The 55,074-nt window shown below is 57.1% G+C and carries 63 protein-coding genes (2 of these 63 only partly in view); 45 read left to right on the forward strand and 18 right to left on the reverse strand.

The genetic code is table 11. The features are described 5' to 3' along the window. The 24 genes from ACZ9BE_RS06115 to ACZ9BE_RS06230 all read left to right on the forward strand — a co-directional run. On the forward strand, positions 1-377 hold the final stretch of the coding sequence (locus ACZ9BE_RS06115) for a S49 family peptidase (protein ID WP_476249043.1). Its footprint begins 853 nt before the window's first position; the window shows 377 of its 1,230 coding nt (coding positions 854-1,230); its start codon lies beyond the left edge, outside the window; the stop codon is at positions 375-377. Between the two features lie 12 nt (positions 378-389). Continuing rightward, positions 390-740, forward strand: coding sequence for a head decoration protein (locus tag ACZ9BE_RS06120; RefSeq protein ID WP_103305629.1), 351 nt, complete (start codon positions 390-392; stop codon positions 738-740). A gap of 13 nt (positions 741-753) precedes the next feature. Continuing rightward, positions 754-1,782 carry a major capsid protein gene (locus ACZ9BE_RS06125; protein WP_476249044.1) on the forward strand — a complete coding sequence of 343 codons (1,029 nt, stop codon included), beginning with the start codon at positions 754-756 and terminating at the stop codon, positions 1,780-1,782. Position 1,783: 1 nt separating this feature from the next. Beyond that, complete coding sequence (locus ACZ9BE_RS06130) at positions 1,784-2,002, forward strand: hypothetical protein (RefSeq protein ID WP_476249045.1); 219 nt, start codon at positions 1,784-1,786, stop codon at positions 2,000-2,002. Next, on the forward strand, positions 2,002-2,316 hold the full coding sequence (locus ACZ9BE_RS06135) for a head-tail joining protein (protein WP_127926430.1): 315 nt from the start codon (positions 2,002-2,004) through the stop codon (positions 2,314-2,316). The genes ACZ9BE_RS06130 and ACZ9BE_RS06135 overlap by 1 nt, the downstream gene beginning before the upstream one ends. Beyond that, a complete protein-coding gene (locus ACZ9BE_RS06140; protein ID WP_476249046.1) occupies positions 2,313-2,969 on the forward strand; it encodes a hypothetical protein in 657 nt (218 codons plus the stop codon). Before ACZ9BE_RS06135 ends, ACZ9BE_RS06140 begins: the two co-directional genes overlap by 4 nt. 4 nt (positions 2,970-2,973) lie before the next feature. Then, positions 2,974-3,492, forward strand: a complete 519-nt coding sequence (locus ACZ9BE_RS06145; RefSeq protein ID WP_476249047.1) for a hypothetical protein — start codon at positions 2,974-2,976, stop codon at positions 3,490-3,492. After that, on the forward strand, positions 3,489-4,055 hold the full coding sequence (locus ACZ9BE_RS06150; RefSeq protein ID WP_476249048.1) for a phage baseplate assembly protein V: 567 nt from the start codon (positions 3,489-3,491) through the stop codon (positions 4,053-4,055). Before ACZ9BE_RS06145 ends, ACZ9BE_RS06150 begins: the two co-directional genes overlap by 4 nt. A 52-nt stretch (positions 4,056-4,107) precedes the next feature. Continuing rightward, the gene (locus tag ACZ9BE_RS06155; protein ID WP_476249049.1) at positions 4,108-4,356 is read left to right on the forward strand and encodes a hypothetical protein; all 249 of its coding nucleotides are present in this window, start codon (positions 4,108-4,110) and stop codon (positions 4,354-4,356) included. A gap of 5 nt (positions 4,357-4,361) precedes the next feature. Then, positions 4,362-4,688, forward strand: a complete 327-nt coding sequence (locus tag ACZ9BE_RS06160) for a GPW/gp25 family protein (RefSeq protein ID WP_130912096.1) — start codon at positions 4,362-4,364, stop codon at positions 4,686-4,688. Beyond that, a complete protein-coding gene (locus ACZ9BE_RS06165; protein ID WP_476249050.1) occupies positions 4,685-5,566 on the forward strand; it encodes a baseplate assembly protein in 882 nt (293 codons plus the stop codon). Before ACZ9BE_RS06160 ends, ACZ9BE_RS06165 begins: the two co-directional genes overlap by 4 nt. Position 5,567: 1 nt before the next feature. Next, positions 5,568-6,176 carry a phage tail protein I gene (locus ACZ9BE_RS06170; RefSeq protein ID WP_460138268.1) on the forward strand — a complete coding sequence of 203 codons (609 nt, stop codon included), beginning with the start codon at positions 5,568-5,570 and terminating at the stop codon, positions 6,174-6,176. Then, positions 6,169-7,689, forward strand: a complete 1,521-nt coding sequence (locus ACZ9BE_RS06175; protein WP_476249051.1) for a phage tail protein — start codon at positions 6,169-6,171, stop codon at positions 7,687-7,689. Before ACZ9BE_RS06170 ends, ACZ9BE_RS06175 begins: the two co-directional genes overlap by 8 nt. Positions 7,690-7,698: 9 nt before the next feature. After that, positions 7,699-8,124 carry a phage tail protein gene (locus tag ACZ9BE_RS06180; RefSeq protein WP_460138266.1) on the forward strand — a complete coding sequence of 142 codons (426 nt, stop codon included), beginning with the start codon at positions 7,699-7,701 and terminating at the stop codon, positions 8,122-8,124. A 104-nt stretch (positions 8,125-8,228) separates the two neighbouring features. Then, the gene (locus ACZ9BE_RS06185; RefSeq protein ID WP_476249052.1) at positions 8,229-9,395 is read left to right on the forward strand and encodes a phage tail sheath subtilisin-like domain-containing protein; all 1,167 of its coding nucleotides are present in this window, start codon (positions 8,229-8,231) and stop codon (positions 9,393-9,395) included. Between the two features lie 13 nt (positions 9,396-9,408). Beyond that, positions 9,409-9,912: a phage major tail tube protein gene (locus tag ACZ9BE_RS06190; RefSeq protein ID WP_064364595.1), complete on the forward strand. Its 504-nt coding sequence runs from the start codon at positions 9,409-9,411 to the stop codon at positions 9,910-9,912. Between the two features lie 13 nt (positions 9,913-9,925). Next, positions 9,926-10,525, forward strand: coding sequence for a phage tail assembly protein (locus ACZ9BE_RS06195; RefSeq protein WP_136494152.1), 600 nt, complete (start codon positions 9,926-9,928; stop codon positions 10,523-10,525). Positions 10,526-10,675: 150 nt separating this feature from the next. Next, positions 10,676-13,336: a phage tail tape measure protein gene (locus tag ACZ9BE_RS06200; protein ID WP_476249053.1), complete on the forward strand. Its 2,661-nt coding sequence runs from the start codon at positions 10,676-10,678 to the stop codon at positions 13,334-13,336. Positions 13,337-13,345: 9 nt separating this feature from the next. Continuing rightward, entirely contained in the window at positions 13,346-14,191 is an 846-nt protein-coding gene (locus ACZ9BE_RS06205; RefSeq protein ID WP_476249054.1) for a phage tail protein, read from the forward strand. After that, entirely contained in the window at positions 14,166-14,372 is a 207-nt protein-coding gene (locus tag ACZ9BE_RS06210) for a tail protein X (RefSeq protein WP_100847413.1), read from the forward strand. Before ACZ9BE_RS06205 ends, ACZ9BE_RS06210 begins: the two co-directional genes overlap by 26 nt. Before the next feature lie 98 nt (positions 14,373-14,470). After that, entirely contained in the window at positions 14,471-15,520 is a 1,050-nt protein-coding gene (locus ACZ9BE_RS06215; protein WP_476249055.1) for a phage late control D family protein, read from the forward strand. 49 nt (positions 15,521-15,569) lie between these two features. After that, the gene (locus ACZ9BE_RS06220) at positions 15,570-16,133 is read left to right on the forward strand and encodes a glycoside hydrolase family 19 protein (RefSeq protein WP_476249056.1); all 564 of its coding nucleotides are present in this window, start codon (positions 15,570-15,572) and stop codon (positions 16,131-16,133) included. Continuing rightward, a complete protein-coding gene (locus ACZ9BE_RS06225; RefSeq protein WP_476249057.1) occupies positions 16,115-16,657 on the forward strand; it encodes a lysis system spanin subunit in 543 nt (180 codons plus the stop codon). The genes ACZ9BE_RS06220 and ACZ9BE_RS06225 overlap by 19 nt, the downstream gene beginning before the upstream one ends. Positions 16,658-16,806: 149 nt before the next feature. Then, entirely contained in the window at positions 16,807-17,601 is a 795-nt protein-coding gene (locus ACZ9BE_RS06230) for a DNA adenine methylase (protein ID WP_476249058.1), read from the forward strand. A 132-nt stretch (positions 17,602-17,733) separates the two neighbouring features. Here the strand turns inward: ACZ9BE_RS06230 and ACZ9BE_RS06235 are convergent, their stop codons facing one another. The 6 genes from ACZ9BE_RS06235 to ACZ9BE_RS06260 all read right to left on the reverse strand — a co-directional run bounded on the left by ACZ9BE_RS06235 (position 17,734) and on the right by ACZ9BE_RS06260 (position 21,273). Continuing rightward, on the reverse strand, positions 17,734-17,982 hold the full coding sequence (locus ACZ9BE_RS06235; RefSeq protein ID WP_476249059.1) for a hypothetical protein: 249 nt from the start codon (positions 17,980-17,982) through the stop codon (positions 17,734-17,736). Further along, positions 17,979-18,227: a hypothetical protein gene (locus ACZ9BE_RS06240; protein ID WP_476249060.1), complete on the reverse strand. Its 249-nt coding sequence runs from the start codon at positions 18,225-18,227 to the stop codon at positions 17,979-17,981. Before ACZ9BE_RS06240 ends, ACZ9BE_RS06235 begins: the two co-directional genes overlap by 4 nt. Then, the gene (locus tag ACZ9BE_RS06245) at positions 18,224-18,550 is read right to left on the reverse strand and encodes a hypothetical protein (RefSeq protein ID WP_476249061.1); all 327 of its coding nucleotides are present in this window, start codon (positions 18,548-18,550) and stop codon (positions 18,224-18,226) included. Before ACZ9BE_RS06245 ends, ACZ9BE_RS06240 begins: the two co-directional genes overlap by 4 nt. A 676-nt stretch (positions 18,551-19,226) precedes the next feature. Then, positions 19,227-19,445: a hypothetical protein gene (locus ACZ9BE_RS06250; RefSeq protein ID WP_129998941.1), complete on the reverse strand. Its 219-nt coding sequence runs from the start codon at positions 19,443-19,445 to the stop codon at positions 19,227-19,229. A gap of 791 nt (positions 19,446-20,236) precedes the next feature. Beyond that, entirely contained in the window at positions 20,237-20,788 is a 552-nt protein-coding gene (locus ACZ9BE_RS06255; protein ID WP_401206235.1) for a TetR/AcrR family transcriptional regulator, read from the reverse strand. A gap of 62 nt (positions 20,789-20,850) precedes the next feature. Then, positions 20,851-21,273 (reverse strand): hypothetical protein, encoded by a 423-nt coding sequence (locus tag ACZ9BE_RS06260; RefSeq protein WP_401206245.1) that lies wholly within the window; start codon positions 21,271-21,273, stop codon positions 20,851-20,853. Between the two features lie 140 nt (positions 21,274-21,413). On the opposite strand from ACZ9BE_RS06260, the gene ACZ9BE_RS06265 reads away from it, so the two are divergent. Beyond that, complete coding sequence (locus tag ACZ9BE_RS06265) at positions 21,414-22,559, forward strand: MFS transporter (RefSeq protein ID WP_476249062.1); 1,146 nt, start codon at positions 21,414-21,416, stop codon at positions 22,557-22,559. A 463-nt stretch (positions 22,560-23,022) separates the two neighbouring features. Continuing rightward, positions 23,023-23,967: a DMT family transporter gene (locus ACZ9BE_RS06270; protein ID WP_401206239.1), complete on the forward strand. Its 945-nt coding sequence runs from the start codon at positions 23,023-23,025 to the stop codon at positions 23,965-23,967. Between the two features lie 316 nt (positions 23,968-24,283). Here the strand turns inward: ACZ9BE_RS06270 and ACZ9BE_RS06275 are convergent, their stop codons facing one another. From ACZ9BE_RS06275 to ACZ9BE_RS06295, 5 genes are all read right to left on the reverse strand, one after another. Beyond that, positions 24,284-24,523 (reverse strand): hypothetical protein, encoded by a 240-nt coding sequence (locus ACZ9BE_RS06275; RefSeq protein WP_476249063.1) that lies wholly within the window; start codon positions 24,521-24,523, stop codon positions 24,284-24,286. Positions 24,524-24,830: 307 nt separating this feature from the next. Then, entirely contained in the window at positions 24,831-25,892 is a 1,062-nt protein-coding gene (locus ACZ9BE_RS06280) for an LPO_1073/Vpar_1526 family protein (protein WP_476249064.1), read from the reverse strand. Between the two features lie 8 nt (positions 25,893-25,900). Further along, the gene (locus ACZ9BE_RS06285) at positions 25,901-26,125 is read right to left on the reverse strand and encodes a hypothetical protein (RefSeq protein ID WP_476249065.1); all 225 of its coding nucleotides are present in this window, start codon (positions 26,123-26,125) and stop codon (positions 25,901-25,903) included. A 363-nt stretch (positions 26,126-26,488) separates the two neighbouring features. Beyond that, positions 26,489-27,007 carry a hypothetical protein gene (locus ACZ9BE_RS06290; RefSeq protein ID WP_476249066.1) on the reverse strand — a complete coding sequence of 173 codons (519 nt, stop codon included), beginning with the start codon at positions 27,005-27,007 and terminating at the stop codon, positions 26,489-26,491. A gap of 1,178 nt (positions 27,008-28,185) precedes the next feature. Next, entirely contained in the window at positions 28,186-29,640 is a 1,455-nt protein-coding gene (locus ACZ9BE_RS06295) for a hypothetical protein (protein WP_460137867.1), read from the reverse strand. A 659-nt stretch (positions 29,641-30,299) separates the two neighbouring features. Between ACZ9BE_RS06295 and ACZ9BE_RS06300 the strand changes: the two genes are divergently transcribed. Beyond that, positions 30,300-32,345 (forward strand): acyltransferase family protein, encoded by a 2,046-nt coding sequence (locus ACZ9BE_RS06300; RefSeq protein WP_476249067.1) that lies wholly within the window; start codon positions 30,300-30,302, stop codon positions 32,343-32,345. A 142-nt stretch (positions 32,346-32,487) separates the two neighbouring features. On the opposite strand, the gene ACZ9BE_RS06305 is transcribed toward ACZ9BE_RS06300, so the two are convergent. From ACZ9BE_RS06305 to ACZ9BE_RS06315, 3 genes are all read right to left on the reverse strand, one after another. After that, a complete protein-coding gene (locus ACZ9BE_RS06305) occupies positions 32,488-33,045 on the reverse strand; it encodes a Smr/MutS family protein (protein ID WP_016773770.1) in 558 nt (185 codons plus the stop codon). A gap of 74 nt (positions 33,046-33,119) precedes the next feature. Further along, entirely contained in the window at positions 33,120-33,440 is a 321-nt protein-coding gene (locus ACZ9BE_RS06310) for a hypothetical protein (RefSeq protein ID WP_041479344.1), read from the reverse strand. A gap of 131 nt (positions 33,441-33,571) precedes the next feature. Next, entirely contained in the window at positions 33,572-34,162 is a 591-nt protein-coding gene (locus ACZ9BE_RS06315) for a cysteine hydrolase family protein (protein WP_016773772.1), read from the reverse strand. A gap of 239 nt (positions 34,163-34,401) precedes the next feature. On the opposite strand from ACZ9BE_RS06315, the gene prmB reads away from it, so the two are divergent. Continuing rightward, a complete protein-coding gene (prmB, locus tag ACZ9BE_RS06320) occupies positions 34,402-35,310 on the forward strand; it encodes a 50S ribosomal protein L3 N(5)-glutamine methyltransferase (RefSeq protein ID WP_016773773.1) in 909 nt (302 codons plus the stop codon). 58 nt (positions 35,311-35,368) lie between these two features. Here prmB and ACZ9BE_RS06325 read toward each other — a convergent pair whose 3' ends face one another. Next, complete coding sequence (locus tag ACZ9BE_RS06325; RefSeq protein ID WP_476249068.1) at positions 35,369-36,160, reverse strand: hypothetical protein; 792 nt, start codon at positions 36,158-36,160, stop codon at positions 35,369-35,371. Between the two features lie 99 nt (positions 36,161-36,259). Beyond that, positions 36,260-37,213 carry an alpha/beta hydrolase gene (locus tag ACZ9BE_RS06330; RefSeq protein WP_056786766.1) on the reverse strand — a complete coding sequence of 318 codons (954 nt, stop codon included), beginning with the start codon at positions 37,211-37,213 and terminating at the stop codon, positions 36,260-36,262. A 130-nt stretch (positions 37,214-37,343) separates the two neighbouring features. On the opposite strand from ACZ9BE_RS06330, the gene aroC reads away from it, so the two are divergent. From aroC to mtnC, 5 genes are all read left to right on the forward strand, one after another. Continuing rightward, entirely contained in the window at positions 37,344-38,435 is a 1,092-nt protein-coding gene (aroC, locus tag ACZ9BE_RS06335) for a chorismate synthase (protein WP_024012223.1), read from the forward strand. Between the two features lie 34 nt (positions 38,436-38,469). Then, the gene (locus ACZ9BE_RS06340; RefSeq protein ID WP_024012224.1) at positions 38,470-39,615 is read left to right on the forward strand and encodes an MFS transporter; all 1,146 of its coding nucleotides are present in this window, start codon (positions 38,470-38,472) and stop codon (positions 39,613-39,615) included. Next, entirely contained in the window at positions 39,612-40,238 is a 627-nt protein-coding gene (locus ACZ9BE_RS06345; protein WP_150741356.1) for a methylthioribulose 1-phosphate dehydratase, read from the forward strand. The genes ACZ9BE_RS06340 and ACZ9BE_RS06345 overlap by 4 nt, the downstream gene beginning before the upstream one ends. Before the next feature lie 92 nt (positions 40,239-40,330). Next, complete coding sequence (locus ACZ9BE_RS06350; protein ID WP_038861971.1) at positions 40,331-40,876, forward strand: 1,2-dihydroxy-3-keto-5-methylthiopentene dioxygenase; 546 nt, start codon at positions 40,331-40,333, stop codon at positions 40,874-40,876. Positions 40,877-40,880: 4 nt separating this feature from the next. Beyond that, entirely contained in the window at positions 40,881-41,564 is a 684-nt protein-coding gene (gene mtnC / locus ACZ9BE_RS06355; protein WP_150638719.1) for an acireductone synthase, read from the forward strand. 174 nt (positions 41,565-41,738) lie between these two features. Here the strand turns inward: mtnC and ACZ9BE_RS06360 are convergent, their stop codons facing one another. After that, complete coding sequence (locus tag ACZ9BE_RS06360; protein ID WP_016773780.1) at positions 41,739-42,017, reverse strand: DUF3509 domain-containing protein; 279 nt, start codon at positions 42,015-42,017, stop codon at positions 41,739-41,741. A gap of 385 nt (positions 42,018-42,402) precedes the next feature. On the opposite strand from ACZ9BE_RS06360, the gene ACZ9BE_RS06365 reads away from it, so the two are divergent. From ACZ9BE_RS06365 to ACZ9BE_RS06410, 10 genes are all read left to right on the forward strand, one after another. Beyond that, positions 42,403-44,241, forward strand: a complete 1,839-nt coding sequence (locus ACZ9BE_RS06365; RefSeq protein ID WP_252879710.1) for a long-chain-acyl-CoA synthetase — start codon at positions 42,403-42,405, stop codon at positions 44,239-44,241. A gap of 94 nt (positions 44,242-44,335) precedes the next feature. Then, the gene (locus ACZ9BE_RS06370; RefSeq protein ID WP_150741359.1) at positions 44,336-44,854 is read left to right on the forward strand and encodes an ankyrin repeat domain-containing protein; all 519 of its coding nucleotides are present in this window, start codon (positions 44,336-44,338) and stop codon (positions 44,852-44,854) included. Positions 44,855-45,012: 158 nt separating this feature from the next. Beyond that, positions 45,013-45,543 carry a hypothetical protein gene (locus ACZ9BE_RS06375; protein ID WP_056784060.1) on the forward strand — a complete coding sequence of 177 codons (531 nt, stop codon included), beginning with the start codon at positions 45,013-45,015 and terminating at the stop codon, positions 45,541-45,543. 71 nt (positions 45,544-45,614) lie between these two features. After that, the gene (locus ACZ9BE_RS06380; protein ID WP_016773784.1) at positions 45,615-45,806 is read left to right on the forward strand and encodes a PLDc N-terminal domain-containing protein; all 192 of its coding nucleotides are present in this window, start codon (positions 45,615-45,617) and stop codon (positions 45,804-45,806) included. Positions 45,807-46,047: 241 nt separating this feature from the next. Next, positions 46,048-46,923, forward strand: coding sequence for a polyamine aminopropyltransferase (speE, locus tag ACZ9BE_RS06385; RefSeq protein WP_016773785.1), 876 nt, complete (start codon positions 46,048-46,050; stop codon positions 46,921-46,923). 289 nt (positions 46,924-47,212) lie between these two features. After that, complete coding sequence (locus ACZ9BE_RS06390) at positions 47,213-47,446, forward strand: hypothetical protein (protein ID WP_095180818.1); 234 nt, start codon at positions 47,213-47,215, stop codon at positions 47,444-47,446. Positions 47,447-47,655: 209 nt separating this feature from the next. Then, positions 47,656-48,003, forward strand: coding sequence for a ribonuclease E inhibitor RraB (locus tag ACZ9BE_RS06395; RefSeq protein WP_003223226.1), 348 nt, complete (start codon positions 47,656-47,658; stop codon positions 48,001-48,003). A gap of 477 nt (positions 48,004-48,480) precedes the next feature. Beyond that, positions 48,481-49,890, forward strand: a complete 1,410-nt coding sequence (locus ACZ9BE_RS06400) for a circularly permuted type 2 ATP-grasp protein (protein WP_056784066.1) — start codon at positions 48,481-48,483, stop codon at positions 49,888-49,890. A 12-nt stretch (positions 49,891-49,902) separates the two neighbouring features. Continuing rightward, positions 49,903-50,853: an alpha-E domain-containing protein gene (locus tag ACZ9BE_RS06405; protein ID WP_016773788.1), complete on the forward strand. Its 951-nt coding sequence runs from the start codon at positions 49,903-49,905 to the stop codon at positions 50,851-50,853. Beyond that, entirely contained in the window at positions 50,850-51,653 is an 804-nt protein-coding gene (locus ACZ9BE_RS06410) for a transglutaminase family protein (RefSeq protein ID WP_056784068.1), read from the forward strand. The genes ACZ9BE_RS06405 and ACZ9BE_RS06410 overlap by 4 nt, the downstream gene beginning before the upstream one ends. 121 nt (positions 51,654-51,774) lie before the next feature. Here ACZ9BE_RS06410 and ACZ9BE_RS06415 read toward each other — a convergent pair whose 3' ends face one another. Further along, positions 51,775-52,596 (reverse strand): c-type cytochrome, encoded by an 822-nt coding sequence (locus ACZ9BE_RS06415; protein WP_460143572.1) that lies wholly within the window; start codon positions 52,594-52,596, stop codon positions 51,775-51,777. Positions 52,597-53,173: 577 nt separating this feature from the next. Between ACZ9BE_RS06415 and ACZ9BE_RS06420 the strand changes: the two genes are divergently transcribed. Beyond that, positions 53,174-54,379 carry an acetyl-CoA C-acetyltransferase gene (locus tag ACZ9BE_RS06420; protein ID WP_041479365.1) on the forward strand — a complete coding sequence of 402 codons (1,206 nt, stop codon included), beginning with the start codon at positions 53,174-53,176 and terminating at the stop codon, positions 54,377-54,379. A 24-nt stretch (positions 54,380-54,403) separates the two neighbouring features. After that, a protein-coding gene (locus tag ACZ9BE_RS06425; RefSeq protein WP_476249069.1) for a 3-hydroxyacyl-CoA dehydrogenase NAD-binding domain-containing protein crosses the window boundary here: on the forward strand, positions 54,404-55,074 show its beginning. It continues 1,474 nt past the right edge of the window; the window shows 671 of its 2,145 coding nt (coding positions 1-671); it begins with the start codon at positions 54,404-54,406; its stop codon lies beyond the right edge, outside the window.

Below are 55,074 nucleotides of genomic sequence, written 5' to 3' on the forward strand. Positions count from 1 at the left end.
AGTTGCGTGAGGCGCTGGCCGCCGGCACGGATCCGCAAACCATCGAAATCGCTCAGGCCAATCAGCCAGATCTCGAAAGCATCCGCACCCAAAGCCGCGAGGAAGGCGCTACTGCAGAGCGGCAACGCATTACCGGCATCAATGCAATGGCCAGCAAGGGTTTCGAAACTGAAATCTCCGCTGCTATTGAAGCAGGCACAACGGTTGAAGCCACAGCGCTACAGCTGTTCAAGGCAGCGCAGGATCGCGGCATTTCTCTGAACGCCATCAAGGCCGATGCCACTGGCGCATCGACGTCCACTCCGACGGGCGATGCCGCTCAGGGTGAGCGCAAGGCCGTCGTAAACGCCATTGTCGAGGGCGCCTCGCGCCGCTGATTGGAGAACATCATGAGCAACCCAGAACGCCAAACCTATGTCCCGGACCAGCTGTCCGCCGGTGCCTTCCCGGTGATGATCGACACCGCCGTGATCGCTTCCGGCCAGAAGCTCAGTCGAGGCGCCGTCCTTGGGCAAGTAACGGCCAGTGGCGAATATGTGCTGAGCAAGGCCGCAGCAACCGATGGCTCCGAAGCTCCTGCGGCTGTACTGGATCAGTTCACTGATACGACCTCAGGCGCGCAGGTAGCGCCAATCCGCCTGACCGGTGAAGTGCTGGCCAGTCAACTCACACTCGGCGAGGGTTTTACTTTGGCGCAGGCAAAAGCTGCGCTGCGTTCCCTGTGCCTGTTCGTTCGTTAATTCGGAGTCTTTGATGGATATTTTTGATACCCGCACCATGCTTGAAGCGGTTGAGCAGATGCCAACCGCGCGGCGCTTTTTGCTGAACACTTTTTTCAACGGTGGCAATCCTGTCACGTTCCCGACCAAAACCGTGGACATCGACATCATCAAAGGCAAACGCAAAATGGCGCCGTTTGTTAATCCTCGCCTGCCGGGCAGTGTGTCGTTGCGCGAAGGCTATACCACCAGCACCTACAGCCCGCCGTACATTCAACCCAAGCGCGAAACCACCGCCGAGCTGGTGCTCAAGCGTTCGGCCGGCGACAACCCGTTTTCCTCGCGTACTCCGCTGGAGCGTGCCGGGCAGTTGCTCGGTAAGGACCTGCGCGATCTGGACGACGAAATCATCCGCCGGGAAGAATGGATGTGCGCCCAGGCACTCACCACTGGGAAGGTTCGCGTCGTGGGGGAAGGGGTGGATGACACCATCGACTTCCTGATGGCCCCCGATCACAAGATCAGCCTGGGCAGCGGTCAGTGGGGCACCGAAGACGGTGACCCAATTGCCAATCTTCGTAGCTGGAAGCGCAAGATCGCCAAGGACTCCGGCCGCACGGCAAACACCGTAGCCATGAGCGGCGAAGCGCTGGACGCCTTTCAATCCAGTGCAATGGTGATGAAACAACTCAACACTCGCCGCGTTGACATGGGCTTGATCAAGCCAGAGGAACTGCCAGACGGCGTGACTTACCTGGGCTACCTGAATGATCCCGGCGTCGACCTTTACGGTTATGACGAGTGGTATCTGGACGACGAGGATGACGAGCAACCAATGATCCCGGCGGGTGGCTTGATTCTCGGCTCGACGTCCACGCGCAACGCCATGCTCTACGGGGCGATTCAAGATCTGGAAGCCGTGGAAAGCGGCTTGGTCGAAGCGGCGCGCTTCCCGAAGAGTTGGGTGACCCAAGAGCCGAGCGCTCGTTGGCTGAAGCTGCAGAGTGCGGCATTGGCTGGCCTGCTCGAACCGGATGCGTTCATTTACGCCAAGGTGGTGTGACATGGCCAAGAAAGCCGATTTTCTGGTGATCGACGGTTGCGTGCAGGATGGCCGTGTCGTTGTTGTGAAGGGCGAGCCTTACAGTCCACCAAGTAAAGGGATTGAGGAAGCGTTACTCGCCGAAGGGCGTATCGCTCCACTCAAGGATCCCAGAGCACAAGAACTGCTGCGCCAACAATCGGGCGTTGCCAATGGGGACGACGACAGCGGCGGTGAGTGATGGGCTTTCGCGAATTGAGCGACGACATGGACGCCCTGGTGCTGGATGGCTTGGGCGACATGGCAACGGTCGGCGGTCGAGAGATCGCCGGTTTCTTTTCCGCGCCATGGCTGCAGCCGCGTATGGGGCGGATTAACACCGCCTTGCGCGAGCCGCAGTTTGAGATTCGCGTCGTCGACGCAGCGGGTGTTGAGCCCGGGCAACTGGTCGTTGTAGATCTGGCAAAGCAGGACGGGGGAGGCCAGTACGATCTTGTCAAGCTGGAGCCAGATGGTTCCGGCTGGGTGGCATTGCTCTTGAGGGCTAAAGCATGAACGTCGGCAGCTATTTCAAACCCTCAGCAAGTGGCGGGATGATTTCGCTGCAAACCTCGGCGGCAGACTTGAAAGCCTTTCAGGACTTTGCCGCCTTGGTGCCGAAAGCAGCATCCAATGCCCAGCGCCGTGCGATCAACAAAACCCTGCGATGGCTTGCTACCCATATCGCTCGCGCCGTCGGCCGGCAGGAACGCATTGCGGTTGCCGCTGTACGGCAACGTCTGCGGGCCTACCCGGTCAGCAGCGGCGCGAACAGCGGCAAATTGTGGTTCGGCCTCAACGCCATGGAAGCCAGCCGCATAGGCCGGGCACGGCAAACCCGATCCGGTGTGTCAGTCGCGGGGCGACGCTTCCAGGGCGCGTTCCACAAGCGAGTCTATGGGAGCAGCGCAGATGTCTGGATTCGCGTCGGCAGCAAGCATTTCAAATCTGCGGATTACCCCGATAGCGATGTCAGTGCAGCCGGCGGCGCGAGTTCGGGTTGGATTGCCGAACATGACAACCGCTTCCCGCTGGCCAAGGCCAAGGTGTCGCTGGAGCAAGCCCGACCGCACTTCGATAGCTGGGTGCGCAAAGCAGACGAACACTTGGTGCATGTCCTGCAGCAGGAACTCAACTTTGAAGTGCAGAAGTACTTGAAGGGGAAATGACGTGATGGATTCAGTCGACGAACCATTCAGTCTTGAGCAGTTCTATCGAGCCATCGAACGACATCTTTATGATCATTTGCCAGGCGTTCAGACGGTCGCGGTCTGGCCCAACATTGATGATCGCATCGCCCTGCCGGCGGTGCTGGTGGAGCTGGCAGAAATGGAGCCGGGCGTTGATCCGGGGACGGGAGAAACCTGCTTGGCCTGCAAGTTTGAGGCGCGGGCGATCACCGATCCGATCCAGCCCGACCATCATCAGCAAGCAGTGTTCTTGGCGGGTCAGTTGGCTGTTCTACTACGGGCGCAGTCGTGGGGCGTAGAGGTCGAGCCAGCAGAGTTCGTTCAGGCCATGCAGGACTGGACCAAACCCGAACTGGACGGCTACACGGTCTGGGTCGTGGAATGGACACAGCAGATCTACCTCGGTGAAACCTGCTGGCCTTGGCCGGACCAGCCACCGGGGACGTTGGTGTTTCACGCTGAGCCGGGTGACGGACCATTCAGGCCCGAGGATTTGCCGTGAGCTACGCAAGCGCCCAGCATGACCGCATGATCGCGGGGGCGGTAAAGGCTTGCTACGTGGTCGCGGTGGATCTGTCCGCTTCACCGCCGGTATGTCGCGTGTCGGATGGCAGTGAATGGGTCAGCGCTTGGGTGCGGTGGCACAGCATCGCAGCGGGCAAGGCCAGGCATTGGCGGGCGCCGTCTTTGGGCGAGCAGGGCAGTTTGATCAGTCCCAGCGGCGACGTGTCGCAAGGCACGTTTGTCCCGGGCCTGTATGGCAATGCCGGACCGCCGCCAGACAACCGCGATCATGTCGAAGTCTGGCGTTTCGATGATGGCGGCTCGCTGATTTACGACTGGCAAGCCAAGAGCTACACCATCATCCTGCCGAGCGGCACGGTCACCATCAAAGTGGCGAGCACGGAAGCGGTTGTAACCGACGCGGCCGTGAGCGTGACCACCGGCAACATCAATCTGAAAGCGGCGGTGATGATCGACGGCGCTTTGCACGTCACCAAGGGCATCACCAGCGCGGGCGCAATCATTGACGCCACCGGCAACAGTAATCACCACACGCATTAATTCATTCACGACAGCCCGCCCAGTGCGGGCTTTTTCATGCCTGGAGAAATACATGGCCAAGAACGATACGACCGCCACTGAGGTGCAAGCATCTTCGGAACCGGCACGTCCTTCCTCAACGTTATCGTCGCCCGAATTCTTGAAATTCCGCGACAAGCTCTACACGTCGCGACTGTTGATCGTGCCCGGTACTGACCGTTCCTATCCAGTCGACAAGGCGACGGTCGTGGTGCCGGCCTCCGACATCGAAGCGGTCAAGTTCCTGAAAGCCAGCGAAGAATACGAGCCGTTCAAGGAGTGACATCGATGATCGGAATGGATCGCCACACCGGCCTACCCATATCCGGCATCGAGCACCTGCGCCAATCCATTGCCGACATCTTGAGCACGCCGCTGGGCAGTCGCCGGCACCGTATGGAATACGGCAGCAAGCTGCGACGGTTTGTCGATTTACCCATCAACGAAGGCTGGAAAAGCGCCGTACAGGCTGAGGTTGCCCGCGCTCTGGGGCGATGGGAGCCGCGTTTGAAATTGGATCAAGTGCGCGTCATTTCCGTCATTGGCGGGCAAATCAATTTGCAAATCGTCGGGACGTACCTGGGCGACAGCGTCACGTTGGAGGTGGCCGCATGAGTACCGTAGATCTGTCGTCGCTGCCAGCGCCGACCGTGCTGGAGCCTCTGGACTTCGAAGAGGTTTATCAGGACGGGCTGAGCGTGTTTCGCGGATACATGGGCGGCAACTGGACGGCCGCGCTGGAAAGCGATCCAGTGGTCAAAGTGCTTGAGGTCGGGGCTTACAACAAGGTCGGCAATCGCGCTCGAGTCAATGACGCCGGCAAGGCGCTGTTACTGGCGCATGCCATTCGCGGCGACCTCGATCACTTGGGCGCAAACGTCAATCTGAAGCGCCTGGTCATTCAGGCCGAGGATCTGCTGGCGGTGCCGCCGGTGCCCAAGGTCATGGAAGAAGACGACCCGTTTCGCGAGCGCATCCAACTGGCCTATGAAGGTTTGACCACAGCCGGCCCGCGCAACAGCTACATCCTGCATGCACGCAATGCCTCTGGGCTGGTGGCAGATGCCACGGCGGAGAGTCCGAAGCCTTGTTACGTTACTGTCACGGTGCTGGGGTTGGACGGGGAAGGCGAAGCGCCGCCAGAGCTGCTTGCGACGGTGGCCGCCGCGCTGAATGACGACGACGTGCGGCCGGTTGGTGATCGGGTGACTGTGCAGAGCGCGCAGGTGATCCGTTACGAGATTGATGCCATTTTGCACATGGCCAGCGCCGGTCCAGAAGCGGATGCCAGTTTGGCCGAGGCGAAAAGCCGCTTGGCAGCCTGGATCAATCCACGAAAGCGACTGGGTGTGGAAGTCGCGCGCTCCGCTGTGGACGCCCAGCTGCACGTTGCCGGCGTTGCCCGAGTCGAGTTGGTCGGATGGCAGGATCTGGCTCCGACTAAGGCGCAAGCGGCGTTCTGCACGCGGTACAACGTGAGGCTGGCAGTCTGATATGAAAAGTTTACTGCCGCTCAACAGCACGCAACTGGAACGGGCCATGGAGGCCGCGTTCTTCGAAAAGACGATTGTCCCACTGCGTGACCTCTACAACGCTGATACCTGTCCGGTGCATCTGCTGCCGCACTTGGCATGGGCGTGGTCGGTCGATCGTTGGGACTACCGATGGTCCGAGGCGACCAAGCGCGCAGCAATCAAGGCGTCTTTCTACATCCACAAGCACAAGGGCACGATCGGCGCGCTGCGTCGCGTGGTCGAGCCGCTGGGCTATCTGATCGAGATTGTCGAGTGGTTCCAGACAGTGCCCGAGGGTGTGCCGGGCACCTTTGCCTTGAAGGTCGGCGTGCTCGATACCGGAATCACCGAGGAAATGTATCAGGAGCTTGAGCGCCTGATTGACGACGCTAAACCCGTCACCCGACAACTGACTGGGCTGGCGATCAGCCTGGAAACTCAAGGCAATTTGAATATCGCCGTGTCCGTCTACGAAGGCGACGAAATCGACGTTTACCCGCCCGTCATGCGTGACATTGAAGTCACTGGCAGCTTTGGCGTGGTCGGCCGCGAACACACCATAGACACCCTGGACGTTTATCATGATTGATGCGAATTCACAGTTTTTCGCGATCCTCACGAACGTGGGGATGGCCAAGCAAGCGAACGCCGACGCGCTCGGCATTCCCTGGCTGATCACGCAAATGGGCGTGGGGGACGCCAACCCGAACGGGCTAGCGGATCCGCCCAATCCGGTGCCGTCGGCCAGTCAAACCAAGCTGCTCAACGAGTGGCGCCGCAAGCCGCTCAACCAGCTGAAGATCGATCCGGTCAACTCTGCGGTAATCATCGCCGAGCAGATCATCCCCGCCGATGAGGGCGGTAAGTGGATCCGCGAAATCGGCCTCTATGATGCGGACGGCGATCTGGTGGCGGTGGCCAACTGTGCGCCAAGCTTCAAGCCGCTGCTGTCGCAAGGCTCGGGTCGCACGCAAATCGTGCGGATGAACTTCATCGTCACCAGCACCGGCAACATTCAGCTCAAGATTGACCCGTCAGTGGTGCTGGCGACACGTGAGTACGTCGACGCAAAGATTCTGGAAGAGCTGTACAAACTCGACAACAAACAGTCGGTGCGGGTCGCGACCACGGCCAACATTGCGCTGACCGGGCTTCAGTCCATTGATGGCGTGGCACTGGCTGTCGGTGACCGAGTGCTGGTGAAAAACCAGAACGCCGCCAAGGACAATGGCATCTGGGTTGCGGCAGCGGCAGGCTGGTCGCGTGCGGCAGATGCTGACTCGAATGCCGAGGTGACCTCGGCGTTGCTGGTGTCGGTCGAGCAGGGCATCACGTTGGCCGATACCCGCTGGCAGTTGATCACCGACGGCGCGATTGTCCTGGGCACCACGGCGCTAACTTTCCAGAACGTGACACAAGGCTTTGCGCCCATCAATTCGCCGGCGCTGATCAATCCTACGGCGAATACGCCGGCTCAGTTTGATAGCTCCCTGAAGCTCGCTACGACCGAGTTTGTGCGTCGGGCGTCGGGCAGTCTGGCCGGATACGTCGCTTACTCGGCAAGCACGATTTTGACGGCTGCGGATGCGGGTAAGTACATCTATGCAAACGGGGTGAACATTACCCTTACGCTGCCCGATCTGACGTTACTGCCTGCTGGGACAAAGTTTTATATTCAGGCATCAGCGGGCAGCTGGAAGATTACGGTGGCGTCCGTCAACGGCAACTTTTCCGGGCCTAATGGCGCCCCGGCTGGTTTTTCCACTCTCGTGCTTAGCGAGGGCGTTGCGTCAGAGTTCGTTTCTTCGGGAACAGGTTGGATCGCAGTCGGTGGCACAGGCCTGTCAGCCCTTGCGGCTAACGGCTATCAGAAGCTGCCGGGCGGTCTGATTATTCAATGGGGTTCCGCGATGGCAGCGGCGGCTGATTACTTGGTCACCTTTCCGATCGCCTTCCCGGTTGGGCCGATGTCGCTGGTCTTTGGGCAGAATGAGGGAAGTGTCAGCTTCCATAACAACTATCTGACGGCAACCGGGTTCAAGTATCGAAACGCCGCGGCAACGTACCCTGATCAATTTACTTGGATCGCCGTCGGCTACTAGGGAGGCCTTATGTTTGCTTCGAAATCTACAGGCGGGTTTTACGACTCAGCTATTCACGTATCAATGCCCGGGGATGTGGTGGAAATCACCGCCGAAGCGCATGCCGCGCTTATGGCCGGGCAGGGTCAGGGAAAAGTCATCGGCTGGGGTGACGATGGCTATCCTTTGCTCATCGATCCGCCCGTTCCATCTTCTGAGTATTTCGCGGAAGTTGAACGGTCATGGCGCGACGTGCAACTGGCCGCTACTGACGGCGTTGTTGCTCGGCATCGGGACGAGCTGGAGGCGAGCGTCGAGACGACTTTATCCCCTGATCAATACACCGAACTTCAGGTGTACCGCCGCGCCTTGCGCAATTGGCCGGAGGCGGGGGAGTTCCCGCTAGTCGACCATCGCCCGATTGCGCCGCCTTGGCTGATCGAGCAGATCCAATAAACGCCACGCACTGACGGGGCGTTTTTCATTCCGTTACGCGTAACTCCAACACCCCACACAGCCTCGCTTATGCGGGGCTTTTTCGTTTCTGGAGACTGACCCTTATGAGTTTTTTCCACGGCGTCACGACCACGTCGGTCGACACTGGCGCGCGCACTATCTCGCTGCCGTCGTCGTCGATTATTGGTCTGTGCGACACGTTCACCCCGGGTGTCCTCGGCGGTGGTACGGCCAAGGCGGGCGAGCTGAAGTTGATCACCACCGAGCGTGAAGCCATCGCCGCTTTCGGTCCCGACTCGGCGATCACCAAGGCCTGTCAGGCCATCTACGTCAAAGCCAAGGCGGTGATCGTCGCCATCGGTGTAGCCAAGCTGGAAGACCCTGCGCTGCAAACCTCGGCGATCATCGGCGGCGTGCTGGAGTCGGGGCAGCGTACTGGCCTACAGGCGCTGCTCGACGGCAAAAGCTTGTTCAACGCCCAGCCGCGATTGCTGATCGCCCCGGGCCACACCGCGACTCAGGCGGTGGCCACGGCCATCGACAGCGTGGCGCAGAAGCTGCGTGCCATCGGCATCATCGACGGGCCGGGTACGACCGACGAGGCTGCTATTGCCTACGCCGAGAACTTCGGCAGTCGCAACCTGTTCATGGTCGACCCGGGTGTGAAGTACTGGGACACCGTCACCAGCTCGACGGTCGATGCCCCCGGCTCGGCTTGGGCGGCAGGCCTGTTTGCGTGGACGGATGCTGAATACGGTTTCTGGGCTTCGCCTTCGAACAAGGAGTTGACCGGCATCACCGGCACCGGCCGCGCGGTCGAGTACCTGGACGGCGACGAAACCTGCCGGGCCAACCTGCTCAACAACGCCAATATCACCACGATCATTCGCGACGACGGTTATCGCCTGTGGGGTAACCGCACGCTGTCGAGCGATCCGAAGTGGGCGTTCGTTACCCGCGTTCGCACGCTGTTCATCCTCATGGACGCGGTGCAGGCCGGGCACAAATGGGCGGTCGACCGCTCGATCACCAAGACCTACGTGACCGATGTCACCAACGGTCTTGATGCGTTTATGCGGGACCTGAAAGCCCAGGGCGCGATCATCAACTTTGAAGTGTTCCCCGACACCGAACTGAACACGGCCAGCCAGATTGCCCAGGGCAAGGTGTATTGGCGTATCCGTTTCACCGACGTGCCGCCGGCAGAGAACCCGAATTTCCTTTTCGAAGTCACCGATCAGTGGATGACCGAAGTGCTTGAAGCAGCCTAAGGGGGCGTAACCAATGATTCCTCAGACTTTGTACAACACCAACCTGTTCGTCGACGGCGTGAACTTCTCCGGCGACGTGCCGAGCCTGACGCTGCCCAAGCTGACCACCAAGACCGACGAATACCGTGGCGGCGGCATGGCCGGCCCCATCGAGATGGATCAGGGGCTTGAGAAAATGGAAGCCTCGTTTGTCACCAAGGGCGTGCGCCGCGAGTCGCTCAAATACTTCGGCCTGGCTGACGGCACGGCATTCAACGCCACGTTCCGTGGTGCCTTCAAGGGCCAAAAGGGCGCGGTAACAGCAGTCGTTGCCACCCTGCGCGGCCGGCTCAAAGAGGTCGATCTCGGTGACTGGAAAGCGGGCGATGCCGCCGAGATCAAACACGCCGTTGCGGTCACGTACTACAAGCTCGAAATCGACGGGCGCCTGATGTACGAGATCGACATGGTCGCTGGCATTCAAGTGATCGACGGCAAAGACCAACTGCTCGAAGTGCGCAACGCGCTCGGCCTGTAAGGAATAGATCCAGATGACTCAAGCAATCGCTCAAAACCTGCCGGCCTGGCTGTCGCTCAGCGCGCACGGCGCGGTCGTGACGCTGACCCGCCCAACCAAAGCCAACAGCATCGACGTTGAGACGTTGAACCTGCGCAATCCGACCGTGCGTGAAGTGCGCGCGGCTGATCGTGCTGCCAACGGCGATGATGAACAGCGCGAACTGATGCTGTTCGCCGGTCTCGCCGAGGTCGGGCTGAAAGATCTGGAAGGACTCAAACTGACCGACTATCGCCGCGTGCAAACGGCGTATTCGCACCTGGTACCGAAAACCGATTATTCGGACTCGATGCCGGCGTGGTTGTCGCTTACCACCGACCAGGTGCTGGTGACGCTGTCGTGCCCGAGCGAAATCAACGGCGTGACCGTCGATAAGCTGGCCTTGCGTTCGCCGACCGTGGGCGACGTGCGGGCGGCCAACCGTGAAGTGGGTGGCGATGATGAGCAGCGCGAGCTGGTGTTGTTTGCTGCGTTGTCCGGTGCGCCTGTCGCGGATCTGGAGGGGCTGAAGCTGGTGGATTTTAACCGCTTGCAGGCCGGCTATTTTCGCATGGACAACGACGACGGGCTTTAACCCCAGCGTGATCAAGGCGGCGGCGAAACGTCTGGCGGCGGAAACCGGATTTTCCGCCGCCGAGATCCAGTCGATGCCGTTCGCGGACATGGTGTGGTGGCTCACGGATTGAGCCGCCATCGGTAGTGCTGGGCACATGGGGGCCATGACATGGCAAACAAACTCGCCCTCGGGCTAGTGATTGGCGGCGCCGTCAGTTCCACGGTCGGCGCCGCGTTCAAGGACGTGACCGGGCGCATCAAGCGCCTCGAGGCAGAAGGCAACAAAGCGCGGGTGCTGCAGCGCACGATTGGCGACACCATCCGCCTGCGCGAAGAATGGAAAAAGGCTCACGACACCGGCGCTGCCGGCGCGTCCAAATTACTCAACCGTTTGAACTTGAACCTCGACAGCTTGAAAAAGCAGGGGATCGAGGTCGGCCGGCTGGAAAAAGCCTATCGCTCGATGGGGCAGACGGCCAACAAGGCCGAGCTCAAAGCCAAGGGTCATCAGCAGATTGATTCTGGCGTAAAGGGCATGAAAGGCGCCGTCGGTGCAGTGGTGGTCGGTGTCGGTGCCATGGCGGTACCGACCAAGGTCAGCGCTGATTTTGGCGCCATTGTGCGGGATATCGCCATCAAGGCTGGCATTGCCAACAAGCCGCAAGAGCAGGAGATGTCGCGCAAGATCATCGACACCTCACGCGACACCGGCATGGCGCGCAACGATGTGGCCGACGTGGTCAATCAGTTGGTCGGCGCCGGTATGGACCTGAGCAAGGCGCTGGAATATGCACCCGTCGCGGCCAAGTTTGTCGTGGGGCAGGGATCCAGCGGCGTCGACACGGCGAAGATGATCAACGCCCTGGGGCAGAACGCCAAGATCACCGACCCCAAGCAGATGCAGCAGGCGCTGGAGGCGATCGCTTACCAAGGGCAGGCGGGTAGCTTTGAAGCGGCCGACATGGCCAAGTGGTTTCCGGAGCTGTTGGCCAACATGGCCAGCAACGGCATCACTGGCTTGGATGCGGTGACGCAATTGGGCGCCATGTTGCAGGTGCAGATGAAGCAGGCCGGCAGTTCGGACGAAGCGGCCAACAACCTGAAAAACTGGATGGGCAAAATCGGTTCGACCGATACGGTCAAGGCTTATGAAAAAGCCGGGATTGATTACAAGGGATCGATGCAGACCGGTTTGCAAAACGGTATGTCGACCCTTGAGACCAGCATGGCGCTGGCTCAGAAATACATTCAGGCGACCGATCCGAAGCGTGCGGCGGCCATGGCCGAAGCGACGTCAAAAATCAGCAAGGAAGCCAATCCCGATAAGGCCAAGGCCATGATGGCCTCGCTGGAAGAATCCTTGCGCACCGGCGACCTGTTCGCCGACATGCAGGTCAAGGCCGCACTGTCGGCCTACATGCAGAACAAGGCGCTGTACAGCCAACTCAAAAACGATTCGCGTGACGCGACCGGGATCCTCGACAAGAACCTCGCCGAGCGGCGCGAGTCGTCATCCCAGAAATGGGCGGAAATGGCCCAGTCGATGGATGACGCCATGCGCAGCATCGGCGATGCGCTGCGCCCGGTGACGGACACCGTGGCCGAGTCGTTGACAAAGGTTACTAAAGGCATCACGTCGCTTACGGATAGCGCGCCCGGGGTGGTTGCCGGTATCGCCACGGTCGGGGCGGGGCTGATCGCCTTAAAAGGTGTCTTCAGCACGATCAAGATCGGCAAGGGGTTGCTAAACCTTGCGCGTGGGTCGCGCGGTGGCAGGAATGGGAGCGAAGCCCCAAATAAAAAACCCGGAGAACTTGATCTGGTAGCGACTGGCCTGGATGTTGTTTCTCGGGTGAAGGATGCGGCAACAGGCGGTGGCCTTGGTACTGACAGTGGTGCAGGTAACGAAGGCGTCAAGAAGGTTTTCGTCGTCAATGCCGGCGCTATGGGTGGCGGTGTGGATGCGTCGGGCGAATCGCGCCGACGTGGACGTGGGTCAAGGCGCAGCGCGCGGCGCCGATCGTTGCCGAGTTCGAGAGGACCTCGCCCGCCTGTACCTCGTTCACCTGTTCCGGGTTCACGTGCATCTGTTCCGGCTCCGCGTCCCCCTGTTTCGATCCCGTCGCCATCAGTCCCTTCCGTTCCAAGTGGAGCATTGTCCAAGCTCGGCGTCGTCGCAGGCACCGTCGGTAAGGTCGGCAAGGCGGCCAAGGTCATTCCTGGCGGCACGCTGCTGGAGTCCGGCGCGATGGCTTTTGAAACCTTTCAAAACGCCAAGACCAAGGACGAAAAAGCCGAAGGTTACGGTTCGGCCGCTGGCAACCTGGCCGGCACCATGGCCGGTGCAGCAGCAGGCGCCGCCATTGGTTCGGTTGTGCCGATCATCGGCACCGCGATCGGCGGCATGATCGGTGCTTACCTGGGCAGTCAGGGCGGTGCGGCGCTGGGCGGGTCGTTGGGTAAGTCGCTGTTCGGCGGTGAGGATGAAAAGCCCGAGCAAACGGCAAAGGCGCCGGTGCCGACCACACCGCTCATGATGGCGTCAGCGGCGCAGCAAGGCCCGGTGCTGGGGGATGTCGCGCGCTCGATGGCAGTGACGGCGCCGCTCAAGTCGGCGGCGATGGCCATCCAGCCCAAGGAGGCGGCGAAGCCGGAGCCGGCCAAGGTGGATCAGCAGTTTCAGTATTCACTGAGCATGCCGGTCACGGTGCAAGGTGATGTCAAAGACCCGCAAACCTTGGCGCAGGATCTGCTGCCGCACATGCAGCGAATGATGGCGGACGCGGCGAGGAGTAACGCCGCCAAGCTGTACGACGAACCCCATGTCTAAGGAGGTTCCATGGCTTACATGGAGCAAATGCAATCGAGTCTGAAGTATTTGGTCGAGGCAGCGGAAACCGGGCGGCGCAGTGCTGACGGCATGCTGACCCCGGTCAACGGCGCGATCCGCGAACTGACCGGCGCCGCGTCCGAGCTGGAGAACATCCCGTTTGTTGGCCCGGCAATCGGCGCCAAACTTCAGCGGGTGATGCGCGGCGTCGACGCAGCTCAGGCCAAGGTCGGTCAGGTGGCGGCGGTGTACGGCCGCGCCACCCGGGCGGCGGCAGAAGTGCAGGAGCGGCTGGGCACATTGAAGGAACAGGCGGGCAAGGCGGCCACGGCGATCAACAACGTTGCCGGCAAGGTCAGTCCGTCGCTGGCCAACATCGTGCCCACCGGTTCCTTTGCCGTGGAGGCCACGCCGGCGCCGGAGGCGGTGAAGCCGTTCCCGCATCTGATGATCATTCAGCCGCGCGATCCGAAGATTGAGCCGTATTACTTCAACCTGGACACGGCAGCTTTCGACGAGCTGAGCCGTTCGACTGAATTCCGCTGGGCTTCGCAGGAGCGGTTGACGCGCCGGCCGGCGAAGCAGGCCATCGGTATGGGCGATGAAAAATTGACGCTCAAGGGCACGATCTATCCGGGCTTCAAAGGCGGTTTAAAGCAGCTCGACACCCTGCGTTCCATTGGGGCCAGGCTGCAACCGCTGACCCTGACCACGGGCTATGGCGAGGTGATCGGAACGTGGTGCCTGAAAAACATCAACGAGGAACAGTCCGCGCTGCTGCACGGCGGGATTGCTCGCAAACAGGGCTTCACTTTGGAGTTTGAGCGCTATGGCGACGACATGCAGGACGTCTGACGGCGACATGCTCGATGTCATTTGCAACAACGTTTACGGCCATCTGAATGGCAGCGTTGAGGCCGTGCTCGACGCCAATCAGGGGCTGGCCGATGAGCCTCAGCCGTTCCGGTTGGGCGTGATTATCGTTCTGCCGGATCTGCCCAGCCCGACCAGTGAGGGCGTCAGCTTGTGGGATTGACCCGGGGAGATGCCTTCGCCGGCGGCGCGTCGCGTTACGCGTAACGACACCTTGTTTTTCTGGCCCGCCTTGTGCGGTTTTTTTATTGGAAAAAATCCATGACACCGATGTTTCGAATCGTCGCTGATGGGGCTGATGTCACGGCCAAGATCAATGATCGGTTGTTGCAGCTCCGTACCTCTGACAAGCCGGGCATGGAGTCCGACGAGTTTGAGTTGCGTATCGACGACCGTGACGGGCAAGTTCAATTGCCAAGGCGCGGCAGCTCAATCGAGATTTACCTGGGCTATGCCGAGACGACCTTGGCGCGTATGGGCAGCTACACCGTGGACACGATTGAGGTGTCAGGCCCGCCCGACACCATCGTGATCAAGGGCAAGGCCAGCGACGTGCGTGGCAGTGGCAAAACCATCCGTAGCGGAAGCTGGGAAGATGTGCCGTTGTCGAAGATCGTGGCTGACGTAGCCGCGCGCAATGGCTGGACGCCGGTGTGTCCGGTGTCGACCAAGGTCGCCCGGGTCGACCAGCTCAACGAGTCCGATTTTAATTTCATCACCCGGCTCGCCAAGCAGTACGACTGCACGGCCAAGGTCGCCGACGGCAAACTATTGGTGATGCCGCGCCAAGGTGGCCAGACGGCCAGCGGTAAAGCGTTTGGCGCTGTAACCCTGACCCGTCGCGACCTCAGCCGTTGGCAATTCAGCCTAGGCGATCGCAACTCACACAAGGCGGTGGCCACCAAGCATCAGGACAAAAAGAACGGCAAGCTCGCGGTGGTCACCATCGATAACGATGACGCGCCGGATGGCCTGCCGGCAGTGCATACCGACCGCCATATCTACCCAGATAAAGGCGCCGCTCAGGCGGCGGCAAAGGCCCGTTTGTCAGCGTTCAATCGATCGACCGCCGATGTGCGGTTTGAGATGCCCGGCCGGACGGACATCTTCGCTGAGCGTCCCATCATCGCTCAGGGTTTCAAGGTCGGGCTTGACGGCGTATACCTGGCGGATTCGGTCGAGCAGGTATTCACCCAGTCCGGCTGGTCGACCACGGTCGAATGCAATGCCGGCAAAGCCGGTAAATCCAAGGGCAAGAAAAAGAAAGGGCCAAAACCACCGCTCAAGGTGGTGAACATCGAGAAGCAATAGCCGCACCCCATCGCCGCCTGAGTGCGGTTTTTTTATGTCTGGAGTTTGTATGTGCATCACTGAACAACAGCTGCAAAGCATCATGCCCAACGCCCGCCGCCAAGGGGGCGTTTTCGTATCCGCCCTTAACGCAGCCATGGCCAATCGGCAGATCAACACGCCGAAACGCCAAGCCGCGTTCCTGGCGCAAGTCGGTCACGAGTCGGGTCAGCTGCAGTACGTCCGGGAACTGGGCGGCGACCAGTACCTGAGCAAATACGACACCGGCAACCTGGCTGCGAAACTGGGCAACACGCCGGCAGCAGATGGTGATGGCCAGCGCTATCGCGGTCGCGGTCTGATCCAGGTCACTGGCCACGACAACTACCTGCGCTGCAGCTTGGCGCTGTTCGGTGACGAGCGATTGCTGCGCACGCCTGAACTGCTGGAGCTGCCGCAGTGGGCCGCCGAGTCGGCCGCATGGTTCTGGTCCGTGAATGGGCTGAACGCGTTGGCCGATCAAAATGAATTCAACACGATCACCCGCAGGATCAACGGTGGCCTCAACGGCCTACAGGATCGGCTGGAGTTGTGGGGGCGGGCGAGGGCGGTGCTATGCGTCTCGGCGAACTGATCCCGGCGCCGTATCGGCTGCTGGCTAAAGGTGTGCTGCTGGCCGTTTTAGGCGGTGCTTCCGCCGCCATCGCCTGGCAATTACAGGATTGGCGCTACGGCAAACAGCTCGCAGAGCAGGCCCGACTCCACACCGAAACCTTTAACCAGTTGGCACTGGCCACGGTTGCGCAGCAGCGTGCAGAACAGGACAAACGCTTTGCGCTCGAGCAGCGCCTGGCAACCAGTGAACAAACCCATTATCGAGCCTTGAGTGATGCCCAACGTGATCAAGGTCGCCTGCGCGACCGTCTTGCCACTGCTGATCTGCGCCTGTCAGTCCTACTCGACGCCACCGCCGGCGTCGGCAACGGATCGCTGTCAGCCACCACCATTACCGGCGGCGTGGTTCATGTCCCCACAAGAGCCGAACTTGACCCAGCGCATGCTCAACGAATTATCGGCGTCACCGATGACGGCGACCGGGGGCTGATTGCCCTCGCGGCCTGTCAGGCATACGCCAAAGAAGTTTCAACACCGAAGTAAAAAGAGCGGCCGGTCCAGATGCGTCAACATCCGGATCGACCGCCGTCCCTGCAGATGGTCCCTGCAAGTCCAGCCAAGGCTCTTGCTCCGTGCACAAAGCGCGGCGAGCCTAGCACCTGTTTATCCATACAGTAAAGGTCTTGCTTTTTATGTCTACACCCATCATCCCTTGGATGGGCGGCAAACGCCGCCTGGCCGACCGCCTCATTCCGCTTTTTCCGCCACACGAATGCTACGTTGAAGTCTTTGCCGGCGGTGCCGCGCTCTACTTCATGAAGCCCCAGCCATCGCCGGTCGAAGTCCTCAATGACATCAACGGCGACCTGGTCACGCTTTACCGCGTCGTGCAGAACCACCTCGAAGAGTTCGTGCGCCAGTTCAAATGGGCGCTCAGTTCACGACAGGTGTTCGAATGGCAGAAAATGACCCGCCCTGAAACCCTCACCGACATCCAGCGCGCCGCCCGATTCTTTTACCTGCAACACCACGCCTTCGCCGGCAAGGTCTCGGGTCAGACTTTTGGCACGGCGACGACTGCCCCGGCCATCAACCTGCTGCGCATCGAGGAAAACCTCTCGGCTGCGTGGCAGCGCCTGTCCGGCACCTACGTCGAAAATCTACCCTGGCTTGAATGCGCAGAACGTTACGACCGCGCCCATACCTTCCATTACATGGATCCCCCTTACTGGCAGACCGCCGGTTATGGCGTGGAATTTCCGTTTGAGAACTACGAACGGATGGCCGACTTCATGCGCCGCTGCAAAGGCAAGGTGATGGTCAGCATCAATGATCATCCGGACATCCGCCGTGTGTTCGAGGGCTTCCATTTCGAGACTCTGGACATTCGCTACAGCACTGCCAACCAGCGACAAGGCAAAGCGGAGGTAAGCGGCGAGCTGGTGATCATGAACTGGACGCCCGAATCGCTAGGAGGCTTGTTCTGATTAGTCGCGGTAAATATTTGCTCATTCGGAGCTGATTGAAGTCGCATTCGTCATCCTCAGCGGCTTGCCCGCTGTGGCAGACGCGCACACCTGCACGTCACCGGTGGTGCCAATAACGCAAGCGCGAACCTCTCATAGCTCCACACTGAAACCGCGCAGGCCGACGTTTTCGGCAAAGCGCCCCACGGCCGTCAAGCTCGCCCAGGTGCGCAATCGCTCACGCCGCGAGCGCACCGGCACCCAGCGTGCGCCACTGCCGCCCAGGCGGATCGACAGGCCCCAGTCGGAGCCGCCATCGATCCTGGCCACCAGGCAGTCGCGCACCGCGTGTTGTTCGACCAGGGCGCTCAACACCTCTTCGTGAATGCCTTCGCCGATCATTCGCACAGCTCCGCCTGACGCGCCTGTGACGCATCATCGAAGATCAGATACAGAGCCTCAATCGCCGCCGGATTGAGCGCCTTCACCGTCTCGATACCCAAGGCGAACCCCTCGGCCCGGTCGGCAGCATGCAACGTATCGGCCACGGTGCTCGCCTGGGCAATGCTGTTCAGCAATTTGAGGGCTCGGACATACACCGCGTCTGGCAGGTTCAGCGCCACGAAAGGGTCGGTCACGCTGCTCATTCCCAGCTCCAGCCACTGAGGTTCGCGGGCTGCTCAGGCGCAAGGTCGTATTGTTCTGCCTGGATCAACAGCCAGCCACCGGCCGGCTCGTTGCGCCCGTCGGTAATGGGCCCTTGCAGCAACAAGCCACCCGGCAGGATCACGCGCAAGGCGTTCGCTTCTTTCGGGCCCTGGAGGTAACGGTCGAATTCGATGCGAAACCGCCCCGATCCGGCATTGCGCACGCGGATATTCAATTCCAGCGTGGTGAGATCCTGCGGCGGCTGGCCCCCGTACAGGGCCAGCACGGTGACGGTGGCCGAGCCTTCATAGGCGTAGGACATGGAGCGGCGTTCCTTTTCGAAGTGGCCAACGCATCGACCAGAAAGTCAGGCAATGGTAGACCAGCACCGGGGGCAGTGGTTGCCGCTGGCGCAAAAAAAGGCCCCCACACCGGTGCACGGTGTGGGGGCCGATTGAACATAAACGGCGTTCTATTCATTGGATGACAAAAGCCGGTATTGGCCGTCCGCGTCCGCAGATCTGACATATACAAACCGATAGACGGTCATTCCAGTCGCCCCTCTGAATTGAACCAGCCTTTTTCTGGCGCAATCCATTGGTCACGGAGGGCAATTCATGAAATGTATGTGCTGGATTTGTTGGGAAAGTGCAGAGCTTCAATATGAAGTGGGGGATTGGCAGGTCATCGACTGTTCTGCCTGTGGCCGCTATTTTATTAGCAGGCAACTCATGCAAAAGAATGTAGGCAAGACGCTCGACGTTAAGGCTACCCGACAGCTCATCGTAGACGCAGTGTGCGCTGGGGTCATCCCGGCGATCAGCGATGGAACGGCTTATTTCACGTCGTCACGTAGGCACATAGTGTGACTCTACGGCCCGAGAAACCTGGCCAGCCGAATCCATGACTAGATTGCGACGGTGAACGCTGTCTAAGCTACTGGAGCTCGCGGACTGAACTTTGCGTTTAGACCGCGTGCGGCCAGCCAAGACCTCCCCTTAAACCTTCCGTAGCCGCATGATCGCGTCTGTGATCGCTGCTGCGTTAGTGTCCAGCGTTGCCAAGGCCACGATTGCGTTATCGGCAACATCATCTGCACCAGCTCCCGATATCCAATGTGTAATCTCTTCTATCGCTGCACCCAGCGCATGCTGGTTGTGCAACAACAGTGTCAGCGCATCGGCAGTGGTGATATTGGAATCTGCATTACTTGGCATGTTGATCGTCCCTGGATCAAAGATTCGGAAGACTGATTTGCGCAGCTAATACAGGGTAGCTCAGGCACTCAATTCTGGAGGCTGATTTCCGCACCGAAATGGCGCATCTGTCCCAGATCTGTCCCATATGCCCCATTTTTCGGACACCAAAAACCACAAACCCCCGACTTTCTCTAGGAAAATCAGGGGTTTGCGTTTACTGAATATGGCGGTGAAGGAGAGATTCGAACTCACAACACTATGAGCCTAAACCAACCCCTTCTAACAACCTCAAATGCCTTATTCCAATGGCCGCTTTCGGCCAAAAGCGGACGCTCATACGCTACCGCTATCATAGTCAATAACGTCAATAATATTCATATTTGAATATACGCATGCGGATGAACTCTGAGCCGAAACACAGCGTAGTGATCTACGAGCGCTGGATTAACGGTAGGTACCGGGACGTGGGATCTACAGGCATAAAGGTCACGCCTTTGGGGGTTCTGGCGTCCCACAGCTCTTTTAGCACCGTCCCTACAAGCAGCAAGAAACCTCAAGCGTAGATTTTTTATACCGAGAGTCCGAGGGAGGGTTACACATTGCAATTTTCTACGGAGGCTCCCCAGGTATCAAGAGTGGGGATGTCTAGCATGGCCGCCTCAGGCGATGAACCAATATGGGTATGCCACCCGGAGGCCATCATCTTCGACTCATCGACGAAGAGTGATGTGGCTACGGTTACCGTTCCCGGATAAGCATGGATATGCTGTAGATAACGACTTCTTCATTCTGTCTAACACTAATGACTATTACAAATCCGATAGCCTAACTATCATTTTGTAAGCGTCTTCACGAGTAATGGGGATTACTGATCGATGAAGAATGATTCCTTCAATCAAAGCATCAAGCGCGACTGCTGACAAGGGGGAGAAATAGAGTTCGAGTGATCCTCTGATTTCAAGCATCCAGTCTTTCATAACATTCTTCATAACAGGGCTACGACACGCAAAACTATAGAGCTCGCAAGTCAGTTGGATTGTTCTAGTGCCGAATGTGGATTTTTCAAAGATAACATCCACGATCGCATGGCAAGCGTCTTCGTTATTCTTTGCTATTCGAATTGCAGCCGCAAATCGAGTAGATACGCATTGAGCCAACAGCTGAAATGCCTCCAGCAGCAGCTCCTGCATGCTCGGGAAGTAGTGTGTAAGTGAACCGAGAGGTACGCCCGACAGTTCGGAAATTTTTCGGTACGTTGTGCATGCAATCCCGTGAAGTTCGATGCAGTCGAGGGTGACCTTGAGGATATGCTCCCTACGATTAGGGTCTTGCTGCCAAGTCTTACGTTTCTCAGTCTTCATGCATACTCCTATCTCAGCCGGTGACATTAGCATAGGGTTTCAAATCGTACAAATGTACGATTTCATTGACCTCGGTCAGCGCTCACGGTAGGATAGAAATCGTACATCTGTACGGTTTCTGGTGCTGAGTAAGAGGCTGAAACGAATCCCTCCTTGAAAGGAAACTTCTTGGATGAACAAATTGCCCCGGTGTTATTGATGGTTTTTGTATGACGCAAATTTCGACGATCGCTTATTGCTTTGAGGTAGAAGACGATGACATTGGTGCCGGCAGCGTAATAGTTAAAGACATCCCGGTGAATGTCATTGCGGTAGGAAATCCTTGTCGCGTGATTCGAGAAATTGCCGCTGACGATGCCATGCAGAGTGATTTCCCGCGCACGTGGAATTAATTTAATCACGAAACGAAAAACAGCTATTGCCAATGCGGCTGCGCGCTGAAGCGTCTCGGCAAAGATGCCGGCGAAAAAAACTCGGCTACCCACCGGGCGTCTTTACTTTTGAGCGCTACATCTGTGAAAAATGGGCCTCACCCTCAAGGTCACATGCGTCAGCAATTTTTTATTAACAGTCTGCGACATAAGTTGCGGGCATGGCGTCTGTTGGCCAACTACAGGTTTATTAGATGAATAGTAAGGAACAAGCTTTTTTCACCTCTAGTACGCTATCTGCTTCCAGATATGCATTTTTTCTAGCGGGATCTTGCATGGGCGCATGGGCACCCTTGGTTCCATTTGCTAAGGAAAGGGCGCAGATAGGTGAGGCGGAACTTGGTCTGCTACTCCTGGGTCTTGGTACCGGATCAATGTGCATGATGCCGTTTGTGGCCCGTTTAGCGAATCGAATTGGCTGCAGAACTACTGTCTATGTTGCAAGCGCTGTTACCGCTGTTGCCCTTATTGGCCTGGCAACTGCTACTTCGTATTGGGCACTCTTGGCTTTTTTGTTTCTGTTTGGGGCCGCCATCGGTACAGCCGATGTAAACATGAACCTTCAAGGCTCGCTTGTCGAGCGCTACCACGGGAAGCAGATGATGTCTGGCTTTCATGGGCTAGCCAGCGTCGGAAATATTTTCGGCGCGGGCACGGTAAGCCTTATGCTCTGGCTCGGGCTCAATCCCGTACAGTCAACTCTTATGTTAGCTCTTGCATTGGGCGTGGGGCTCTTATCGCTTGGTCGTCACATGCTCCCGTTCGCGGAGCTTGAAGGGGCGCCAGCCAAAATGAAGCCAACCAAGTTGGTGTTGCTACTGGCGGCGCTGTGCTTCATCGCTTTTCTGGTTGAAGGTTCTATGCTCGACTGGAGTGCCGTCTATCTGACTTCAAACCGGGACGTGGAGCCTGATATTGCTGGTATCGGGTACGCCGCGTTTTCGGTGACCATGGCAGTAGGTAGGCTGTTGGGCGATCGGATCGTAAGCAAGGTCGGCTCGCGAGCAGTGCTATTGGTAGGGAGTGTATTGGCAATGGGCGGCATGGCGTTGGCGGTAGGCATCGACCATTGGATAGTTTCAGTTTTGGGGTTCGTACTCGTCGGGTTAGGTATCGCGAATCTCGTTCCGATATTTTGCTCCAAGGCCGGGCATCAGGCTGTAATGCCCGTCGCTCAAGCTCTGGCAATCATCAATGCGATTGGCTACCTAGGTATACTACTGGGGCCGGCTGTGATTGGATTTATCGCTCATGCCACGTCCCTAAGTCTCTCTTTGCTCTTCACCTCTGCGCTACTGATCCTTGTCCTCTGCTGCGCCAAGATCGCATCGTACAGATAGCGTTGAGCCTGGCAGGTGATGGCCGTCTCTGCGCACAGATTCCGATCACTTTTAATTTCCTTGGAAATCACCTATTACCGCGCTAAAGGAGCGAAGACTCCTCGCCCTGCGACTTTCATACACAGCTCGATGAGGGCTAAGTCTAGAATAGTGTAAGCGTCCACCAAAATCACCTTGCCTGACTCAGGCAAATACCCCCGAATGGGTGGTGAGAGATCTTTCCTTCACAGTGGCAACGGATAAGCGGTAAATCGCTGGATAAGAGATCTACTTGAATGGTCATTCAGCACGGCGATGCATGTTGATCTCCTCTTAGATCTTTGAGGTTCCAACGCAACTCGCCCGCATCAGCGCTTATGATTGCCAACATCCTTTTGCTGAATTATCGTAGAACATTCTGGGTACCGCTGACATACACTTCTTGGTAAGGCATTCGGTATAAATGCCTGCCTAGGGGACAGCTATGTCATACCGAACCTTCTGGTCAACCGCGCTTTTACTGGTCACAGCTGTCTGGGGCTGGAGCTTTGTAGCTAAGCACGAAACGCTCACAGTCATGGCCCCATCCACGCTGAACGCATGGATGTTTACCTTAGCGGCTTTAGCGCTCATTCCATTTTCAATCCGCTCATTTCGATATTTGAGGCGGCGTGATTGGGCGAGTGCGGTATTTGCCGGAATAGTCCTCTTTGTCGCTTTCTCACTGCAGACATCAGGGACAGCCCTTACCACGCCCTCCAATGCAGGGTTCATCACGGGCTTGTGCACCGTTTTCACTCCATTGTTTGTTTATCTCATAGGTAAAGGACGCCCAAGTCCTAAGCAGGCTGCAGGAACAGTGATTGCCGTATTTGGGCTCGGTTTACTGAGTCTTGACGGATTCGCGCTGCACTATGGTGATCTACTGATTTTGGGGTGTGCGGCATGCTTCGCATTACACATTGTGATTGTCTCAACGTTCACAACACCCGCCATTTCCATGGCATCAACTTCAATCCAGCTAGGGCTGGTTGGCTCGCTTTCTTTGATATGGAGCTTAGCCGGTAACCAGTTTTCTTTTCCCGGCGCGCTCCCTACGACAGTTACAATAATTTCGCTGGCGCTGTTCGCTACAGCCTTGGCTTACGCCATTCAAAATCGCGCTCAGGCTGTGCTTGCCCCTGAAAAGGTCGCCCTAATACTTATTTGCGAACCTGTGTTTAGTGGGGCTTTTGGTTATTTTCTCGCTGGAGATCGTTTGCCCCCTGAAAGACTTGCAGGGGCGGCGCTGATCCTTCTGGGCATTGCAGTCACGGAGCTCAGAATCGCGCGTAAGGAAGGGAGGACAATCCGTCCTTCAGGACGGTGTGCAGATGGCTTGCCATCGGAGGCAGCCGGAGCGTGTAGCCCGGAACGGGCGAAGGTGTAAGAACGGGTGCTGGATTATTGTACCAAGTAGAAAGCAAAGGAATTCTCTCCCATTCGGCTAAACGCGAATGTCCGCTTTGGCCGAAAGCCGTCATACCTGTTTAGGGCAAAATTAGGGCATATGGGAGGCCGCTTAGGCCCGCCCCACGCCTGCGGTAAAGAACGAGAGCGCCGTTTTTGGTGGGCTGCAGCGGCCTATAGAGAGTCCAGAGGGGGTTCGAATCCCTATCCAAATAGTCAGAGATCTCCGTAGACGCATTTTAGGTTCAATATCAGGTGAAGATGTCCGGCGCGATTGAGCATATATGGCGTCCTATCTATCGAGGCGCACTAAACTGCCTAAGTCGCATGATCGCGTCAGTGATCGCTTGCGCATTTCGATCAAGCGTTTCCAGGGCCGCAACGGCGTTATCGGCAATCGTGTCTGCGCCAGCGCCTGAGATCCAATGGGTGATTTCTTCGATTGCCGCACCGAGTGCATGCTGGTTATGCAGGAGCAACGTCAGAGCATCTGCAGTGACGATATTGAAGTCTAAGGCATCTGGCACGGTGTTCATCCTTGAAGTCGATGTGTGACTGAATCAGTCCATCATTCTGCATGATCCTAGTCCAAAGCGAGAGACGCCGGTTCGCACATTGCACATTTGCCACTCGAAAGGTTCTGCCATAGGTCTCTTGGGATGGGGCAAAAAAAGGGGCAAACCGTACGCCATTTCATGCCATTCAATGCCAAGCGTACGTTTGCGCATGCAAAGGTGAAATGCGCTAATCCTTAACAAGCACTCGGGGTTGGGGCACAACGACCAAAGTACTCCAGCACAATCGGAGTATGAGGACCGTTAGCAAGGTTTGCAGTTTTAATTTTCAATTGATCCAAATCGAAAGGCTAGCAAACTCACCAGTCAAGCGCTTGATATTGGCATGACCAATCGCCATCCCTACACTGGTTAATGTAAAGGAGTTGGCGGGTGGATCCGTCCAGAATTCAAATACAGACTTCATATATGGCCTGGTCGAGATGCACTTTTCTCGAATCGCATTGTGATCCATTCTCCACTCGTTGAATAATGCTCGTATTTTAACTTTGTCTTCTTCGCTGACTTTGTGTAGTGAAAGATTTTGGTCAAGTGTTTCAAGGTTTATCGCTCGAATTTGAGTTTTTGTTGGGTCATTTATGCAGGGTACGAAGAAATTAATGTCAGATCCATTTGTTATGCCTCTGTTTTCAATTTCGTCTGGGTCAAAGCCGTAAAAAAATAACCCGGGGTATGTCTGATTCAGTATGTTTTCAAGGGTGACGTTGCCGCCCATTGGAGCAATGCTGCCGCAGCCTGTAAATTGGAGGTGCTGGAAACAAGCTGCATTTTTAACGAGCTTCGATGAAAAGGGTAGTACATTTCTATCAAAATAATCTCCGAGTATCTCGAGGTTTCCAATCCCCCGGTCTTGCGTATATCTAAATAGAAAAATGATTGCTAAAACTGATAGTTGCCCATCCGTGAGTTTTGGGGCTGTTGATAAAGATTCGTTCAGTACTATTTGAAGGATGTCTCTCTGCTCTTGTTTACTGCGATCTACAAGAAGGTCGACGAGAAGGTCGCCAAGATCTTTATCGCCGTTTCTTGCATACTCTTTCTGTACCGTAAACAGTGCATGCTGAAAATCCGGATCTTCACCTTTAGCAAAGCCGTTGGGATTCTCCTTCTGGAGTTTCTTGAGGAAGTCTTCGGTGACTTCTTCTGCGCGAGCTCTAGCAGTCACCATGGCAGGACCAGCCAGCTGAAGGAAGTTTGCTCTGAAAACATCAAGGGCAACATCCCGAACTTCCGAATAAGAAAGACCGTTTTGCGTAAAGTTGACGTCACCACCCGCCTGGACGGCTAGTGCACCATTACCGACGTTCTGGTCTTGATTTTTTTCGAACATAACTGATCTCACTTGCGGATGTTTACGTCACGGCCGGCTTGGATGCCATTACCGTTCGCGCCAACATTTTGTGACAAGGTCGGCTCGGTCTTCTTTTCTACGATGAACGCTGCTAAAAAGCTGCCAAGGGATATGATGGCCGCAGTTACGGAATCAAAGCCAGGCTTCATGATTGCCCAAGCGGCGCACGCAATAAACGCTACAGAAAGAACGAATTTTACGAAGATACGCATGTGGGAACTCAGTTTTGGGATGTACACAGGATTCTAGGAGCGCATCTGGGAAAGGCAAGTATTGTTTCTGATGTGAATTTAGGTGAAGGTACAAACACGGGCTTGCTGAGTATGATATATCGTAAATTTTGGAGTACGCAGGCTGATAACTCTCGAAGAAACCTATCGGTAGTCCCTGTCTGGGAAGTAATTGTTGACTGCTTAGGAATTGCTACAAAGCATTCGGTAATCGACGGATTGGCCAAGTTGGCCGGGATGAGAATAGGCACTACGCCCAATCCATCATCGGAATGCTTGAAGGAATCGAATCCCTAGCCGCGAGGGAGAGGGATTTTGGTCATGCGAGTGGCGATAGATAGAGTATTAGATCGGCGAGGGGGGCACGAGACGGCAAAAACTCATCCTCATTTCAGCCGTCTGTTTCGGCACCATGGCCCAGCGGAAAAAAAGCCGCTCACCACCAAATAGCCCATCCTTAACAACCCCCAGAGTCTGATTGTCAGTAGGGCGCGTTTCAAGGATCTCACCGGCGATGAAATATACGTTCCCTTTCTTGACGGTGAGATTGAAGCGGTCTCCGATGAAAGGGCCACCAAGCGGCGGAGTTTTGGCCTCAAAACTGTGGGAGCCCTCAGGCACCTGGAGTTTCAGATAGCCGCCAGAAGGCAGCTCTGCCACTTGCTGATCATCTAGTTTGATATAAAGGGTCACTCGGCGAGCAGCGCTGTGTAATGGACGAAACACGTAGACTGTAGCGCTATCAGAGTTTACATCTGCCGGCCCTTGATAATAAGGCCGATTGTCTAATGATGGGCCGCTAGAGCAACCTTGCAGCAAGCTTAGGATGCCCATGAGGCAGCTAAAAAAAACAATACGGTACATCAGAAAGATTCCTTTCTCTTTTCGGAATGCAGAAAAGCGTTAGTAGTGGGATCAGCCGTTGCCTGATCTCACCCGGGAGAATTTGGCTATGCGAGGATGCGCTAATTCGCAGAGTTGCAAAGCTGGAGAAAGATATCCCGTACCAATTTCTGTACCAATGACCGTGTTTTGGCATGGGTTTCCGGGTGTTGGGTGGAGCTAAGCCCTTGGTTTTATTGACCCTGTCAACCTACCGAATACCCCGAAACATGGCGGTGTAATTCTGTTCCAGTGTCACAGAGCTTTATTCCGTATGGGTTCTAGAGGAGGGACGGTTCCTGTCAGTACCAATCAGGATTTGGTCAAGCGCCCCGGCTTCGCTTCAGTCATGAATGTGATTGATCCAACTGGCATAAGTCGAAGCGGCATTTGCACGCTACGGCCAAACTGATTCGGGATGAAATCGAGGTTCATGCATGTCATGGGGCTTATGGTAGCGTAAGTATGCACGTAGTTGTATTGCCAGTTGGCCCTGATATTGAGTGCAGCAGGGGCCGCTTGGCTGCTGTTGCCAGTCATTCTTGCGTGTTAGACAAACTCAAAAATCTTGATTGGCAGCCCAAACACGGTAATCACTCAGCGCTTATAGGTGGGACATTGGATATTTGCGCCTCAATGACCACGATCGGCTTGTCGGAGAAGCGTGTCGTCATGCACCTGACTGGAGCGGCGCAAGCCGGGGGCGGACATCCGTGTGAGGTTCCCGCGACCCCTTGTGGAAGAGGTGGCTGTTGCACATGGGGGGCACTAGGTCTGCCAGGGGCGCATTGCGTTGCGCCCTCGGTCGAAATTGCAATCCCTGCGGAGCTTTAGCCGATTCGTGAGTGTCACCTTTCAGGGCAGGGAGACGCACCAGGATACCGACGGCGGAGTATTCGAAGCGATGAATTCTGACGAAGCTAAGCCCCTGAATAAAGGTTGGCCTTGTCTAGAACTGTGCCACGTTCCGCTGACAATCATTGAGGCAGCCCTCTTGAGAGTCTGGGAAGTCTTACGACGGGATTGCGGCTCTCGGTAAAAGGACCGCGCTCGCGAGCGTGCGCCCGGCTCGTTGTTCAGTTCCCACGATTTTCCTTTAACGGAATCAGTCAACTGATGTGATCGGCGCTTCAATTGAACATAGAGGCTAAAGAAATACGTTATTCAAAATATTCCTTTTTGATAGCTGAATTCGGATGTTGCACTGACTCTCTAGCGCTGTTATAAAAAGACAAGACTAATGTCAAATATATTACTACAGCGAGCAATGCTTCCTTAGTGCTAAATTTATTCTTCAGATTTTTTGAGAAACCGTAAGAAATGGCGCAATAGCCTATCAAGTGAAATGGTAGGAAAAATCTGGTTTCTATCGCGCCTGGTGTGATCGCCAAAACAGGTAGCAACAATAAAACGAGCCAAGTGACTTTTGACAGTATTTGAGGCCAAGGATTTCGGCCCGTTTCAGATCTGGCAACCACGAGTACTAAGAAAAATGCACCTAGTACAGACACTGACAAGCTCGTAAAAGAACGGAAATTTCTATCCTTTGATGATGTTGATGTGTACGGGTCCGGATCTCTGACATCCATACCATTGATGAAGTGCTTGGTATAAATTCGCAAAAACGAAAGCGGGTGATTGACAATGGCAGTAAGGATTTTTGGAACAGTAATAACGCCTTCGCCAAGATTTGCATTTTCAAATAAACGCTCGCCCAAAGGGTCTATGTAATAAATCGGATATATACCCCCGGTTTCTGAGTTGTATCCAGTCTCATACCTTTGTATGGTAACTCCCCACTTTAACTGATTGGCGTACAGCGAAGTATTTTTGTTATCTGTTATGACAAATGGTGACGGCGAGTTCAGGTGTTTAAAGTTGATTATTATCTGTGGCAACGAAGCAAAAGTCGCTCCGGCAATAAAAGAAGCTGTTAGCAGAAGTTTTTCGATGTGACTGTTTTTCTTCAGTAATAATGCCGGGATGATTGGGATGAAAATTAGTAATGGGAACAAATATATTGTTCTAATGTTGTAGGCGCCATAAGCGGTGATGCCTGCTAAAAACAAAAATAGAAACGATGAGGCCAGGTTTTTCTGTTTAGACGCTCTTAAGGCTAGGTAAAGGCTCGTCACGATCATGCATAGCGCCGGGAGATCACTTAGCGGATAGGCCATTAGACCTGGAAAAAATATCGCAACGAGAAGTGGTGGAAGTATTCGGCGGGAGATCGAGAGTTTCCCTCCGATAAGTCGTGTGAATACATAGGGTAACAATGTGGAAAAAATGTAGGAGAACAGTAGCGCTTGTATGACATAAAATCCAATGTAGCCGGACGAGGGCCACGAATTCGCTATAAATCTTGGAATGGCGAGCACCAGAGGATAAAAATATCCTCGCATGGTTTTTGGAAAATCCAAGTCTAGAATGAAAGAGCTGTAATGCCAGTAGGCGTTAGCATCGCCAACGAATTTAATAGCGCCTATGCAGAATTGGGTGGTGAAAATAATAAGTAAAGTTAAAAAAAATGCAGAAAGCTCTTCATGGTGCTTAAAGGCTTTAAGCATGGTTTTGATTTTAGAAGTATGTGGTTTCTTGTAACTGCCAGTGTCCATTCTTAATTTCCGGATGTTTTAATTTTAAACTCTGTAACGTGCTCGAGCTTTTAGGTGTTGGGCATGTGCTGGTAAATTCTACAGCATAAATTTCGGATTTATCGACCTACCATAAGTTTTGCCTGGAGCTTTTCTTTCTGAGGGAGGACGAATCGTCGCTTAGCAGTGCATGAAATGTTTCTCTCCGTACGCAGGATCCGATGCAGGTGGCCAAAAACTGGCCTGAGAGAAGAGTTGGTGGTTTGTCCTCATTTTTGTCAAAATAGATCAGCGCATCCAGAGAAAGCCGCTCGGGGAGCTGAATGTCCGCAGGTCTGTGCTCGAAACCGAGCGCGCTCAGTGGGTGGAGGAACAGCACTATGAATTTTGCTCGTGCAAGCCGCTCCTGTGATCATATTTCGCCGCAGATGCGAGGTGATCGATGGACAGGTGTCTAATAATCGGCCGACTATCAAAAGCAAAGTGAAGCTCACGCGGGTGTTGGAAGTTAGTGCTTCAAGCGTCTGCAATCATGTGCAGGGCGGTTGGGCGCCGTTCGGAATTGGTTTATCTTGAATTTTATTGGAATTTATTTCGTTCGGAAAGTACAATTCTCCAATTTTTTAGCCTTCGTTTTACAGCGCGATGTGCTGCTAATTATTTGACAAGGAAATAATTTAATGGGTTCTAGTGCTGCGCAAAATTTGAGTTCAAAGGAGGCTTTGTCGGATAGGGAGAATAATCTTTATGTTCGACCTTTAAGTTATCGTCCCGATATCGATGGGCTGCGAGCGCTCGCAATTCTTGCTGTAGTTATATATCACGCGTTCCCGACCGTGCTCGCGGGTGGGTTTGTAGGTGTAGATATATTTTTTGTGATTTCCGGGTATCTGATATCCAATATTATATTCAAGGGTGTATCGACAAATAGTTTCAGTGTCTATGATTTCTACGTGCGGCGTGTGAGGCGTATATTCCCAGCGCTCCTGATAGTTCTGCTTTCGTCGTTTATCGCAGCCTGGGTGATCATGATGGGGGCAGAGTTTAAAGTTCTCTGCAAGCATATGATCGCTGGTTTAAGTTTTGTTCAGAATTTAATGATGTATTCCGAGTCGGGTTATTTTGACGCAACCGTTGAGACTAAACCTCTCATGCATTTGTGGTCATTGGGCGTCGAAGAGCAATTCTATCTCTTTTTCCCAATTTCTATAATCGTTCTTTCCAAAGTCGCATCTAGGTTGGCGTATGCAATAGCGGTAACATTCGTTGGCCTATGTTCATTTGGATTCGGCTTGCTTTATATCTCCGACACACCAGCGGGCGTTTTTTTTCTACCTCAATACCGGGTTTGGGAGTTACTGTTTGGTAGCTTGTTAGCTTACAATACGGTGTTCGGATCGCCCCATTCGTGTAAAATTCGATCTCAGGTTCTTCGTAATGCGGCCTCGTTTGTGGGTATAACATTCGTCGTTACAGCAGTATCTATTATTGATAAAAATAAACAATTTCCTGGTTATTGGGCGCTGCTTCCCGTCATAGGCTCAGCACTATTAATATTTTCAGGGCCTGACGCTTGGATTAATAAAAAAGTATTGTCGTCACGCTTCTTGGTCTTTATTGGCTTGATCAGCTATCCGCTCTACTTGTGGCATTGGCCGATATTCTCTTTTACTTACATTTTTTTCTCAGGCACACCCGACTTCCCACTGCGCAGTGCTATGGTAGTTTTATCTGTAGTTCTCGCATGGTTGACCTATAGGTTTATCGAAATACCTATGCGCCAAAAAATATCCGGTCGCACAGCGTTCAGACTTCTGATCTGCGGGGCTCTGGTGTTTATAAGTATTGGTGCGGCGACCATTTCTAAAAATGGGTTTCCATCTCGTCAAGACGAAAGAGAGCAGTTCGCGGAGTACTTTGCAAATGTAAAACCTGATTGGCAATATTTTATGAAACAGGACATTCCTGGTAAGTTCAGGTACGATTGTGACTGGTACAATATGGATGCTTTTCTCAAAGGTTCAGCCACAAATATTCCAGTTTCCAATATTGCAGAAAAATGTTTCAAGTCAGACAAATCCAAGAAGCTTGTTTTTTGGGGGGATTCACACGCGCAACAATATATTTACGGAGTGACACACGAGTTACCTAAAGAGATTGGGGTTCTCAGTGTGGCTACTTCCGGTTGTTTGCCTAACCTTCCGGAAATCGACGCTTCAACTACTGAATATTGCAAAAAATCCAATAAATTTGCGATTCAGACGATAAAGGATCAAAGGCCTAATGTGGTAATTATAGGTCAGGTACTCTGGCACGATGTCTCCGCCAGTCTCCCTCAACTCGCGACTGCATTGACCTCCTACGGCGTCAAGCATGTAATTGTTATGGGCCCAGTCCCGTTGTGGGACGGGAGGCTTAATCAGATCATATTACAGAGACATTGGGAGTCCACGCCGACTTACTTAAAAGATGGCGTCGTCCAGCATGTTCTTGATTCCGAAGCTGTGCTCAAAAGCAAGTATGGCGATGGGCAGGGTGGATTTCAGTATGTTTCGATGATTGACCTGTTGTGTACTGATAAAGGATGCAGAACTTATTTAGGTTCTGATCGAAAAACTGGAATGACTACATTTGATAATAGCCATCTATCTCCAGTTGCTTCTGTTTATGCTGCGCAGACGACGTTGGTTCCGTTGATAATGAAAGATATCGCAGAAGATAAATAGTTAGTACTTTTTTAGCCGGGCCCGCAGATATGCGGGCTTTTTACTATTGCCTTGGCTTTCTAGAACCGGGGTATGATTCTGTTCTAGATCTATCGAACTATCTGTGGAAGTTTTCGCAGCCCGCAAATTTGGTGTAACGCAATTATTCGTCGCGACCTTCCATCATCGTCCGTTTCAGCATCACATAAACCGCGCCGGCGCCGCCGTGACGGGCCTGGCAGGAGCAAAAGCCGAGGACTTGGGCGTGCTGGCGCAGCCAGGTGTTGACATGGCTTTTGATCATTGGCCGCTTGCCATCGAGGCGCACGGCCTTGCCGTGAGTCACGCGCACGCAGCGGATTTCGAACTTGGTCGCTTCGGCGAGAAAGGCCCAAAGCGTTTCCCGGGCCTTTTCCACGCTCATGCCGTGCAGGTCGAGGCTGCCTTCGAACGGGATCTGCCCGACCTTGAGCTTGCGCATCTGGCTTTCCTGCACGCCGTCGCGGGACCACATCAGTTCGTCTTCCGGGCCGACGTCGATCACGAACTGGTCGGACAAGCCATCAATGATAGTGGTGTCGCTGCGCACGGTGGCGGACTGACGCAGCTTGGCGATCTGCGCGCGGTCAGCCTTGGGTTTGCCGGTGTCGGCGCGGTCGTGCTTGATCGGCTTGACGCCCTGGATCGCACTTTTGAACAGAGAAAAATCGTCGTCTTGCATGTCAGCCTCCGCGAAGGGCGGCCAGTTTACCCAAGTCGACAGAAAACGGCCCGGCAAAAAGCCAGGCCGTTGGGTCAGTCGTGTTTTTTCATCAGATGCGGGGCCATGTTCAGTTCCCGCGATTGCCGTGCGCGACGGCGGCAGCGGCGCCACAGGGCAACGCCGAAATACAGAAACAGCAAGCCGACGGCGAGCATGATTGCCGAGCCCAGCGGTGACGCGTTCAGGTCACCCAGCGCCGGCGGACGGCCGAGCAGGCTGGCTGCCCCAGCCATCGCCAGCAGCACGCCGAACGTCGCCAGAATGGCCGAGATCGCCGCGCCAAATCGAAAACGCCAGTTGCTTTGGCCTTTGGGCCGCAAACGGCGTGCGTCAAATCCATCGGATAACTTCATTCCGACCTTCCTCAATGGTATCGGCCCTTCGACCGGGAGTTGACCGGGTTGTTCCTGAGGCTATGGCATTTGCGGCAAATCAGCGGATATAGCGGATGAGCGGCGCCAACGCACCGCTCGCAAGGGCAGGATCAGATCAGGTCCTGAGTCTTGGCCAGCGTGGCGAAGTTGTCGGCCATGATCGCCATTTCCGCTTCCTGCACGCGTTCGGCGCTGAGCACGCCGCCCTTGAACGGCAGATCGCGGGTCGCGCAGGCGTCTTCGACCAAGGTGCAGCGGAAACCGAGGTTTTTCGCCGCGCGCACGGTGGTGCTGACGCTGGAGTGACTCATGAAACCGCAAACGATCAGGTCCAGCGAGCCGAGGTTCTGCAGGCGCTCGAGCAGTTCGGTGCCATGGAACGCGCTCGGCAGCAGTTTGCCGATAATGGTTTCATCACCCTGTGGTTCCAGACCAGGGATGAACTCGCCACGTTCGCCCTGCGGGTCGAACAGGCCACCCACGGTGCCGAGATGACGCACGTGCACGATCGGCCGACCGGCGGCACGGGCTGCGGCAACCACTTGTTTGATGTTCGCGACGGCCGCGTCCATGCCGCTCAGGGCCAGCGGGCCACTGAGGTATTCCTTCTGGGCATCGATGATGACCACGGTGGCATGGCTCAGGGTGGCCGCTGCGTAACCGCGGCCGCTGAGTTGAAACATCGTTTTTGGAACGGACATTCTGGGGCTCCTCGGGGTGGGGCTTTTGCGACATTGTCCTCTGGCTGAGCGGTTCTGTGAATCGCTACCATCGTAGGCGCCGTCGTTCTTGGCCTGCAGCCTTGTCAAGTTACACGTTCCGTTCAATGCCTGATGCAAAAAAAAGAAATCTCCTACCGTTGCCACGCGGTTTTTCCTGCGTCGTCGTCGCGCGTTTTGGCTGCTAGAATCGCCAGTCGTTTTTTCTGGAGTTCTACGCCGTGATCACTTCCCGACTTCGTACCCTGCGCGACCACATCCGTTGGGCCGTCAGCCGCTTCCATGGGGAGGATCTGTTTTTCGGTCATGGCACCGACAACGCCTGGGACGAGGCGCGCCAGTTGGTACTGGGCGCTTTGCACCTGCCTTGGGAAATCGCCGACAGCTATCTTGATTGCGCGCTGGAAGATGACGAACTGGTCAATCTGCAGCGCTTGCTCAAGCGCCGCATCGAGGATCGCGTTCCCACCGCCTATCTGCTCGGTGAAGCTTGGTTCTGCGGCATGTCGTTCATCGTCGACCCGCGCGTGTTGATCCCGCGTTCGCCGATTGGTGAACTGATCGAAAACCGCTTTGCGCCGTGGATCGGCAACGAACCGGCGCGGATTCTCGACCTGTGCACTGGCTCCGGCTGCATCGGCATTGCTTGCGCTTACGAATTCCAGAATGCCGAGGTAGTGCTCGCGGACCTGTCGTTCGAGGCGCTGGAAGTGGCCAATCAGAACATCGAGCGCCATGGCGTCGATGAGCGCGTCTATACCGTGCAGGGTGATGGTTTCGACGGCTTACCGGGTCAGCGTTTCGACCTGATCGTGTCGAACCCGCCCTACGTCGACGCGGAAGATTTCGCCGACATGCCGGACGAGTATCAGCACGAGCCTGAACTCGGTCTGGCCTGCGGTGATGATGGTCTGAATCTGGTCCGGCGCATGCTCGCCGAAGCGGCGGATCACCTGACCGAGAAAGGTTTGTTGATTGTCGAGGTGGGCAACAGCCAGGTGCACGTCGAGGCGTTGTACCCGGAAGTCGATTTCGCCTGGCTGGAGTTCCAGCGTGGTGGGCATGGCGTGTTCATGCTGACAGCCGAGCAGTGCCGCGCGCATCAGGCCCTGTTCGCGTCCCGCGTCTAAGGTTGTGACAGATCGTTCCCACGCAGAGCATGGGAACGATCAGTACGCGCTCAAGCCCTCAGCGGTGCGTAGCAATCCAGATCAACAACCCCGCCTGAAACACCGCAAATGCCACCAGACACGTAATGGTGAAACGCAGCCCGGCGTCTTCACGCTTGAACTTGCTGACTTTTTCTTCCTGCTTCTTCAGTTTCACTTCCTGCTCGGCCAGGTTCTGTTCGGCCTGCTGGAGCATCTGCGCGGCTTCAAGAATTTCGACGATCTGCAGCTTTTCGCTGTTCCAGTCACCAAGCAGATCACCGACCTGCACGGCCTTGATGCTGCCTTTCAAATGCTGGGCATCGGCGTAAGCCACATCGAAACCGTGCAAGCGCAGGAAATGGTCGCGACGCAAGCGAGTGTCTTCGTTGAGCGCGTCCTTGTTGTTCAGGTCCATGCCGTCGACGGTGTAGCCGGGCCAGCGCTTTTTCGCCCAATTGATGCCTTGCGCAGCCATGAAGCGGCCGATACCGCGATTCAGCGGTTCAATCTGCAAGCCGCTATCGGGACCGAAACTCACCCGTTTGCTCGCGTGGTCGACCCACACATCAAGATGATTCTGCTCTTTGCGCACGCGCTGGTTGGGCAGCTTGATCGCCATGCGCATCAGGCTGCGCTCTTTGCTGTTGCGCTCGGCGTAACCGAATTCGACAAAGCGCAACGGCCGGCCGCCGGTATTGCGGTCGGTCTGCAGCGGCGCCAGGCGGAGCATCTTGTGGTGCTCGGCCTGAACGTCCGCCCACGGCAGTTCGACCGCTGGCGGTGCGTCTTTTTCAGCGCTGGTGTCGGGTGAAGTCTGGGTTTCAGTCATAACGGCGAGATCCTGTCCAAGCCCTGCTTGCCGCCAGACGTTGCGCTGGCGACAAAGGCTTATCGGCCGTTTTCTGTGAGGCTGGAGGGTAAAACGCAGTTAACTTGCACGAATTCCGTCAATAAATTCGATGACGGCGGCGCCCAGTTCGGCGGCCAGGGGCAAATTCGGGTCCTTGTAGGAGGCCAATTGCCGCTTCATGTCGTTGTGGACGATGCGCAGCACGTGATTCATACCGTCGATCACCGTCAGTTGCGCTTCCGGTTTCGCCGCCTTGAGCAGCTTCGCGTCCTCGGTGCCGACCTGAATGTCGTTGCTGCCCTGGACAATCAGCGCCGGCATTTTCAACTGGGCAAAGGCCTGCGCCGGGTCCTGACGGAACAGCGAAATCAGGTACGGCTGCACGCTCGGGCGAAAGATCACCTGCAACGGCTGCGGCACGTTGTCATCGGTATGGCCGGCCTTGAGGCTGTCGAGCAGTTCGTTGCTGCGCAGCATCAGTGGCGGCGGCAGGCTGCGCGCCAACTGTTCGCGGATGACCTGGTCGACCGGGCGCGCGCTGCCGGACAGCGAGATCACCGCCGCTGCGTCCAGCTTCGGCGCGGCGAGGCTGGCAATCAGCGCGCCTTCGCTGTGGCCGAGCAGAATCAGTTTGCCGAAACGCGGATCGGCCTTGAGCTTCTGCCCCCACGCCACGGCGTCCGCCGCATAGCCTTCTACAGACAAATCACGTTCATCGGGAGCGGCCGCCAGGCTTGCCGCAACGCCACGCTTGTCGTAGCGCACGCTGGCGATGTTGTGTTTGGCCAGCACCCAGGCCAAGCGCTTGAGGCTGTCATTGCGTCCGCCGTCGGGGTTATTTCCGTCGCGATCTGTAGGACCTGAGCCAGAAATCATCAGAACAATCGGCACCGGGCTGTCGGACTTGGGCAGCAACAGCGAACCAAAAAGTTCGCCGCTGCCGGTGTCCAGAGTGACCGGGCGCTGTAGGACTGTCGCTTGGGCAAAGCCGGTAAAGAGGGTAAGACTCAAGATCAGAACTCGCAGCATCATCACGCCATCATTGGTCAAGGTGCCGGTTGGACTCGCCAGCACCACTAAGGTTCGAGGATGAACTACTCGGTTAGCCTGCGTATACTGGCGCGCATCAAGAATTCGGGTTTGATTTCACGGAGCGTCCTGCATGTCCGGCAATACCTACGGCAAGTTGTTCACTGTCACCACCGCTGGCGAAAGCCATGGTCCGGCGTTGGTCGCCATTGTCGACGGCTGCCCGCCGGGCCTGGAGATTTCCCTGGAAGATCTGCAGCGCGACCTCGATCGCCGCAAGCCTGGCACCAGCCGCCACACCACTCAGCGCCAGGAAGCCGATGAAGTCGAAATCCTCTCCGGCGTGTTCGAGGGACGCACCACCGGTTGCTCGATCGGCCTGCTGATTCGCAATACCGACCAGAAGTCCAAGGACTACTCGGCGATCAAGGACCTGTTCCGCCCGGCTCACGCCGACTACACCTATCACCATAAATACGGCGAACGCGATTATCGCGGCGGTGGCCGCAGTTCGGCGCGGGAAACCGCCATGCGCGTAGCGGCCGGTGCGATCGCCAAGAAGTATCTGGCCAGTCAGGGCATCGTGATTCGCGGTTACATGAGCCAGCTCGGCCCGATCGAAATTCCGTTCAAGACCTGGGATTCGGTCGAAGAAAACGCCTTTTTCAGTCCTGACCCGGACAAGGTCCCGGAGCTGGAAGCGTACATGGACCAGTTGCGCCGCGATCAGGACTCGGTCGGAGCGAAGATCACCGTGGTCGCCGAAGGCGTGATGCCGGGTCTTGGCGAGCCGATCTTCGATCGCCTCGACGCCGAACTCGCCCACGCGCTGATGAGCATCAACGCGGTCAAGGGAGTCGAGATCGGCGCCGGGTTCGCCTGTGTCGCCCAGCGTGGTACCGAACACCGCGATGAACTGACGCCGGAGGGTTTCCTCAGCAACAACGCCGGCGGCATCCTCGGTGGCATCTCGTCCGGCCAGCCAATCGTTGCGCATCTGGCATTGAAACCGACCTCGAGCATCACCACCCCGGGCCGCTCGATCGACGTGAATGGCAACCCGGTCGACGTGATCACCAAGGGGCGTCACGACCCATGCGTCGGCATCCGCGCGACGCCGATCGCCGAAGCGATGATGGCCATCGTGCTGATGGATCACCTGCTGCGCCACCGTGGGCAGAACGCCGATGTGCGCGTGAGCACGCCGGTGCTGGGCCAGCTCTGATGGCTGCGCTCAAAGCCGTCGCGGCATAACGGGCGTGGCGGCGCTTCCTTACTGGCGGTTGTCCAGTTTCTATCTGTTCTATTTCGCCTTGCTCGGATCGACAGCGCCGTTTCTGGCGCTGTACTTCGATCACCTCGGCTTCAGCGCCGCACGCATCGGCGAGCTGGTGGCGATTCCGATGCTGATGCGCTGCGTGGCGCCGAACATCTGGGGCTGGCTCGGCGATTACACCGGCAGGCGTCTGGCCATCGTGCGCTTTGGTGCGGTCTGTACGTTGCTGACCTTTTCGCTGATTTTCGTCAGCCAGACTTACGCCTGGCTGGCGATGGTCATGGCCCTGCATGCGTTCTTCTGGCACGCGGTGCTGCCGCAGTTCGAAGTCATCACCCTCGCGCATCTGCAGGGGCAGACCTCGCGTTACAGCCAGATTCGCCTGTGGGGCTCGATCGGCTTCATCATCACTGTGGTGGTGCTGGGACGGCTGTTCGAATGGCTGAGTCTGGACATCTACCCAGCGGCGTTGGTGCTGATCATGGCCGGTATCGTTCTCAGCAGCCTGTGGGTGCCGAATGCGCAGCCCGCGCAAGGCAATCGGCCGACGGGTGAGGGCTTCCTCAAGCAATTGCGTCATCCCGGCGTGCTGGCGTTTTATGCTTGCGTCGCGCTGATGCAGGTCAGCCACGGGCCGTATTACACCTTTCTGACTTTGCACCTTGAACGCCTCGGTTACAGCCGTGGCGTCATCGGCATGCTCTGGGCCGTGGGTGTGGTTGCGGAAGTGCTGATGTTCATGGCCATGAGCCGCATTCTGGCGCGCTTTTCCCTGCGCCGGGTGCTGCTGGCGAGCTTCCTTCTGGCGGCGTTGCGTTGGGTGCTGCTCGGTTCGTTTGCGGAGTTTCTCTGGGTGTTGTTGTTCGCCCAGGTGTTGCATGCAGCGACATTCGGCAGCTTTCATGCGGCTGCCATCGCTTTCGTGCAACGTAGTTTCGGCGCCCGCCAGCAAGGCCAGGGCCAGGCGCTGTATGCGGCACTGGCCGGCACCGGCGGGGCGCTCGGCGCGCTGTATTCCGGCTACAGCTGGAATGCCCTCGGCGCAACATTGACCTTTAGTATTGCCAGTCTCGCAGCGCTTGCCGCTGCCGTTATCATTGCCACATGTATGCAAGAGGACAGGCCATGAGCCTTAGTCGTGAACAGCTCGCCCAGCAGATCGTTGACGCCGGGCGTTTTCTATATGGCCGTGGCTGGTCGCCAGCCACCAGCAGCAACTATTCGACACGCCTGTCGCCGAGCGAAGCGCTGTTGACCGTATCGGGCAAGCACAAGGGCCAGTTGGGTGTGGATGACGTGCTCGCTACCGATCTGTCCGGCAATAGCCTGGAGCCGGGCAAGAAACCCTCCGCCGAAACCTTGCTGCACACCCAGCTCTACAGTTGGCGCGCGGAAATCGGTGCGGTGCTGCACACCCATTCGGTGAATGCCACGGTGCTGTCGCGGCTGACCCCGGAAGATTTCATCGAGTTCGAAGACTACGAACTGCAAAAAGCCTTCAGCGGCATTTCCACCCATGAATCACGGGTGCGTGTGCCGATTTTCGACAACGATCAGGACATTGCGCGCCTCGCCGCCAAGGTGCAGCCTTGGCTCGACGCCCATCCTGATTGCGCCGGTTATCTGATTCGCGGCCATGGTCTCTACACATGGGGCGCGCAGATGAGCGACGCGCTACGGCAGATCGAGGCTTTTGAATTCCTGTTTGAATGCGAGTTGAAAACCCGCAGCGTCATGAACCGCCAAGGCTGAGTTCATCTGAAACAGCCTGTTTGCCTGATGCCATGCGGCGCCCGACCGGTCTTCAAGAGCCGGACGGCGCCGCCGCTACCGAGGAATTGCCCATGAGCAGCCTGTCCGTTTATCACGTTTCCAGCCCTGAGATTCCCAATAAGGTGCTGACCCATTTCGAAGATATCGCCTCGACGCTGGCCGAGCAGGGCGTGCGTTTCGACCGCTGGCAGGCCGCCGCGAAGATTCAGCCCGGCGCCAGTCAGGAAGAGGTCATCAGCGCCTACAAAGAGCAGATTGACAAACTGATGACCGAGCGCGGTTACATTACGGTCGATGTGATCAGCCTCAACAGTGATCATCCGCAAAAAGCCGAGCTGCGCGCCAAGTTCCTCGAAGAGCACCGCCATGGCGAAGACGAAGTGCGATTTTTCGTCGCCGGTCGTGGCTTGTTTACCCTGCATATCGACGATTACGTCTACGCCGTGCTCTGTGAAAAGAACGACCTGATCTCGGTTCCGGCCGGCACCAAGCACTGGTTCGACATGGGCGAACATCCGCATTTCGTGGCGATTCGTCTGTTCAACAACCCGGAAGGCTGGGTTGCCAATTTCACCGGCGAAGACATCGCCGGTCGTTTCCCGCGTCTGGAGGACTGAAACCGTGTCGATCAAAGCCATCCTCACCGACATCGAAGGCACCACCAGCGCGGTGAGTTTCGTCTTCGACGTGCTGTTTCCCTACGCCGCCGAACATTTGCCCGACTTTGTGCGCCAGACCGCATCGCGTGCTGATGTCGCCGAACAGCTCGACGCCGTGCGCCGCGACAGCAACGAGGCGCAGGCCGATGTCGAGCGGGTTGTTGAAATCCTCTTGAGCTGGATCGCTGAAGACCGCAAAGCCACGCCGCTCAAGGCGTTGCAGGGCATGGTCTGGGCGCAGGGCTATCAGGCCGGGCAGTTGAAAGGGCATGTTTATCCGGATGCCGTTGAAGCGCTGCAACGTTGGCATGCGGCCGGTTATCAACTGTTTGTTTACTCGTCCGGCTCGATCCAGGCACAGAAACTGATTTTCGGTTGCTCGGAAGCGGGGGATCTGACACCGCTGTTCAGCGGCTATTTCGACACCACATCGGGGCCGAAGCGTGAGGCGCAGTCCTACCGCAACATTCAGCAGGCGGTGGGTGTTGAAGCCGATGAAATCCTGTTCCTGTCGGATATCGTCGAAGAGCTCGACGCTGCCCAGTCAGCCGGCATGAAAACCTGTGGCCTGGCGCGTGAAGGCGGAGAGTTGGCAGGACACGTGACGGTGGACAGCTTTACCGGGATCGAACCGGAAGCGTTCTGACCATTACACAAATCCCTGTAGGAGCTGTCGAGTGAAACGAGGCTGCGATCTTTCGATTTAGGCATGAAATCAAGATCAAAACATCGCAGCGTATCGCAGCTCCTACAAAAATCATGCGCACAAAAAACAGGCCGTGAAGCGCATGCTCCACGGCCTGTTTTTGTTTAAAGCCAGTTACAGCGAGTGATAGGTCGGCAGAGCAAAACGCTGCTGGCTCTGCAGCATCGCAATTTGCGGCAGCTCGCTGGCTTGTTCGGCCAGGTCGCGGCGGATCGCGCTGATCGCCCACGACAGTTGGTCGCCGGCATGCAGTTGCTGATACGAGAGGGCGCGTTTGAAGACTTTGCCGTCGCTGCTACGCAGAGTGAGCAGGATGCCACCGTCAGGACGCGGGGCAGTGCTGACTTCGTAGTTGGAGAACAGCGATGTAAATTTTTCTTGAATCAGGCTCATGTCATCAGCTCCGTATGTACTTGAATGGCAAGCATGCGGAGGTAGTTGCAGCGTTTGTGCCAGCATTGCTTCGAATAAAATCCCTTTGAAATCAACAAGTTGAAGACATTGCATTTTGCAGGCGTCGTGCAATCTGCATGAATGGCCATCGTGCATCCTGCATTTTGCGTGATTTTTCTCCGTACAACGGAACCAAACGTCCGTACCAGAATCCGCTCTTCCCCGTAGGCGCGGCGGGATACAAATCATTGCAAAAACCGCGTGTACAGCCCCGCGAGCACTGACGTACTTTCCTTCTCGACCCACGGCGTAAACGCGTCGGTCGCAGTCATTACCCGATAACAAGAACAGCGGTCTGCACGTCAAGATCGAACGGGGAGCTTTCATGCGTCACGCACCAAGCGACACGATTACCTGGGGCATGATGCTCCGCAAACTGCCGATGATCGCCAAGGCCATCCCCCGGGTGGTCAAAGGCATGAAGGTGGCCAACGTCACGGATCCGACCCAAACGTGTGGCCTGGGCTGGACGTTCGAGCAGGCGACGCTGCGCAATCCCGATGGTGTGGCGTTATTGCAGGGCGACGTGGCGTTGACCTACACACAGGTCAACCAGTGGGCCAATCGCATTGCGCATTATCTGAGCGAGCAAGGTATCGGCAAAGGCGATGTGGTCGCGGTGTTCATCGAGAACCGTGCGGAATTACTGGTGACAATCCTGGCGCTGGCCAAGCTCGGCGCGGTCAGTGCGCTGCTCAACACCTCATTGATGCGCGACACGCTTGTTCACAGTATCAATCTGGTTGCGCCTGTGGCCATCGTGGTCGGCGAAGAACTGACCGCTGCCTATGCCGGCGTGCGTGATCAGGTAGCGATCGCAGCGCCCCGCACCTGGTTTGTCGCTGATCAGGACACATACAGCCACCCGGGCATCGCGCCCGAGGATTACGTCAATCTGATCAGCGCCAGTGCTGACGCCAGCAGCGATAACCCGCCGAGCAGCGCGCAAGTATTCTTCGACGATCCGTGTTTCTACATCTACACCTCCGGCACCACCGGTCTGCCCAAGGCCGGGGTTTTCAAGCACGGACGGTGGATGCGCAGTTCGGCGAGCTTCGGCATGATCGCCCTCGATATGCGCCCGGATGATGTCGTTTACTGCACCTTGCCGCTGTATCACGCCACAGGTCTGTGCGTGTGTTGGGGATCGGCGATCAACGGCGCCTCGGGTTTCGCCATCCGCCGCAAATTCAGCGCCAGCCAGTTCTGGAATGATGTGCGCCGCTATCGCGCGACCACCATCGGCTATGTTGGCGAATTGTGCCGCTACCTGGTCGAACAACCGGTCAGCGTCGATGACAGCCGTCACGATGTGCGCAAGATGATCGGCAATGGCCTGCGTCCTGGTGCTTGGGCCGAGTTCAAATCACGTTTTGCGGTGGAGCATATCTGTGAGCTGTACGCGGCCAGCGACGGCAACATCGGTTTCACCAACATCCTCAATTTCGACAACACCGTCGGGTTTTCCCTGATGGCCTGGGAACTGGTCGCTTACGACCATGACAGTGGCGAGCCGTTGCGCGGCGAAGATGGTTTCATGCGCAAGGTCGGCAAGGGCGAGCAAGGCCTGCTGCTGGCGCGTATCGACGAAAAAGCGCCGCTGGACGGTTACACCGATCCGCAGAAAACCGCCCGCGTCGTATTGCACGATGTGTTCAACAAGGGCGATCGCTTTTTCAACACCGGCGACCTGCTGCGCAACATCGGTTTCGGCCACGCGCAATTTGTTGATCGCCTCGGCGATACCTATCGCTGGAAGGGTGAAAACGTGTCGACCACCGAAGTCGAGAACCTGTTGCTGCAACATCCATTGATTGCTGAAGCCGTGGCCTACGGTGTCGAAATCCCCAACACCAACGGGCGCGCCGGAATGGCCGCCATCACTCCTGCGGAATCCTTGGCCACGCTGGATTTCGCTGAATTGCTGAGTTTCGTCCGGCAACGTATGCCGGCTTATGCCGTGCCGTTGTTCCTGCGGGTGAAAGTGAAAATGGAAACCACCGGCACGTTCAAGTACCAGAAGACTCGCCTGAAAACAGAAGGCTTCGATCCCGGCCTCACGGGCGATGACCCGATCTTTGCCTGGCTGCCGGGCAGCGAAACTTATGTGCATGTCAGTGAGCAAATCCTCGCTGAAATTCAACAAGGCAAACATCGGTATTGAGCGTGGCTATCGGGACGCTCGGAAAAAACCGAGTGACAGGCACCGTCGCGCTCGGGAAACTGTCGGCTTCCGATAGACCGAAATGGAGTGCCACATGTCTGACCAAAGCCGCCAGATGACCCCTGAGGAAGCTGCCGAATTCACCGAGCAGGTTTTCAACAAGGCGCGCGACGGTGATGCCGAGATGCTTGATCGCCTTGTCTCCGCCGGACTGCCGGTGAACCTGAAAAACAGCAAGGGCGACACCCTGTTGATGCTCGCCAGCTACTACGGCCATGTTGATGCGGTGAAGGTTCTGCTTAAACACAAAGCCGATCCGGAAATGCGCAATGGCAACGGCCAGAGCCCGATTGCCGGCGCCGCGTTCAAAGGCGATCTGGCGGTGGTCAAGGCGCTGGTTGAGGCGGGCGCCGAGATTGAAGGTTCTTCCTTCGACGGCCGCACGGCGCTGATGATGGCGGCGATGTTCAATCGCGTTGAAATCGTCGATTACCTGATCGGCCAGGGTGCTGACCCGAGAGCCAAGGACGCCAATGGCGTGACCGCGCTGGATGCGGCGCGGACCATGGGTGCAGTCGATACCACTGCGCAGCTGGAAAAGTTGTTGGCCTGATAAACGATCAAAAGATCGCAGCCTGCGGCAGCTCCTACACTTGATGCGTTCGCCAAGTGAACGCAGGACCTGTAGGAGCTGCCGAAGGCTGCGATCTTTTGCTTTTCTGCGCTATTCTTCGCGCCCGAAATTCTACTGTCACTACAGGATCCGCCCTCATGAAAGCCGCACTCGTCGAACTCATCAGCAAAATCAGCTCCGGCTGCATGGGCGAGGACGAGATCCTGAAAGTGGCCGACGAAGCCGCGCAGGCCTACGCCGATGCCAATGCTTTTCTGGCCGCCAATCCGGACATCAACTACGACGACACATTCCCGATCCCGCTGGGTGAATGGGTGGTGGTCGGCAGTCTGCCGGAAACTGTGCTGTTCCAGGCCGATACCTATGTCGATCTGTTCGCACAAATCGTTGCTTCGTTTGGCCCCGGCGTGGATTTCAACCTCAAGCCCAAACAACTGGCCAAGACCGAAGCACTGACCGCACTCAACCGCATCCAGGTGCAGATGAGCAGCCTGAACAAGGAAAACGGCGGTTACACGTTGATGAACTTCAGCCAGTTGCTCGACGATGAATTGCAAATGGTCCTGGTCTACGGCAACGACGTGCCCCGCGTGCTGGAGTTGTGCGCCGAGGTCGGCATCGCCGCTGCGCCGGCACTGGAAGCCTTGAAGGTCGCTGTTCACGTCTGAACGCAATAAAAGGGAACCCTGCGCGCGACCGTCTATCCTAAAAGTGCATGCCACTATTCTGGAGCGACACCATGGGTTCCACGTTCAACGGTCTGATTGGCCTGATCATCCTTGCCCTCGATATCTGGGCCATCATCAATGTGCTCAAAAGCGGCGCCTCCACCGGGATGAAAATCGTCTGGGTGTTGCTGATTATCCTCCTGCCGGTGCTGGGCCTGATCATCTGGGCTATTGCCGGGCCACGGGGTAACGTCCGGATCTGAGCTGATTGTCGATCACACGGTCATCCCTGTGGGAGCGAGCCTGCTCGCGAAGACGTTGTGTCAGTCGCCATCACCGGCAACTGATACTCCGCTTTCGCGAGCAGGCTCGCTCCCACATTGGTTTGCGCTGGTAAAAAACAACCGGAGGTTCGACCTGTCATCTTCGGCAACGTAGAATGCGCGCCTTTCCCGGGCAATCGTCCCCACGATGGCGCCCGCGCATTTATCGGAGCACTTGACCATGACCGTCACCAAGACCAGCGAGTACCTGGAAACCCTCTACGAAGGCTACGGCCAGCGTTTTCGCATGGAAAAACTGCTGCACGAAGTGCGCACCGAACACCAGCATCTGGTGATCTTCCAGAACCCGCGCATGGGCCGGGTGATGGCGCTGGACGGCGTGATCCAGACCACCGAAGCCGACGAATTCATCTACCACGAAATGCTCACCCACGTGCCGATCCTCGCCCACGGCACTGCCAAGCGCGTGCTGATCATCGGCGGCGGTGACGGCGGCATGTTGCGCGAAGTGACCAAGCACGCCGGCGTCGAGCACATCACCATGGTCGAAATTGACGGCACCGTGGTCGACATGTGCAAGGAATTCCTGCCGAACCATTCCGCTGGTGCCTACGACGATCCGCGCCTGAACCTGGTGATCGATGACGGCATGCGTTTCGTCGCCACCACCACTGAAAAATTCGACGTGATCATCTCCGACTCCACCGACCCGATCGGCCCGGGCGAAGTGCTGTTCTCGGAGAATTTCTACCAGGCGTGCCACCGCTGCCTGAACGAAGGCGGCATCCTCGTGACTCAGAACGGCACGCCGTTCATGCAAATCGACGAAGTCAAAACCACCGCCGGTCGCCTGCGCAGCCTGTTCCCGGACTGGCACTTCTACCAGGCCGCCGTGCCGACCTACATCGGCGGCTCGATGACCTTCGCCTGGGGCTCGACCAACCCGGCCTACCGCAAGCTCAGCCGTGAAACCCTGCAACAGCGCTTCATCGGCAGCGGCATCGTCACCCGTTACTACAATCCGGAAATCCACATCGGCGCGTTCGCCTTGCCGCAATACGTGCTGCAAGCGGTCAATAAGCCGAGCAACGACTGATCACGCTGAAGGCGCTCTGCAAGGGAGCTTTTGTGGTGAGGGGATAAATCCCCGTTGGGATGCGCAGCATCCCTGAACCGGCCGGCGCGGTGTCTCCGTTAAACCGCAATGGACGGTCTTACGACTGCTGCGCAGCCGAACGGGGATAAATCCCCTCGCCACAGAAGTCCGCCCTATCGATCGGCTGGTTATTTTCACCGTTGGCGGCTGTAATCCTTTTGAACCAACTCTCGCGGAAAAAAGTCGAGATAGAGGTAAGCCCATTTACGGGTTGATCGAGGAGGCACTGATGCAAAAGTGGAAAGTCACTTTCGTGGATGATCACGGCGAAATTGTTGATGAAGTCTTCGAACGTGAGGAATGCCCGTCCGATGATGAAGCCGCGCGGCTGATCAAGGAGCGGCTTCTTCCGGTTGCCGCCAAGCTGGATCTCAACGACCTGCAAGGGCGCACCACCGATGCCGAGGTGAAAAACCTCAAGACCCAGAACGGCATCGAAATCCTCAGCATCACCCCTGTCTGAACACTTCCTGTCATCTCGTAAACCAGGCCTTGGCAGCGGCGCTCTCTTGGGGCTACTCTGCAAGCGAGATCAGCGAATGGATCGCTAAGGTCTGGTCTTGTCAGCTACATGCTTGTTTCCCGCGCGCAACCACGTTGCCGTAGTACTTAGGCCAAAAGGCCGGGGGCGGGAATACGGAAAGTCTATCCATCAATCGAGGGGGACGATTCATGAGCACAGCCTATCAAGAAGACATCAGCAGCAATGTTCTGCGCCGCATGAAAGAAGGCGGTTTCGATTTTTCCCGGTTCCATCCCATTGAGTTCTACGCGATTTTCCCGGACGAGGAGCGGGCGCGCAGGGCAGCAGGCAAATTTCGCGGTGAATCCATCAATGCCCAGGTCAGTGCGCGCGACGACGGCGCCTGGTCGCTGGAATTGAGCAAAGTGATGTACGCAACCTATGACGACATCGGCGATTTCGAGCAAGGCTTTTCTGCCGTGGTCGAACCGCTGGGCGGCATTATCGAGGGTTGGGGCGTGAAGCAGGAGGTGCGCAATCGTTACCGGTTGAATTGATATTGCGCATTGTTTGTCGGGCAACGGCTGACCTTCGGGTCGGCCGTTGTCGTTTCTGGCTTCTGCATATCGCAGTGGCAAAACCCTGAAACAAGAATCCCGGGCAAAAAAAAGCCACCGGAGAGGGTGGCTAAAAGGGAAGACGGGTATGCAATAAAGTCCTGTCGGGACGGGGCTGCCAAGGCAGTTCAGATCAGTTGAGCTGTCTACTTCGCGGCGGCTTGCCGGGGAAGTTTTGCAGCGAATGCGCGGATTATCCGCAGTCGCGGCCGGGCAGTGAAATCAACTCTGACTATGCTGGTGATAGGCGATGCAGTGCGTCGCAATGAAGCGGGGGCAATCGGGCCGGGGCATTTGCCGCACAGGAATGGTGCGCAGCCTTCGGCGTGGATCTACAACCGATTGAAATCAAAGCGTTTATGCCGATGGCACGGGCCTTGCGAAGGCCTGTATGTCCGGAGTGACAAGGAGTACGGCATGATCCGCACCTATTTTGACGAGATGTACGATGCCGGCGGCCTGGTCCGCCCGCATTACCGGGAATTTGCCCGCTGGCTGGCCGAGACGCCCGACGAGCTGCTCGCGCAGCGCCGCCGCGAGGCCGATCTGCTGTTCCACCGGGCCGGGATCACCTTCACGCTCTATGGCGACGAGCAGGGCACCGAGCGCCTGATTCCGTTCGATACCATTCCCCGTAGCATCCCCGCCAGTGAATGGCGGATTGTCGAGCGCGGCTGCATCCAGCGGGTCAAGGCGTTGAACATGTTTCTCGCCGACCTCTACCACGAGCAGCGCATCATCAAGGCCGGGATTATTCCCGCCGAACAGGTGCTGGCCAACGAGCAATACCAATTGGCGATGCAAGGTCTGGATCTGCACCGCGATATCTATTCGCACATCTCCGGCGTCGATCTGGTGCGCGATGGCGATGGCACTTATTACGTTCTCGAAGACAACCTGCGCACACCCAGCGGCGTCAGCTACATGCTCGAAGATCGCAAGATGATGATGCGTCTGTTCCCCGAACTGTTCTCCGCCCAGCGCATCGCCCCGATCGATCACTATCCCAATCTTCTGCTCGACACTCTCAAAAGCTCGAGCCCGATCGACAATCCCAGCGTGGTGGTGCTGACGCCGGGACGCTTCAACAGCGCGTTCTTCGAACATGCGTTTCTGGCGCGGGAAATGGGCGTTGAACTGGTGGAAGGCGCAGATCTGTTCGTGCGTGACGACAAGGTGTTCATGCGCACCACCGATGGCCCGAAAGCGGTCGACGTGATCTATCGGCGCCTCGACGACGCATTCCTCGATCCTCTGGCATTCAACCCGGATTCGATGCTCGGTGTGCCGGGGCTGCTGTCGTCCTATCGCTCCGGCAACGTGGTGCTGGCCAATGCCATCGGCACCGGGGTCGCGGACGATAAATCGGTTTACCCGTTTGTCACCGACATGATCCGTTTTTACCTCGACGAAGAGCCGATCCTGAAAAACGTGCCGACCTGGCAATGCCGCAACCCGTCCGAGCTGTCCCACGTACTGGCCAATCTTGCGGATTTGGTCGTCAAGGAAACCCAGGGCTCCGGCGGTTACGGGATGCTGGTCGGACCGGCCGCGACGACGGCGGAAATCGATGCCTTTCGCGAGCGCATCAAAGCCAAACCCCATGCCTACATTGCGCAACCGACACTATCGCTGTCGACCTGTCCGACCTTTGTCGAAAACGGCATCGCGCCGCGCCATATCGACTTGCGTCCGTTCGTGCTGTCCGGCCGCGAAACCCGTGTGGTGCCTGGCGGTTTGACCCGTGTCGCGTTGCGTGAAGGCTCCCTGGTGGTGAACTCCTCCCAGGGCGGCGGGACCAAGGACACCTGGGTAGTCGAGGATTGAAGGAAGCTTGCCATGTTAAGTAGAACTGCCTCGGATCTGTACTGGATGTCGCGTTACCTGGAGCGTGCGGAGAATCTCGCGCGCATGCTCGACATCAGCTATTCGCTGTCGCTGATGCCGCAGGACGGGCGCGGCGATGGTCTGCATGAACTCGCCATGCCGTTGCTGATCACCGGCACCTTGGACGATTACCTTGAACGCCACGGTGACCTGCACGCTGAACGCTTGCTGCATTTCTTCGCACTGGACGCGGCCAACCCGGCCAGTATCTACAGCTGCCTTGGTGCAGCGCGGGCCAGTGCCCATGCCGTGCGCGGGCGAATCACTGCCGACATGTGGGAAAACATCAATGCGACCTGGCTGGAAATTCGTGGCATCGCCGAGCAGGGCCTGAGTCGTTATGGCATGAGCCGGTTCTGCGAATGGATCAAGGAGCGTTCGCACCTGTTTCGTGGCGCCTCATACGGCACGATCATGCGCAACGACGCGTTTCGCTTTATTCGTCTGGGCACGTTTATCGAGCGCGCGGACAACACGCTGCGCCTGCTTGATGCCCGTTACGAAATGGCCGGCGATCAGGCCGAAGCAGTCAGCGACGGCACGGCGCACGCCTATTACCAATGGAGTGCGCTGCTGCGGGCCTTGTCCTCATTCGAGGCCTACACCGAAATCTACCGCGACGCGCCCGGCGCCCGGCATGTCGCCGAATTGCTGCTGTTGCGCGCCGATGTGCCGCGTTCGCTGCGTGCCTGTACAGAAGAGATTGACCAGATCCTCGCGCAACTGCCCGGCGCCAACGGCCGCCCGGCACAACGCCTGGCGGCGGAAATGGATGCGCGCCTGCGTTACACCGGCATCAACGAAATTCTCGAAGAAGGCCTGCACGCCTGGCTGACCGAATTCATCCCGCTGGTGCGCCAGTTGGGCAACGCCATTCACAGTTCCTATCTGGAGGCTGCATGAGACTTTCCATAAGCCACGAGACCACCTATCACTACGAAGATCAGGTGCGCGCGAGCATCCAGTACCTGCGCCTGACACCCCACGACAGCGAGCGTCAGCATGTCCTCAGTTGGCAACTCGACTTGCCGCGTCCGGTGCGTGCGCAGCTCGATCCGTTTGGCAACATCCTGCATGTGCTGACCATGGACGAGCCCCACGAAGCGATCATCATCGGCGCCCGTGGTCAGGTCGATATCGATGAATTGCGCGAGGCCGAACATGAGAGCCAGTCGGCGCTGCCGTTCCTGCGCTTCACGCGCCTGACCGAAGCCGACGAAGCCTTGCGCGAGTTTGCCGCGAAGAACTGCAAGCAGCGGCGAGACCGCACCGCGCTGATCGACTTGATGCACGGTCTGAATCAGCACATGAGCTACACGCCGGGCTCCACCGAAGTCGACACCAGCGCCGCCGAAGCTTTCGCCGGTCGGGCCGGGGTCTGTCAGGATCATGCCCACGCCTTTCTAGCCTGCGCGCGCAGTCTCGGCGTGCCGTCGCGTTACGTGTCGGGTTATCTGTACAGCGAAGATTGCGAGCATCTCGCCAGTCATGCCTGGGCAGAAGCGTGGCTGGATGACGCTTGGTACAGCTTCGACGTGACCAACCAGCTGGCGCGCCCGGAGCGACACCTGAAGCTGGCGGTGGGCCTGGATTATCTCGATGCCTGCCCGGTCCGTGGCATGCGCCGGGGCGGTGGCTGCGAGCAGATGCATGCGAAGGTGTTCGTCTCGCCGACACCGGTTATTTCCGTGCAGCAACAATAGATTCGGGATACCGCTATCGCTGGCAAGCCAGCTCCCACAGGATGACCGCTGATTCGAACTCTGCGCATACCCTGTGGGAGCTGGCTTGCCAGCGAAGAGGCCAGTAATAACACCCTAAGGCTTACGGCTTAACTTTGCGCCCGGCCATATGCTTGAGATAGCCCACCAGCATTTCAAGATCGGTATCCGGCAATACCTCAGCAGAAAACCCCGGCATCTTCGCCTGCGGCCACTGGCGCAAACTCTGCGGATCGCGGATGTAGCGCTTCAAGAAATCCGCCCCGAAATACTCGGTCGGGCTATACGGAATATTCAGATCCGGACCGAACTGCGCGTCTCCGGCACCATTCAACCGGTGACAGGCCAGGCAGTTTTTTTGAAACAGGGCAAAACCCTGGTTCACCGGATCATCGGCCTTCAAGGCAGGATCGGGCAGCAGGGCAGGAAAGCGTTGGGCCACCGGCGCCATCAGCTTGATGCTGGCGACTTCGAACGGCCACTGTTCGGGGCTGATATTGCCCGCCTGCGGATCGGTCCAGACCAGATAGAACGGCCCGGCGCTGTGCTTGCCGGCAGACAGCGGTGGCCACGGCCGCGCCGGGTCCTCGATTGCCAGCCATGCTCGTGCGCCGTCCTTGTTCAGCAAGGGTGCAGCGGCCAGCTCTGCGGCAAAGCCATCCAGCGCCACCGCTTGCAAGTGATCCTCAGGTCTAACGCCCGTTAGCAAGGCGGCCAGCGGCACGGCCCGATAGGTCATGTCCTTCTTGTAGGAAACATCATTGTTGATCGTGAGAGTTTGCAGCTGAGGATGTTTGAGCAGCTCTTCGGTCTGCCAGGTGCGGCTGTTTGCGCCCAACTGCAGATCCAGTTGTGCGGCAGCCAAGGGCAAGCTCAGTAGCAAGGCACCGAGCGCAATGAGGGTTTTCAAATGATCGCCGTCCATGTCGTGGTAGTGCGCAAAGGTTGGCACAACCGCGCTGGCCCGGGTAGCGGGCCAGTCACATTTTCAATGGCGACATACAGCACGCGACGTTTGAATCAGCCGATGACCTTGGTCAGATTCGGCAAGATCAACAACAGCGTCGTGGCGAAAAGAATGAGTCCTGCTTGACGTACTTTCGGTTGTTTGAACATGGCTTGACCGCCTTTATTGTTATTTCCTGATGCGTGCCTGACTGCATTTCCCTGACGGCACGCGTTGCACTTCCTGTTGAAGCACGCCCGTCTCGGCAAAACCCGACGACGATGGCGTACATGTTCACCTTAGAGCCCGCGTCACTCTTCGCTTAGATCCATTTCATATGGGGATCTTGAAAAAAGCTTTTAAAACGGCATGAGGCGTATTGCCAGCTTCTTTGCCGCCCGCTGGCTAGACAACTCGACGACCTGAACCGGTTCACCTGAGGTCCGATGACCGTCCGTCTGAGCGTGTGCGTCAAGCGCTTTGAGCAATGTGGTCATTGCTTGCCAGTCGGCGCAGGGCGAAAGTGAAGTGACAATAAATCAGGTTCGAGGACGTCATGACTGAAGCTTTGATTTTCGATGCGTTACGCACTCCGCGTGGCAAAGGCAAGGCCGATGGCGCGCTGCACAGCGTGAAGCCGGTCAACCTGGTGGCGGGTTTGCTGAGCGCTTTGCAGGCGCGCACCGCGCTGGATACCAGTCAGGTCGATGACGTCGTCCTCGGCTGCGTCACGCCGATCGGCGATCAAGGTTCGGACATCGCCAAGACGGCAGTGCAAGTGGCCGACTGGGACGTCAGCGTCGCCGGTGTGCAGATCAACCGTTTCTGCGCTTCGGGTCTGGAAGCGGTGAATCTTGGCGCGATGAAAGTGCGCTCAGGATTCGAGGATCTGGTGGTGGTCGGCGGCGTCGAGTCGATGTCGCGGGTGCCGATGGGCAGCGATGGCGGCGCCTGGGCACTGGACCCGCAGACCAACCTGCACAGCCATTTCACCCCGCAAGGCGTCGGCGCCGATCTGATCGCCACTCTCGAAGGCTTCAGTCGGCAGGACGTCGATGCCTACGCGCTGCACTCGCAGCAAAAAGCCGCACGAGCGCGGGCCGACGGCTCCTTCAACAAGTCGCTGGTGCCAGTGCAGGATCAGAACGGCATCATCCTGCTTGACCACGATGAGTTCATCCGCGCCGAGTCTACCCTCGAGGGCCTGGGCAAGCTCAAGCCGAGTTTCGAAATGATCGGGCAAATGGGCTTCGACGCCACGGCGTTGCGGGTCTACAGCCATGTCGAGCGGATCAACCACGTGCACACGCCGGGCAACAGTTCCGGAATTGTCGACGGTGCGGCGCTGATGCTCATCGGCTCCGAAGCCAAGGGCCGCGCGCTGGGGCTGCAGCCACGCGCGCGTATCGTCGCCACGGCCGTCACCAGCACAGATCCGACCATCATGCTCACCGGCCCAGCGCCGGCGACCCGCAAAGCCTTGGCCAAGGCCGGACTGCGCGTGGAGGACATCGATCTGTTCGAGGTCAACGAAGCGTTTGCTTCGGTGGTGTTGAAATTCATCAAGGACATGGCCGTCGACCCGGGCAAGGTCAACGTCAACGGCGGCTCGATCGCCATGGGCCACCCGCTGGGCGCCACCGGTTGCGCGATCCTCGGCACCCTGCTTGATGAACTGGAAGCGCGCAACTTGCGCTACGGCCTGGCGACGCTGTGTGTCGGCGGCGGCATGGGCATTGCCACCATCATCGAACGCCTCTGAGCCCCGACTTCAAGGAACCCTGTTATGAGCGAAGCCATTCGTTACGAAAAAGGCCAGGACGGTATCGTCGTGCTGACCATGGACATGCCGGGCCAGAGCGCCAACACCATGAACGCCGTGTATCGCGAGGCCATGGCCGCTTGCGTTGCTCGTTTGTCAGCGGAGAAGGACAGCATCGCCGGAGTGATCATCACCTCGGCGAAGAAAACCTTTTTTGCCGGCGGCGACCTCAATGAACTGATCAAGGTCGGCAAGCCCGAAGCCAAAGCCTTCTACGACATGGTGCTGACCCTCAAGGCGCAATTGCGCAGCCTGGAAATCCTCGGCAAACCGGTGGTCGCGGCGATCAACGGCGCTGCGCTGGGCGGCGGCTGGGAGATCTGTCTGGCCTGTCACCACCGCATTGCTGTTGATGACGCTTCGGTGCAACTCGGTCTGCCGGAAGTGACCCTGGGCCTGCTGCCGGGCGGCGGCGGGGTGGTGCGCATGGTGCGCATGCTCGGCATCGAAAAAGCCCTGCCGTACTTGCTTGAAGGCAAGAAGGTGCGCCCGCAACAGGCGTTGCAGGCCGGGCTGATTGATGAACTGGCAGCGAATCGCGATGAGCTGCTGGCCAAGGCGCGCGCCTGGATTCTCGCCAATCCGACGGCAGTGCAGCGCTGGGACGTGAAGGGCTACCAGATTCCTGGCGGCAC

Source organism: Pseudomonas sp. TE9122 (assembly GCF_056278925.1).

Coding starts and splice junctions, on each gene's coding strand:
- ACZ9BE_RS06120 (WP_103305629.1), top strand. CDS start 390: ATGAGCAACCCAGAACGCCAAACCTATGTCCCGGACCAGCTGTCCGCC.
- ACZ9BE_RS06125 (WP_476249044.1), top strand. CDS start 754: ATGGATATTTTTGATACCCGCACCATGCTTGAAGCGGTTGAGCAGATG.
- ACZ9BE_RS06130 (WP_476249045.1), top strand. CDS start 1,784: ATGGCCAAGAAAGCCGATTTTCTGGTGATCGACGGTTGCGTGCAGGAT.
- ACZ9BE_RS06135 (WP_127926430.1), top strand. CDS start 2,002: ATGGGCTTTCGCGAATTGAGCGACGACATGGACGCCCTGGTGCTGGAT.
- ACZ9BE_RS06140 (WP_476249046.1), top strand. CDS start 2,313: ATGAACGTCGGCAGCTATTTCAAACCCTCAGCAAGTGGCGGGATGATT.
- ACZ9BE_RS06145 (WP_476249047.1), top strand. CDS start 2,974: ATGGATTCAGTCGACGAACCATTCAGTCTTGAGCAGTTCTATCGAGCC.
- ACZ9BE_RS06155 (WP_476249049.1), top strand. CDS start 4,108: ATGGCCAAGAACGATACGACCGCCACTGAGGTGCAAGCATCTTCGGAA.
- ACZ9BE_RS06160 (WP_130912096.1), top strand. CDS start 4,362: ATGATCGGAATGGATCGCCACACCGGCCTACCCATATCCGGCATCGAG.
- ACZ9BE_RS06165 (WP_476249050.1), top strand. CDS start 4,685: ATGAGTACCGTAGATCTGTCGTCGCTGCCAGCGCCGACCGTGCTGGAG.
- ACZ9BE_RS06170 (WP_460138268.1), top strand. CDS start 5,568: ATGAAAAGTTTACTGCCGCTCAACAGCACGCAACTGGAACGGGCCATG.
- ACZ9BE_RS06175 (WP_476249051.1), top strand. CDS start 6,169: ATGATTGATGCGAATTCACAGTTTTTCGCGATCCTCACGAACGTGGGG.
- ACZ9BE_RS06180 (WP_460138266.1), top strand. CDS start 7,699: ATGTTTGCTTCGAAATCTACAGGCGGGTTTTACGACTCAGCTATTCAC.
- ACZ9BE_RS06185 (WP_476249052.1), top strand. CDS start 8,229: ATGAGTTTTTTCCACGGCGTCACGACCACGTCGGTCGACACTGGCGCG.
- ACZ9BE_RS06190 (WP_064364595.1), top strand. CDS start 9,409: ATGATTCCTCAGACTTTGTACAACACCAACCTGTTCGTCGACGGCGTG.
- ACZ9BE_RS06195 (WP_136494152.1), top strand. CDS start 9,926: ATGACTCAAGCAATCGCTCAAAACCTGCCGGCCTGGCTGTCGCTCAGC.
- ACZ9BE_RS06200 (WP_476249053.1), top strand. CDS start 10,676: ATGGCAAACAAACTCGCCCTCGGGCTAGTGATTGGCGGCGCCGTCAGT.
- ACZ9BE_RS06205 (WP_476249054.1), top strand. CDS start 13,346: ATGGCTTACATGGAGCAAATGCAATCGAGTCTGAAGTATTTGGTCGAG.
- ACZ9BE_RS06210 (WP_100847413.1), top strand. CDS start 14,166: ATGGCGACGACATGCAGGACGTCTGACGGCGACATGCTCGATGTCATT.
- ACZ9BE_RS06215 (WP_476249055.1), top strand. CDS start 14,471: ATGACACCGATGTTTCGAATCGTCGCTGATGGGGCTGATGTCACGGCC.
- ACZ9BE_RS06220 (WP_476249056.1), top strand. CDS start 15,570: ATGTGCATCACTGAACAACAGCTGCAAAGCATCATGCCCAACGCCCGC.
- ACZ9BE_RS06225 (WP_476249057.1), top strand. CDS start 16,115: ATGCGTCTCGGCGAACTGATCCCGGCGCCGTATCGGCTGCTGGCTAAA.
- ACZ9BE_RS06230 (WP_476249058.1), top strand. CDS start 16,807: ATGTCTACACCCATCATCCCTTGGATGGGCGGCAAACGCCGCCTGGCC.
- ACZ9BE_RS06235 (WP_476249059.1), bottom strand. CDS start 17,982: ATGATCGGCGAAGGCATTCACGAAGAGGTGTTGAGCGCCCTGGTCGAA.
- ACZ9BE_RS06240 (WP_476249060.1), bottom strand. CDS start 18,227: ATGAGCAGCGTGACCGACCCTTTCGTGGCGCTGAACCTGCCAGACGCG.
- ACZ9BE_RS06245 (WP_476249061.1), bottom strand. CDS start 18,550: ATGTCCTACGCCTATGAAGGCTCGGCCACCGTCACCGTGCTGGCCCTG.
- ACZ9BE_RS06250 (WP_129998941.1), bottom strand. CDS start 19,445: ATGCCAAGTAATGCAGATTCCAATATCACCACTGCCGATGCGCTGACA.
- ACZ9BE_RS06255 (WP_401206235.1), bottom strand. CDS start 20,788: ATGAAGACTGAGAAACGTAAGACTTGGCAGCAAGACCCTAATCGTAGG.
- ACZ9BE_RS06265 (WP_476249062.1), top strand. CDS start 21,414: ATGAATAGTAAGGAACAAGCTTTTTTCACCTCTAGTACGCTATCTGCT.
- ACZ9BE_RS06270 (WP_401206239.1), top strand. CDS start 23,023: ATGTCATACCGAACCTTCTGGTCAACCGCGCTTTTACTGGTCACAGCT.
- ACZ9BE_RS06275 (WP_476249063.1), bottom strand. CDS start 24,523: ATGAACACCGTGCCAGATGCCTTAGACTTCAATATCGTCACTGCAGAT.
- ACZ9BE_RS06280 (WP_476249064.1), bottom strand. CDS start 25,892: ATGTTCGAAAAAAATCAAGACCAGAACGTCGGTAATGGTGCACTAGCC.
- ACZ9BE_RS06285 (WP_476249065.1), bottom strand. CDS start 26,125: ATGCGTATCTTCGTAAAATTCGTTCTTTCTGTAGCGTTTATTGCGTGC.
- ACZ9BE_RS06290 (WP_476249066.1), bottom strand. CDS start 27,007: ATGTACCGTATTGTTTTTTTTAGCTGCCTCATGGGCATCCTAAGCTTG.
- ACZ9BE_RS06295 (WP_460137867.1), bottom strand. CDS start 29,640: ATGGACACTGGCAGTTACAAGAAACCACATACTTCTAAAATCAAAACC.
- ACZ9BE_RS06300 (WP_476249067.1), top strand. CDS start 30,300: ATGGGTTCTAGTGCTGCGCAAAATTTGAGTTCAAAGGAGGCTTTGTCG.
- ACZ9BE_RS06305 (WP_016773770.1), bottom strand. CDS start 33,045: ATGCAAGACGACGATTTTTCTCTGTTCAAAAGTGCGATCCAGGGCGTC.
- ACZ9BE_RS06310 (WP_041479344.1), bottom strand. CDS start 33,440: ATGAAGTTATCCGATGGATTTGACGCACGCCGTTTGCGGCCCAAAGGC.
- ACZ9BE_RS06315 (WP_016773772.1), bottom strand. CDS start 34,162: ATGTCCGTTCCAAAAACGATGTTTCAACTCAGCGGCCGCGGTTACGCA.
- ACZ9BE_RS06325 (WP_476249068.1), bottom strand. CDS start 36,160: ATGACTGAAACCCAGACTTCACCCGACACCAGCGCTGAAAAAGACGCA.
- ACZ9BE_RS06330 (WP_056786766.1), bottom strand. CDS start 37,213: ATGATGCTGCGAGTTCTGATCTTGAGTCTTACCCTCTTTACCGGCTTT.
- aroC (WP_024012223.1), top strand. CDS start 37,344: ATGTCCGGCAATACCTACGGCAAGTTGTTCACTGTCACCACCGCTGGC.
- ACZ9BE_RS06345 (WP_150741356.1), top strand. CDS start 39,612: ATGAGCCTTAGTCGTGAACAGCTCGCCCAGCAGATCGTTGACGCCGGG.
- ACZ9BE_RS06350 (WP_038861971.1), top strand. CDS start 40,331: ATGAGCAGCCTGTCCGTTTATCACGTTTCCAGCCCTGAGATTCCCAAT.
- ACZ9BE_RS06360 (WP_016773780.1), bottom strand. CDS start 42,017: ATGAGCCTGATTCAAGAAAAATTTACATCGCTGTTCTCCAACTACGAA.
- ACZ9BE_RS06365 (WP_252879710.1), top strand. CDS start 42,403: ATGCGTCACGCACCAAGCGACACGATTACCTGGGGCATGATGCTCCGC.
- ACZ9BE_RS06370 (WP_150741359.1), top strand. CDS start 44,336: ATGTCTGACCAAAGCCGCCAGATGACCCCTGAGGAAGCTGCCGAATTC.
- ACZ9BE_RS06375 (WP_056784060.1), top strand. CDS start 45,013: ATGAAAGCCGCACTCGTCGAACTCATCAGCAAAATCAGCTCCGGCTGC.
- ACZ9BE_RS06380 (WP_016773784.1), top strand. CDS start 45,615: ATGGGTTCCACGTTCAACGGTCTGATTGGCCTGATCATCCTTGCCCTC.
- speE (WP_016773785.1), top strand. CDS start 46,048: ATGACCGTCACCAAGACCAGCGAGTACCTGGAAACCCTCTACGAAGGC.
- ACZ9BE_RS06390 (WP_095180818.1), top strand. CDS start 47,213: ATGCAAAAGTGGAAAGTCACTTTCGTGGATGATCACGGCGAAATTGTT.
- ACZ9BE_RS06395 (WP_003223226.1), top strand. CDS start 47,656: ATGAGCACAGCCTATCAAGAAGACATCAGCAGCAATGTTCTGCGCCGC.
- ACZ9BE_RS06400 (WP_056784066.1), top strand. CDS start 48,481: ATGATCCGCACCTATTTTGACGAGATGTACGATGCCGGCGGCCTGGTC.
- ACZ9BE_RS06405 (WP_016773788.1), top strand. CDS start 49,903: ATGTTAAGTAGAACTGCCTCGGATCTGTACTGGATGTCGCGTTACCTG.
- ACZ9BE_RS06410 (WP_056784068.1), top strand. CDS start 50,850: ATGAGACTTTCCATAAGCCACGAGACCACCTATCACTACGAAGATCAG.
- ACZ9BE_RS06415 (WP_460143572.1), bottom strand. CDS start 52,596: ATGGACGGCGATCATTTGAAAACCCTCATTGCGCTCGGTGCCTTGCTA.
- ACZ9BE_RS06420 (WP_041479365.1), top strand. CDS start 53,174: ATGACTGAAGCTTTGATTTTCGATGCGTTACGCACTCCGCGTGGCAAA.